Source organism: Bacillus sonorensis NBRC 101234 = KCTC 13918 (assembly GCF_001592005.1).
Taxonomy (GTDB): domain Bacteria; phylum Bacillota; class Bacilli; order Bacillales; family Bacillaceae; genus Bacillus; species Bacillus sonorensis.
Window position 1 is genome coordinate 1 of sequence record NZ_BCVZ01000025.1, and the last position, 50,711, is coordinate 50,711.

The window sequence follows — 50,711 nt, forward strand, 5'->3', positions numbered from 1 at the left end:
TTTAATCAAGTAAAGAGGCTCTCCGGCCAAAAGCCGGGAGCCTCCCTTTTGTTTCATCCGATCTTTGTGCCATTCGGCGCTACTTCATCAGGCGTTAGTAAGATCACATCGCCTGTTTCAGGGATGCCGCCAAGAACAAGCACCTCTGATCGAAATCCTGCAATCCGCCGCGGCGGAAAATTGACGACTGCCGCTACCTGCCTGCCCTCCAGGCTTTCAGGTGTATAACGCTTCGTAATTTGCGCACTCGATCTCTTCATGCCGATTTCAGCGCCAAAATCGATTTCCAGTTTGATCGCCGGTACTCTCGCCTCTTTAAATATTTCAGCTTTTACAATCGTTCCGATCCGAATATCAAGCTTCAAAAAGTCTTCAATGACTGCCATGTTGTCACCCCTTTGCCATAGTCAAGATCTTTCCCATGTTGAATAGATGTTGGCAAGTATAGAATATCATGCATTTCTTTTCAAAGAAACATGGCAAAAACGGTTCAAGCTGGTTTATCATTTTTTCACAAAGTCATTGATATCTTTCCGGGAAACCTCAACCATGTCAATCAATTCTTGCAGAAACGAATCAAACGGGAAACCGCCTGTTCCGTATTTGACATCTGGATCTTGCTTTCTAATATATCTGTTTACGATTCCTTGATGTGTCAGACGGTATTCAATAATAGATTGATAGATTTCATCCAATAACGATAGTTCTTCTATATCGTTTGTCTTCAAATAGGAATCTTTAAGTGAGGGCGTGGACATGGCTTGGGCGATGTTCACTTTATGTTTCGGCTCAAAATAAGGGAATAAGGTCTGGATCATCTGAAGGTGCGATTCGCTCGCTGTCCCTGTCACGATATCGATGATAATCAGATTGGCCAGATGAACCGCGCTTGGCGCGCTGTATTCCCGCCCGCCGATCTGAATCGGGAAAAAATAGCGCCGAAAACAATGAAAAAAGAAAGCCGGGTCTACTGTTTGATGAACGGTCCGACTCTCATGTTTTAACATACGGACACAGGATGCGGCTTCTTCCAGAAAATTAATGCGGTTCTCATGAAAAGGGTTCTTTTTTAAAAGAAGCAGTTTTTCCGCTGCCGGCCGGATCGCTTCATCTGATTTTTGGAGCTGCCGGATGAAGTTGACTTCGCTTTCATCTCCTGTAAAGGTCCGCAGCGCTTCTTTAGGATTGTAATTCACGTAGGAGGAATATGTATCTCTTGGCGCCATTCCGACAGAAGCAGCGAGCATCTTCAATCGGCTGATGATATCCCGGGAGGCAGATGACTGACCCAATTCAGAAGCGACGAGAAAAATACCCAAATCACCTATCGCCCGGATTCTTACTGCAAACGGCTGACCGTACACGATGTCCAGCACTTCGTCAAAAGATGGCATCAAGTGAAGTAACGCACTGACTCCTTCTGCATATTCCTCCTTCTGTTGATATCCGGGAAGTTCATGGACCACAAAGCGGCTGAATTCGCCGAATGGATACAACGCCTTTTCACAAGATCCGGTCATTTCCGATGAAGCCATAAAAATCACTCCTTCTTTTATAAAAGCATGGATTTTAAAGCTGAATACCTCAGTGTTGGGCTCTGATTAAAATAAGCCAAAGAAGAAATCGAGGAGTCATTTTTTATGCATCATCGCTGTTAACAGAGTCCAAACAAAAAACCAAACTCAAATCTATCAGCCAAGATTTGAAAAAACACCTGCTAACAAAAGAAACTCATGCGCCTTCCCTGGATTTCCGCATATGTGAAATCCATTACATAACATTATTTCCATAAAATAAATATAAACTCCTAATCTATTTTTGTCAACTATATCCATATATAGCGGACAATTGTACAAAACGCCGCACTCCGGCAATCTTTTCTTTCAACAGATCCTCATGCAGGACCTGATGGATGATAATGAACCGGCCCCTTTTATCTGTCATGAGGACAACCAACTTTACGGATTCAGCCTCAGATTCATAGATTATCAGAAAGAAAAATCAATGTGAGGTGGATGCTGATGTTTGGTTCCTACATGGTTCAAATGGTTCGCGCCAATGCCCATAAATTAGACCGGCCGCTAAGGGAAAAAGTATTAAGGCTCTACAAACCTTTTAAATGGACGCCGTGTTTTTTGCACGGACTGTTTGAAAAAATGCTCATGAAACGCAAAAAGATGTCAGTGATTATTGAGTTTGAAGGAGATTGTCATAGAGGCTATCAGTCTGTTCACGAGATGATCGATCAAAAAAGACGAAATAAAATGAAGAATCATTTTCCGAAAATCAATTGCTGCAGCGCTGAAGTCACGCCAACGGTTTTACAATCTCTTCTTTCGGAGTGCGGGGACATTCGAAAAATATATTTAAATCGGAAGGTGACAGCTCTTCTTGATGTCGCTGTCGAATCAAGCAATGCCAAAGAAGTCGTCAGAAACAATCAAACGCTGACGGGAAGAGGTGTCACAGTAGCCGTCGTGGATACCGGCATTTATCCGCATTCAGATCTTGAAGGAAGAATCAGGGCCTTTACCGATTTTGTGAATCAGAGAACAGAGCCATATGATGACAATGGACACGGAACCCATTGCGCGGGCGATGTGGCAGGCAACGGTGCCGCTTCTTCCGGAAAATACCGCGGACCGGCGCCTGAAGCAGAGCTCATCGGTGTAAAAGTATTGGATAAAATGGGGTCCGGAACATTGGAAACCGTCATTCAAGGGATCGACTGGTGCATTCAATTTAATGAAGAACATCCAGATCGTCCAATCGATATTATTTCAATGTCGCTCGGTTCAGAGGCGCTCTCATATGAAAATGAACAAGAGGACCCTGTCGTCAAAGCTGTTAATGCCGCATGGGATGCAGGGATTGTCGTCTGTGTTGCAGCCGGGAATTCCGGACCTGATGCGAAAACGATAGCAAGCCCTGGTGTCAGCGGAAAAGTCATTACGGTCGGCGCTTTGGATGACCGTGACACGGTCAACAGGGACGATGATGATGTGGCATCCTATTCCAGCAGAGGGCCGACGATATACGGCAAGGTAAAACCCGACCTTTTAGCGCCGGGCACCGATATCGTTTCGCTCCGATCACCGGGTTCTTTTTTGGATAAGCTGCAAAAATCGAGCCGTGTCGGCACAGATTATATGACAATGTCCGGAACATCAATGGCAACCCCGATTTGCGCCGGAATTGCCGCGCTGATTCTCGAACACGTCCCCGACGCTTCTCCTGATGAAGTCAAAAGACTTTTGATGGAAGGAGCCGATTTGTGGAAGGATAAAGACGCAAACATCTACGGCGCCGGCTATATCAATGCGGAAAATTCCATCCCCTCCGCCTGACAAAGCATGACCGATTCGCCCGTTTTACATGAGGAAACGGGCGAACACTTTATTGGGGAAAATTTCAGAATACTCCCCGCTCATCCTTCCTCACAAGAAGGAGCGGGATTATTAAATACATCGCATACGCACATACCATCCAAATGGTAAAAGCAATCACCTGACCTTGAGAAAGCTCCGGAAAGATCAGCGAATGGTTCCAGACTGAAAAAGTGTCCATAAATAAACCGACTGCCGACCCCCATATCCCGAGCTTGATTACCGCATAGCGTGATTGATCAAGCTTTTGATAAAAAAACAATACCGCGTACAGGAGGACAAAAGTTCCCGCTTCAAGAAGCAAAAAACGAACCAAAAAGCTGTGTTGGCCGGGATCAACGAGAACCAAATCTCCAAACCATACAAAAAACATCGTGGCACCCAACCAGACAAGGAATGAAAACAGAAGCGCCAGACCTAATTTTTGCGTAAACATTTTTGCCCTCCCTATTCCTTTGATCCAGATTGATCAGCAACTTGCGCTTTTTCAGTCAGATGCTGCAAAACCAGCTCCAATTCCCGGTATACCTCTTCAGAAGAAAAGCCGGGTGAAATAACAGACTGCAGTGCAAGGCCGTCAATCAATGCGTTTAAAAGAATTCCCCACGTCTTTAAAGAAACCCCTTCAACCGGAGAACGCTCCCATAGCGCAGACAGCTGTTCTGTCAAAAACATATTTTCGTCCTCTATCAGCTTGCTCAATTGGCTGCTGATCATGTCATTGCGAAATCCGGAAACAACCGACTCCAAAAACAACCGATGATAATATGAATCTTCCTTTGTTCTTGACTGGGCAGACATCAAGCCTTCCTTTATTTTTTCAGCTGCCGGCTTCTGTCCGCTCTTTAAATTCTCCCAAGATATATAGCAAACATCCTGCACGACTTCGAAAACAAGCTGCTCTTTCGTGCGGAAGTGATAATATACGGTCCCCTGCGTTACATTTGCTTTTTCGGCGACCGCTTTCAGCGTCAGATTTTCCAAGCCCTGATCCATGATGCACCTCTTGGCAGCTTCAATCAGCATGTTCTTCGATGTGACATTTGGTCTTGCCATTCTCTCACCTCTTAGTTATCCAAATAACTAACTATCTGCGAAAACTTTAATATGGAAAAAAGGATTTGTCAATCTTTAATTAGTTGACATAATATTTTTATGGTTTTCCAAAATCAGCAAGGCTTTTGTATTGCCATCAAGCGGCGCCCAGACTCCGCAGGAGTCCGCGGCGCAAGGCATTAGTTCACCCCTTTTGCGGGGTCCCAGTTTTTCTGCTGCTTTCTCATATGGACAATCTGCCCCAAATGATAGACATTATGAAGAATAAGACAGGATAAAATGTCAGCCCATGTGGAATCCGGTTCATGTTCGGCTGGCTGTGTCAGCTTCGATTCTTCGCATGAGGCCATCTCATGTATCCATTCGGAATAAATACGGTCCAGATCCTTTCTGCTTTCTTCCCACCCGAGTCCGCTTTTGTTCACAAACGTGTCATCGATTGTGTAATCGAACACCGGGACGGGGATTCCTTTAAACCGTTTTAAATATCGCTCATTATAAAAAATTAAATGGTTGGTGATTTCGAAAATCGAATTTTCCGTACCTTCTCCTTTTTGTTTTGCCTGGTTTTCGGTCAGACCCTCGGCAGCCGTTTGAAAGCAGACAAACCAAGTTGTTTCGTTATAGCATGCCTTCAATTGATTGAGAAATACGTTCTTCAGCATAACAACCCTCCTGCCGTTTTCAGTCTTCAGTCTGCCGGTGCCGGCGAGAAGACTGCTCTTCGTTTTTTATTTCGCTGTTTGTCATGCGTAATCCTTTTTACAAAATTGTTAACTCCTCAATTTCCGAAAGAAAAGCGCTGGGCAAAAAAAATCCTTGGCATTGAGCCAAGGCAGGAAAGTGGCTGGTTAAGCCTTATCACCCTTTGACTCAAAAACTTATGAGCCATAATTCAATGATACTAAACTTTCAGGAAAAAGTAAACAATTATGAATATTCAAAAATCATTCTTCTATTTTAGATGTCTTTCCGCCTATGTTTCCGGCAGGTGTCAAGTCCTGCTAAAAATGCACAAATCGCCATTTCCAGGCTGTCTTCAATATCATATGGAAGACCGAACGCCCGGTTCTGCATAAGTGCGGCAAAACCGTGCATGATGCTTCTCAATCCTCTGACCGCATGAATCGCTGAAACGCTGTCTAAATCGTAAGGTTTTAGCACTGAAAGAGCCAGATTGACGATCTGTCCGCCGGCTTCCTCTATCCGTTTGTCTTCACCCGCCGGTTTTAACAAAGTCGCTGCATAGAGGCCCGGCCGTTTTTTGGCGAAATCGATATACGCTCGCGCCATATTGCAGACAGCTTCATCTTTTTGAGCGCCTTGAATCGATATCGCCATTTCTTCATAAAGGCTTGTCAATCCCCAAACCGCAAGCTCTGTGCGAATGCCGCCAAGTCCTTCAATATGGTTGTATAAAGACGGCGGGCGAACATTCAACTTTTTGGAAATGGATGCCAACGTCAACCCGTGAACACCTTCTTGATCTGCCAGCTCTGCCGCAGCTTCCAATATCGTCTGCATATTCAGTCCTATTCTTGGAGACATGATTCTTCACCCTTTCCTGTTCAATAAAGACTCAGCTTCGCTTATCGCTTTTTTCATGCCTTCTTCTGGACCGCTTACGATGCTTCCGTGGCCTGTGGCAAGCACTTTCGGTTTGACGTCTAATAATTTTCGCGCGCTTTGTAAAGCTTCTTCCTTATTCCAGGTGGCAAAAGCGGGAAATGGGAACGAGAGCTTCAAGCGCCCGGATACCGTTATTCCGCTTCTTGTGTGAAAGGCATCCCCCGCAACCAGAACCCCGTGCCGTTCATCAAAAAATGACAGACTTCCAGGTGTGTGCCCCGGTGTAGAAATCGTCAGCAGCGATCCGATGCGGTCGCCGTCGTGCAAAAACCCATCCGGTGTTGTCATGATGTTTTTTGGGATATCTCCCTTAATAGGTGTCTGCGCTTCATGTTCAAGGAGTGATTTATCTCCGTGCAACAAGCGTGAATCCCGTTCAGAAATAAAAACCTTGACGCCGGGGAGCGTCTGTTTTAGGGCATCAAGCGATCCGACATGATCACCGTGGGCGTGTGTCAGTACAATTCGTTTAATCGGTTTTCGAAGACCGGCGGCGGTCTCCAAAATTCCTTTTTTGCTGATTGGAAGCCCGGCATCGATGAGTGTAAGACCATCCTCCTCTTCAACCAAATAGCAATTAACCGGAAATAAAAGTGGAAAACATGTCAGCTGATAGATCGTTTCATATTGGGTCAGTCTCAAAAACGCCACCTCTTTATAGGAAATAAAAAACTAATGATGTTAGTTTTCATTATAAAACTAACACCATTAGTTTTTCAAGTCATTTATTTTCGTGTTTGACAGCTACGTATACCGTGACTTGGGCGTCCTCAGAATTGGCCGCCGTTTCACCGTAAACCTCAAAATCACCGGTGTATGTGCGTAACGCTTTCTGATCCCATGACCAAATGTCCTGCCATGTTTCAAAAACAACCTCTTCCAGTCTTCCCCGTCGCGAAGTGAAAACAGCATATAAGGAAGAAGGAAGTGTGATCACATCCTCACCATGTTCGCAAGCGTCAAAAAACGTTCCGATGGAATACGTATATGTTCCAGATTCATCTGTTTCATATTGAGAGTAAAGGGCGATAATGTCAGATGTTGCTGTTTTGATGCTTTGCTTCCGAAATAATTCCCACATGGCGGAAATTCTGCCCTTTCCTGCTGCTTCATCCGCATTGCTCGTCACTGTCGATATTCCGGAGAACCGCTTTTTATCCAAATGTTCAACATGAGAAAAGCTCATTCCGCCCCTCCTCCAGTTTTTTCAGCTGGGGATTTCCAGCGTTTTAAGTACGGCAACGTGCTTTTCAGCAGCACTCTTGCTTCCTCCTCTGTCCTGCCTTCATCTTTCATATGCGGCACACAGCTGTCGATCATATCTTCAAGGGAGGCATCGGGCTGTGTAAACACGCCATTCACATAGCAGTACTTACAATAATCGGGACTTTTGGCGCCATCTTTTTCTGTTCCGGCAAGGCCGTCAGCCATTGGCATCGAGCAGCTTTGGCAAAATTGTATTTTCATTGTTCATTCCTCCTTTATGTTAATATTACAAAAACGAACCTGACAGCATTGTGTCAGGTTTCATCCTTTAAATAATCGTTGTTAAAAAGGGTGCATTTTCGGATGGAAAAGGCGGGACTTCCGAGGCGGATTCAGAGATTGCGGTTAGAGGGAGAGCAAAAGTTTACAGGACAGAAGACGGAGCCATGCTAAAAAAATGCCTCCGGCAGCCGATGGCACGTATATTTATAATGCCCGACCGGAAGGATGGAGAATTTGCAAGTCTTGGCCCCGATCAACCCAAGCACATATACCACAAGGGTCTAATTCATTCATCAGAACGGGGACGTGCCGCCTTTAAAGGCGGCAGTGTTTATTGAGCATATGACTAAAAAATAATCAAGAATGTCAATCCGCCAACATCTGCAGCGGGTTTTTTAAAATTCCCGCCGGAGAAACCCGGTCTCCTCCCTGGACCAAATCTTCCCCTACCCACACATATTTCCGGACAGTTCAAGTTTCATATACGTTAACAATTTGCTTTGCCAAGTCTTTTACTTTTTCACGAATGTGAGGAGGATGGAGAATTTCGATGCGGGTTCCAAATTGCAGCAAAAACCCATACAGCCAGTCATCTTCAGGATACGATACGGAAGCGGTGCATCTGCCGTTTTCATATGTAAGCGCCTCAACACCGAAACATTCCCTTGCCATAGATTCCCCGGACGGGTTCACAAGAAGTGTGATGTCCGTCATATTGTCGGGCCGATGCCATGTTTTCTCCCAGGGCAGATCACCGAGATGGACTTCCCTTCTCTGATATGTGTCAGGGAGAGCGCTGACATCTTTCATTCGGAGCAGCTTAAAAAAACGGAACGCTTGTTTTTCATGACTGAAGGCGTAGAGATACCAGTTCCGCGCCTTTAAAACAAGGGTGTGGGGTTCGACAAGCCGTTTTCCCGTCCGTCCTTCCCTGTTTACATATGTAAAGGACACGAGGTTTGCACTGTCGATCGCTTGATGCAGCAGCTGCATCTTCTCCTTTAATGCGCTGCTTTCTCCCCAGGACGAAATATCGAAAAACCATTTTTCCGTTTTTTGACGAAACTGGGACATTTCTTCTTTCGGGACGAGAAGGCGGATTTTTTCCAAAGCGGTCCCATGATGAAATGATGTGTAGGTTGATGAGACGCTTTCGAGCGCAGTAGAGATTGCGGCCAGCTCATCAGCTGAAAGCAGCTTGTTTTCCAGGCGGAACCGCTCCATTATGCTGATCCCGCCTCCGGCTCCCTGTGACGTGACGATTGGGATGCCGGCCTGATTGATCGTTTCGATATCGCGGTAAATCGTTCTGACTGAAACCTCGAACATGTCGGCAAGCTCCTTCGCCTGTACTTGCCGTTTGCCGACCAGCAAAACGACAATCGCCAGCAGGCGGTCAATTTTCATTACACACCCTCCTTTCGCCTCTACAGCCTTTCTCTTGTTCTTCTACTATAGCACAGAAAGATTTTAGCATAAAATAACAAAAACAAGATCTCTTGACCCATTTTCGCCCTAAAATTATATTTCCGGGTACGATTGATCGAGATTGGACATATACTCGGTTTGAAAGGAGGTTAACAACATCGCAGTTTACTTCGCGCAGTTTTTCGTCATCTGTCTGATCGTTTATATCAGGGTGAAACGCTCCATCGGTTTTCAGCCGCTAAACAAGGCGCGCATGGTATTCAGGATGGTTCTTTTTTCGGGGATTTTCATGACGCTTCTGACGATGAGCTCCCTTCATCCTCTATCATACCTGTACGATCTGATCGGGATTCTGCTTGGGCTGATGCTGACGATATATGCGTTAAAGCATGTATCTATCGAAAACCGTGGGGGGATCATCTATTTTCGCACCCATATGTGGGTTGAGCTGATCGTACTCTGCATATTTTTATACCGGTTCCTTTCGCGTCTTATCGAAATCAACGGCCTTGAGACGGCTTTGCTAAACGGCGGTTCAGCCGCTTACGGAACGTTTTTGGCGCAAGATCCGGCAACGATGATTGGCTTTTTTGTTCTTGCCGTTTATTATGTCGGCTTTTCTTTTTTTGTTTTGAAAAAAGGCAAAATTGCAGAAAACCGCTCACTATAAAAGGCAAACTCAGGAGCTTGAGTTTGCCTTTTAGCCTATCAGTCATGCTGTGTATGATCGATCATTTGCTGAAGGACATCCAGCACATGCTGATCCTCCGGGGAATAAAAAATGGAGGTTCCTGACCTTCTTGATTTGACAAGGCGCAGATTTTTTAAAAATCTGAGCTGGTGGGATACGGTCGACTGCAAAAGTCTCAGCTTTTCTGCAATTTCATTAACCGAATGTTCCCCCTGTGACAGCAAATGAAGGATTTTGATCCTCGTTGGATCTGAGAGCGCTTTAAACGTCTGTGAGACGAGAAACAACGTTTCTTCATCTAATTCAAGCCGACTTTGTTCTTCTGGTATTTCTTGATTTTGCTCGTTCATGTTTTCACCTTTTCCGTACATCGTTTTCCCTCATTTATCATATACCAAAACAGAGCGGATTGAAAAGTTTTCCGAGCGGAGGTTTGTCAGCCTATGTGGTAAACAGCGTCCCTTGTATAGCTTGAATATACCTGTCTGCTGACAGCTGAACGCGCTCCCCGGCATGATTCTTAACGACGCGGCGGAAAGCGTTGTACAGCCTGTTAAACGAAACATCCTTTATTTGATCAGCCATTTGTTTGACCTTCTCCCCCGGAAGAGGAATCAAGTTTGGATAACTGTACATAAAGCTGACCCAGTCTTGGTCTTGAACGACTTGAATAATATCGCCTGTGAGCAAAATCCCCTTGCCTTCGTTTCCATTTTTCCAATGGCAAACGGCTCCTCCTTTAAAATGACCGCCCAACCGGTGCAATGTCAGCCCGGCGGATATCTCGACTGATTCCCCCGACCAATAAATGATCCGTCCGCTCGGTCTTTGCACCCATTCTCTATCATCTTCATGAATATAGATCGGCGCATCAAAGGCTTCGGCCCATTCTGCCTGTGTGGAATAATAATGCGGATGGGATAATGCAATCGCCTGAATTCCCCCGATCTGTTTGATGTTGTCGATCGTCTCTTGATCTAAATATGTAATGCAGTCCCACAGTAAGTTAAAGCCCGGCTCTTGAACCAAATAAGCAGTTTGGCCGATGCCAAATCCCGGTGTTGTCGTCAGACTGTGTAAACGCTTCTCCTCATACCGGACGTCGTTTTTGTACTGACCGCTTTTCTGCAAGTCTTCAAGTGTTGTCCATGCTTGGCCTTTTGGATTGACATATTGTCTTTCTTCATTGCATATGCGGCATTCTGTCGGTGGTGCCGGACTTGGCTCATATTGAACCCCGCAAGTCGTGCATATAAAGTTTTTCATCGTTTCTCCCCCTTTCTTCTCTATATTTTACCATATGATGCCGAACTGTCTCGATGTATGGCGCCATGAAAAAAAGCATCCGGAACTCGGATGCTATATGCTGACGTCCTGATACACATCTTCCAGCTGTGAGAAGGAAATATCTCCTGCCGCACAATCCACGGCAGCACTGACGATTTGGTCAAACCCCTCGGCTGAAACGCTGCGCTCCTTTAACCGCCGTTCATACTGTTCAAGTTCTTCCTGCTGCCTTCTTAAATCCTCCTCTTTTCCCTCATAATCATCGGCATTCATCGTTTCCATATTTCTTTTTACAGCTTCTACATAGCCTTTTAATTCATCCATAATAAAGATTCTCCTCGCTTTCCTAAGTCAGTCAAAAGCTTTTGCCAATCCGCTCGTTTTTATACGAAAAAAAGATGTTTCATCCGCTTGCTAGCACACCAAAAAACATTTAAAATATGTCTTAATTTACAATACACATAAGGAGTTCTATAAGTCATTGAAAAACGAAACTGCGCTTAAACGAAGCCTTACACTTGTCCCGCTCGTTGTCATCGGGCTCGCTTATATGGACCCGCTTGTCGTATTTGATTCTTACGGGGTGGTTGCCCAGATGACAAAGGGACATGTTCCGGCGGCATATATGTTCACGGTCGCCGCCCTACTCTTGACAGCTTTAAGCTACGGCAGCATGGTCAAAGCTTATCCAAAAGCCGGATCGGCTTATACATATGCGTTTGAAAGCATTCATCCCCGCGCCGGATTTATAGCGGGATGGACGATTATGCTTGATTATCTGTTCCTTCCGATGGTCAACTTCGCGATCGGCAGCGCCTATTTGACAGCAGCGTTTCCGAAGATTCCTCACAGCTTCTGGGTGATCCTGCTCGCTTTGTCGATTACGTTCGTCAATATCTTGGGGATCAAATTAACGGCAAACATTACGTCCTTGTTTGTCGCCTTTCAAGTCATCGTTGCTTTGACATTTACGGGGTTTATGATCACAGGACTTGCAAACGGGCTCGGTTCAGGAGAGCTCGTCTCGGCGGCTCCTTTTTATCAGCCTGATATGGAGCCTTCCCTCATTGTGTCGGGGGCAACGATTTTATGTTTTTCCTTTTTGGGCTTTGACGCGATTTCCACAATGTCTGAAGAAACGATTCATCCGAAAAGGAACATTCCCCTGGCCATCTTTTTAACGGTTGCCATCGGTGGAGTACTGTTCACTGCTGTATCTTATTTTATGCAGCAAATATATCCGAATTATGAAAGCTTTCGGCATGCCGATTCTGCATCGTTGGAAATCGCTTTTTATGCCGGAGGCGCTTTTTTGCGGTCTTTCTTTTTGGCCGGAACCATGGTCGCGGTTATTTCATCGTCGCTTTCTTCGCATGCGAGCGCTTCAAGGCTTTTGTATGCAATGGGACGCGACAGCTCTTTGCCGAAGCGTTTCTTTGGGTATGTCCATCCGAGATTGAAAACCCCGGTTTTCAACATCATCTTGATCGGGCTGATTTCGCTGACGGCCATGATCGGAGAGCTGGAGGTCATTTATTCGTTTATCAGTTTTGGCGCATTAGTCGGATTTATATTTGTTCATCTGTCTGTCATCGCCCATTACTATATCCGCCGGAGGCAAAAAGGCGTTTTGAACACGGTGCGCTATTTGATTCTTCCCTTTTTTGGCGCCGCGTTTTGCGGATGGCTGCTGCTCAGCATCAGCAAAAACGCGCTCATCATAGGAGCCGTTTGGCTGATTGCCGGATTTTTGTATTTCTGGTTCAGGGTCCGTACCCTGCCGGACACCACGTTTGGATTTGATAGAGATTATCGCTAGAAACGTTGATAATATCGCTTGGTCTTGGGATCAAGATATGTCATAATAAAAAGGCTGTGTACTGTTTTCGAGTTAGGGCTTTGTAGAGGTGAAACCATTGAAAAGAAAGAAATCAGGGTGTTTTGCCGGAGCTGGCTGTTTGTGTTTTTTTGTGCTCGTTCCCTTGATCGCGTTCTTGGCCCTCAGCGGTCAGGAGCAGCTGAAATGGCTTCCTCTCGATACTGAAACCAATATTATGGAGAGATTAACAGATTACAAGCCTCTTGTACAAAAAGAGCTTGAAAAGCAGGGGCTGGGACAATATACCTCACTCTTGCTGGGAGTGATCTATCAAGAGTCAAAAGGCAGAGGCACTGATCCGATGCAATCGTCAGAATCTATCGGCATGAAAAGAAATCAGATTGATGATCCGGAAACCAGTATTAAGCAAGGTATCCGCCATTTTTCGGATATGTACAAAAAGGGCCAGAAAAAAGGCGTCGATTTGGCGACGATCATCCAGAGCTATAACATGGGGGCAGGCTACATCGATTACGTCTCTAAACATGGCGGAAAACATACTGAGAAACTGGCGAAGGAATTCTCCGAAAAACAAGTGAAAAAAAATCCCGATTTGTATAACTGCGGAGGAGATAAAAACAACTTCCGCTACCCATATTGCTACGGGGATTATTCTTATTCGGAAAAAGTATTGGAACGAACAAAAAAAGTAGAAGAAAGAATTGAAGGTTTAACACTTGAACATTAAAAAAACGGGACCGGGCGCAAGCTGTTTTGTATGCGCCCGGTTCGTTGTTCATTTCCAGCGAACATAAGCATCGCCTGCAACATGCATGCCATGCTTTTTAAAGTCCGCAGATGATCAAGAGATTCATCAATCATACCGCATTACGCTAAAAATCCACCCTCTTTTAACATCTCTTTTACTTCTTTCTTTGAGATTAAAAAATCATTCGAACTTAATTTTTTCGTTTGAAGGGGCCCGTAGCCGGCGTAATGTGCATGTAATTCCGGAATTTTGATCGAAGGCAGCACGACTGAAAGATCATCCGTAAATGAAACGGCATGCTGGCGCTCATGCGCGGATATCAGCAGTTCATGCAGTTTTTCCCCCGGTCTGGCCCCGCTTTCAATGATGGACGTATGTTGACTGCCATAAGCCTCGATCAGGACTTCCGCCATATCCAAAATCCTACAGGCCGGCGAGTTCATGATGAAAATCTCTCCGCCTATTCCTTGAACAGCCGCTTTCAATAAAAGCTGGATCGTTTTTTCCTTTGTTAAAAAGAAGCGGGTCATTCTTTTATCCGTGATGCTTACCTGGTTCTTCTGCCGGATTTGGTCTTTAAAAAGCTGCAGGACGCTTCCGCTGCTTCCGAGCACATTTCCTCCCCTGACACAAATAAAAGCCGTTTCAGAATTCAAATGGTTCGCATAAATAATCAGCTTTTCGCCGATCGCTTTCGTCATCCCGTAAAAATTAACAGGATCGGCCGCTTTGTCAGTTGATACATTGATCACTTTTTTGACGCCATTTTCAATTGCCGCCTCAATGACATTTTCAGTGCCTGTCACATTGGTTTTTAACGCTTCAAGCGGTTGTTCCTCACAAACCGGGACATGCTTAAGCGCGGCTAAGTGAAATACATAATCGACCCCTTTAAGCCCCGACGCCAGGGCTTTCCGATCCCGGATATCGCCGATGTAAAACGTTAATCTCGGATCTTCAATCTCCCTTCTCATCTGAACTTGTCTCTCTTCATTTCTGGAAAATACAATGATTTTTTTCGGATTTAAAGATAGCAACTGAAGGATGAGCTCATGGCCCCATGAACCTGTTCCCCCGGTAATGAAAATGACTTTATTTTCAAACATTCTTTTTCCTCCTCAGAACTGGACTGAAAAATAACTGGCTAAACGAGTTTGATCCCTTCAAACAGCGATGTCCACAAGTCATGGTTTGCCTCCCATATTTCTTCACCAGGTAATTCAACAGCGCAAACTTTCTCCAATGGCCAATGGTTTTCGACAATGCCGGTGACGTTCGTATGCCGTACGAGGAGGACACTAAAGTCATGCTGAACCATTTCTGACAAAATGAGTTCAAGTTCCTTTGCCTCTTCAAAACTGCCCTCTGTCCTGACAAATAGAATTCGCTTGCCTGTTGACATTTTTTCTAAAAAGCGGTTAATCCTTCTGTTGAACTTCTCTATGACTTCAGGATACGTAGCCAGATCATCTAGTGTATTTTTATCCGCATCAAAATCATGAACCGATCCGACATGATAATTATCATCTATCACATAGATAGTAGATCCCTCTTTTTTTTCGGCAGTGTTATAGCCTGCTACCCTGAGATTTTTTGCTTCCATAAAGCCTGTAAATCGATTTCGAAGAAGTCGGTTAACGTCTGATAAAGAATGAGTAGCAAACCAGTCAAGAGGACCTGCAAACGGCCTTAAATCGTGCTTTCTAAGCTGAATCGCCGCCAAACAGAGGTGTCCTAAGCTAAAAATAGCATCATAATCCCCTTTAATGTTTTGTAAATTCATATTCCCAACTCCCTTTACTTCCCTCCTGTAAATCTGCTCGCCAATAGGCATGTCAAACTTTCACATGCGGATTCTTTTTAGTATTGTATGCTTTATGGTAGTGAAAGGTAAACGACAGCTACCTACTCTTTTTGGATTTCAATGAGAAAAAGTCTGGAAGCCGGCAAACATGAAAAAGCCTCCGGTTTCCGAAGGCTAATTAATAGTCAAGTTTTTATACATTCCCGCTTTTCTCATGATTTTCCTGAGCGGCTTTAAGGACTTTTACAGTTTCGGGACTTGGCAGGGTATGATCTTCAGGAAGCGTTTCTCTTAGTGTTTCTACTATATTCCGGTCCATATCTTTAAGGGTATTTGCCGCTTCAGTAACTTTAGGCAGTGATTCTGTTATTTCTCCCGAATCTTCTCGATCCGTATCAGTAAAAGTGTTTCCTGCTTTAGAAACTTTAGGCAATGATTCTCTCATTTCTCCCGAATCTTCCCGATCCAAACGATTAAAAGTGTTTCCTGCTACAGAAACTTTAGGCAATGATTCTGTCATTTCTCCTGAATCTTCTCGATTCAGAGTGTTTCCCGCCACAGAAACTTTAGGCAATGATTCAATGATCTCTTCTAAAGCTTCCCGATCCATGCCTTGAGCGACTGCTGACATAATGTCATTTAAGACTTTATTATTATTTTCTAATATCTGATTATTCATATTGTCAAAGATTGAATTTAAGTCTCTGATTAATGGTTTCATGCTATCGTCGACAGATTCGCTTAATTCTGAAACGGATTCTTCCGTAGAGTCAGATCCCGCTGTATCCTCTGTACCTTCCGATGATTGTTTTGCCCGTTCTTCAGCTAATTGGAAGAGCAGGTCGAGATACTCCGCCCACCAATCGGCATCTATTTCTTTATTGATTGTATCGAGCAAATGATTGACAATTAGCGTTTTCATTTAACATCACTCCCTGTTTCAGTAACATTTTCATAAACATTAAGAACCTTGCTGACCGCTTGATCCATATCCCAATGCTTCTTCGCAAACTCCTTGGCATTTGACCCCAATTTGCTTCTAAAATCATCGTCATCCAATAAACGATCCATATGGCTGCACAATGCTTCCGGATCCCCTTTAGGGGCTACCAATCCTGTTACTTCGTGTTCAACCATTTCCGGCAGGCCGCCAGTATCACTGACAATGGCAGGAACCCCGGCTATTTGAGATTCAATGAGTGATAAAGGCTGGTTTTCCAAAAGACTTGGAAGAACATACATATCGGCAAGTGACAGCAGATAAGGGATATCATCGCGCTTTTTCAAAAAGATCACGTCATCTTCAAGACCAAGCTCCCTGCTTTGAATTCTGAGAGGCGCCAGTTTCTCTCCTTCTCCGACGATCCAGCAGACCCAGTCATTTCGAATATTCTTCAATTGACCAAGCGCATTCACTAAATCATGGACACCTTTAATCTCAGTGAGCCTTCCCGTAAACAGGATGACTTTTTTATCTGTGGCAGGAGGTTCGCTTGTTTGAGTGTTCATTCTTTCCAAGAAACCATTGATGTCATAGCCGTATTGAAATACTTCGATTTGCCCGGCAGGCACGGAAAATTCTTCAGTCAGAACGTTTTTCAGCCACTCGTTGGCGACAATCGTCTTATCGGCGGAAATTGCCCCCGTTTGTTCAAGATGGTCATAGTAGGCTCTTGCCAGATACGAGGTGGAAGACCTGTGAATGGTTTTGAGCTGTGCTCTGATTTCATGTGCGACACTGCCGTGAAGGGTGGTGACGAGCGGGATATTCTTTGGAAGCACTCTTTTGATGCTTGAGCTCGAAATAATATCCTGCGCATGTACGACATCATATTTTTCCAGTCCCAAATATGCGGCGCCCATCTCATACGCATAACGCTGCTGTTCGGTATAACTGACCAATTGATTTGCAAAGATTTCCGGAAACTGATCTTTGCTCATGATTGTATTGATTAAAGGAAGCAGCTGGCTTTTTTCTATGCTTCGATTTTCATTTACAACATGAACGATCTTGTTCTCTTTCCCATAACCCAGCAAATCTACTTCATGCCCTAAAGACTCGAGTTTTTCTCTTAATTGGACCATGTATGTCCAGACACCGCCTACATGGGGAATATCCCAATAGGTAGCAAGTAGTATTTTCATAAGCATCTCCCTTTTCATTTCTATCCAATGCTCTAATTATTTATATTTGTCATATCCAATTCTTGTGTAGGACGTTTATCTATTTCGGACAGATTATTTTCAAAAAAGAAAGCGAGAGATTTTTTCGAAGGATCAGAGCAAATAAAAAAAGCCGGTTGTCCGGCTTTTTTAATAGTAAGGGGAAATGAGAACATATACGAGGACGCCGGTCAAGCTGACATACAGCCAAAGCGGCATCGTCCAGCGTGCGATTTTGCGGTGGCGTTCAACCTGCATGCTGAGCCCCCTGAATAATGTGAACAAGGCCAGAGGAACGATCACGGCAGACAAAATAATGTGGGTGATCAGAATAAAATAGTAGATCGGCCGAATAATGCCTTCCCCTCCGAAATGGGTATCAGGCATCAGCGAATGATAGGTCAGATAAGACACGAGAAAGATCGCCGTTGTTGTAAACGCTGCAAAAATAAATCGTTTGTGCGCTTTAATGTTTTTCTGCTTAATCATGATAAGCGCCGCAACTAGAAAAATGAACGTAAAACTGTTGCAGACGGCGTTAAGCAGCGGCAAAAACGTCAGATCCAAATGGCTGAATTTGTCGCCTTTCGGGATAAAAAACAGCAATGCGATGACACCGTTGATGATGATTGTCAAAGCGACAACGATGCCTGTAAAATTCTTATTTTTTTCTGTATGGCTCATATACGATAATCTCTCCTATTTGTTCAAGCTATCAAAATCGTATTCAATATCAGGGGCATTGTCAATGTTTTCGCTTTGTTCGTTGGAATTTAGACATAGAAAACACAAAAATTCCCTCCGGGCTTTCCGCCCAGGAGGGAATGATGTCTTTAGAAGTTCATTGCATCGTTGGCCATGAGCTTCTCTGCTTCTTCTTCTGTCACGATGTCAGCTTTTTTCGGTTTATGACTGAATGTCACATCACCGTCGATTTCTTTAAAAGAAGAATTTGTTGTGATACCGATTGATGCAGGGAAATCTTTAATGTCAAAGTCGATTGAGATATCGGCTTTTTCAGAAAGGATATTTTTCTTATCATCAAGCGTAGTTGTCACTTTATATTTCTTGAACGTCAAATCTTTCAGGTTGTCTTTTACATTGTTCAAGTCTTCTTTTGACAACGTTTTTTCAGAAGCTTCGCCAATAATTTCGATGATTTTCACAAGCGCCTTTTTGATTTCTTCGTCATTAAGGCTGAATGTGAATTTCTCAGAGGCGCCCTGCTCTTTTTCTTTGTCTGTTAAGTCTGCTTGCTTAAATTGATCTGAAGATAGATTATCGGCCGCTTTTTTGATTGAATCCATTAGTTTCTTTTGGATTTCTTCCGTTTCTCCTGATGATGACTGATCTTCTTCAAGCGGGAATTCTAAATATTTTCCTTTCAGGCTGTCAAAGTTCATTCCGGCTGTCCCAAGGAAGATTCCGAAATTATCAAGAACGCTGTCCAGTTTTATGTACCCTACTTGTTTTTTCTCATCCATAAACACAGGGACATCAAAATTCATTGTCATGTTTTCAACTTTTACTTGACCTTTTAAAACAATTTCTGATTGTTTTGTTTTTGAATCCGTCTTACCGCTGACCGTTAATTTTAAATTATTTAATATTTCGGCAACCTGCTTATCTTCCGCTCCCATATTGGAGGCATCTACTTTCAAGCCGATATCCGATGAAAAATCGTATTTTTCCGCTTCAGCTAATTTTTTGTAAGCGGCTGCGTATGATCCTTTTGGATCAGCTTGCTGACATGCAGCTAATGCAAGAATAAAAACTGAAACGACTAAAAATAAAAACCAGTTTCTTTTCTTCAAACTTAAACGCTCCTTTTGTCATGTTTTTTTCTGGGTTTAAGAGGATATAAGATCATTCATCCTAGCGAAATATACCAGAAGTCATAAGCATTCTATCACAAAATAGATTCGCACAGATGAAAAATATGCTTAAAATTACTTTAAAATTTGTTTTTAGCTAGATTGGCAAATTGCCATTCTTTTTGCCTGGAATGGTTGCCTAAGGAACAAAAAGCGGTAAAAAACAACGAAAGGAACGGCTATTTCTGCGTTTTGCATGTGTGAAAATATTTTAAAAGATTCGAAAGCACAAAAAGGCAGAGGAACATACTCCTCTGCCTTTTTTATCGGGCGAGCCCCCACGGAGAAAAGATGAGATAAATTCCGGCCATCACACAAATCACAAGGATGGAAGCCAGTTTTACATGTTTCCACGGCTTGAGGTCAACCTGCGGATTGATCTCAAGCTGAAACTCCTGTGCCCTCGGCCGTACCTTTCCGACCAGGAGCATGAGCAGAACGGAAAATGGAAATAAAACCGCCAATATATATAAGAAATGAATGTGGCCAAAATAAATTTTTGATATCGCGTACAGGATGATATGCGCTGGAATCGCGAGCTTGACAGCTAATGCCGGCACTTTTTTCGAGAAAAATCCGACGAAGACGGCCGCCAAAACCGGCACATTAAAAAATCCGAACATCTCCTGAAGGTAATTGTAAAGCCCCGACGGTGCAAACAATATGAAAGGCGCGATAAAGATGGACACGGTTCCGAGGATGATGACAAATATTCTTCCCGTTTTAACAAGCTCCTCTTCTGTCGCATCAGGCTTGAAAATCGGTTGATATAAATCCAATGTGAATAAAGTGATCGTGCTGTTGAGCGATCCATTGAATGAGCTCAAAATCGCCCCGAATAAAACAGCGGCAAAAACCCCGACAAACGCGGTCGGCAGCAAGTCAACGACAAGCCTCGGATAAACGGTGTCCGGATTAGCAATGTTTCCTCCATAAAGATGGTAAGCGATCACACCCGGGAGAACAAGGTAAAACACACCGATCGTCTTAAAAAAACCGGCCAGCAATGCCCCTTTTTGTCCTTCCGCTAAATTTTTGGCCCCCAGCGCCCGCTGTACGATCGATTGATTGACGGCCCAATAAAACAAATTGTTAACCAAGAGGCCGGTGAATATCGTCGGCCATGGCACTTCGGCGGAATTGTCCGCTGATAGGGAATTCAGCTTTTCGGTATGTACAGATGTCAGCTTTGAATAGCCGTCTGCCAGGCTGCCGTCGCCGATTGCGATGATGCCGAGCACAAAGATGAAAAGCCCGCCGAAAATCAAACCGATCCCATAAATGGCGTCAGCGGATGCCGCGGCTTTAAGTCCTCCAAAAAATATGTAGCAGCAGCTTGCAGCACCGATAAATAGCGAGATCAGCAGGACTGTCGTGAACGTATTTGCGCCGAGAAAAGCAGAAATGCCAAACACCTGATCCAGCACGAGCGCCCCCGAATAAAGCACCGTAGGCAGAAAGGATGTCGCATATCCCAGCAACAACAGTATTGAAACAATCTGCCGAGTTCTTTGATCATAGCGTTTTTCAAGAAAATCCGGAATGGTCGCAACACCTGTCCCGAGATAGCGCGGCAGAAACACAAACGCCAGCATAATCAACGCGAGCGGTGCCGTGACCTCCCAGGCCATTGCGCTCATTGTGCCGGCATAGCTTTGCCCGTTTAACCCGACCATTTGTTCTGTCGATAAATTTGTCAAAAGCAAAGAGCTCCCGATATAAAGAGCGGTGAGGCTGCGGCCTCCGAGAAAATATCCGTCTGAAGTTTTCAAATTGATATCCTTTGTCCTCAAATAAGAAAAAATAAAAATTCCCGCATTAATGATAATGAATGTCAAAACAATCCACAGCAATGTCTCCATCTCCTTTTAAATGATGATCAGCTTTTGGAATATCTATTCATCTACCCATCTATCAAGCTGACAAAACATCAAAAAGCAGAAAAAAAGACACTGACCATTATATGTCCAGTGTCCATTGTCCAGGCAAAATCGCCGCATGTATTATTTTAAAACTTTTACTTTAACCGTTCTGACGCCCCAATTTATTGCGTCAGATTTGCTAGGAACAAATACGTCAATTTTGTTCCCTTTAATAGCGCCGCCGGTATCTGCAGCAGTCGCTTCACCATAGCCTTCAACATGAACTTTGGTGCCAAGCGGAATCACGTTTGGATCGACAGCAATGACTTTGGCGTTTTTATTGGCTTTTAAATTGATTCCTGTCGCTGTGACACCTGACATTCCGCCATCGTCAGCTGTGTATGCTGTCGCAGTAACCGTCAGCTCTTTAGCAGTGCTTTGTGATGTATTAGAATCAGATGCTGCCTCTTTTTCCGCTGCAGGCTTTTGAGCTGGAGCAGCCTGTTCAGTGTTTACTTTCTTTTGAACAGGAGCTTTTGCTTCCGCAGGCTTTGCCGGAGCTTGAGCCTGAACTGTCGCCTGACCATCAACAGCAATCGTTGTATTCGGATAAATCATATCTGATTTTATGTTGTTCCAATTTTTGAGATCATTTACAGTGACGCCAAATTTTTGGGCGATTTTCCAGAGAGTGTCTCCCTTTTTGATTGTGTATTGTTTCTTTTCTGTTGTTTTTTCTGAAACGTTCAGCTTTTGGCCTGGAATAATAACATCAGAAGAAAGCTGGTTCCATTCTTTTAAATCCTGCAGGCTTACACCTTGTTTTTGCGAGATTCCCCAAAGTGTATCACCTTTTTGGACTGTTACTTCTTTTGCAGAGGCACTCGCTCCGAAAGCAGTTGTAGACAGTGCCGCAACTGCAACAAAGGACATAAACGTCTTCTTCATAAGTAAATCCTCCCTTGTTAGCTTTTTATTGTTCGGCTAACAGGAGCTATCGTAACATATGAAAATGTCAATTCAATAACAAAACAATTTGTTTTTGATTACAGTTCTTTTACAAGAAAGATTTTCCACGCTTGTACAAACCCGGATAAATTAAGCGATATCAAGGTTTTTTTGAGGTTTTATGTTTTTTAAAAAAGAGTTTTACTAAAACATTTAAATTCGTATTTTTATGATTCTTTTTCTGTTTTATAGGCTATTAGCTCCTGTAAAAATACAGCGCCGTACTTCTGTTTTTTTTGTTCTCCCACTCCTTTGACATCCATTAATTCTTCCTCTGTCAATGGCATTTTGCCGCTCATTTCCTTCAATGTTTCATCAGAAAAAACAACAAAAGGAGGCACTCCCTGTTCCTGTGCAAGCTTCCGGCGCAGCACCCTTAAACGTTCAAATAACTGATCATCCTGAACAATGCGGGCGGCTTCCATTTTTTCTTTACGGGCCACCTGTTCCCTCCCGAGCAATACGTTCCGTCCCTTGTTTGTAACAAAGAGAATCGGATAAGTCCCGTCAGACATCTGTATGTAATCATCGGAAATTAAAAACTCGATAAAATCGCTGATCTCTGACAAGGACTGATGACTTAAAATACCGTACGTCGATAAATGCTGAAACTGGTTTTCTATGACTTTCTTATTTTTAGAACCGGCAAGAACCTGTGCTACCATTGTTTTTCCGAATCTTTCCCCCATCCGGATCATACACGATAATACCATCTGCGCTTCCTTTGTCACATCCGCGGCGTTTCTTGTATCAAGGCAGCTGCCGCATCTTCCGCAGTCTTCCGTCTGCTGCTCGCCGAAGTAGCCGAGAATAAACCGCTCAAGACAGCCTTCAGTATGGCAGAAATCGACCATTTGCCTCAGCTTTTTCATGTCTTGGGCCTGAATGGCTTCATCTTCTGCCGACTGTTCGATTAAAAAACGCTGAAGACGGATGTCCTGCGGGGAAAACAACAAAATGCATTCGCTGTCAAGACCATCGCGGCCGGCCCTTCCTGCTTCCTGATAATAGCTTTCCATGTTCTTTGGAATCTGATAGTGGATGACGTAGCGGATATTTGTTTTATTTATACCCATTCCAAACGCGGAAGTCGCAACCATGACACTGATGCTGTCATTCAAAAACAGATCCTGCTGGCGGTCCCGTTCATCATCATTCATCCCGCCGTGATAACATCCGGCAGATATCCCCTTTTGCGAAAGTTTTTCAGATATTCTTTCCGCCTCCCGCCTTGTCGCCGTATAAATAATTCCCGCTTCAGAACGGTTTTTTTCAATGTAGGCTTCAATGAAACGGTCCCTGTTTTCGCCTTTAACGATTTTAAACGTCAGATTATCCCTTGAAAAACCGGTAAAAATCGTATTTTCCTTTTGAATACCAAGCTGTGCGCATATATCTTCATGAACTTCAGGAGTAGCGGTAGCCGTCAGTGCCAGCACGACGGGGCGGCTGCCGAGAGCGCCAAAAAAGCTTTCAATATGCCTGTAGCTCGGTCTGAAATCGTGGCCCCACTGGGAAATACAATGGGCTTCATCTATCGCTGCAAGCGGAATATGAAGATGTGAGATCACACGGATAAAGTCCGGGGAGGCTAAACGCTCAGGCGTGACATAAAACAGCTTGTACCCGCCTTCGCTTAATATGGACATACGTTCCTCAATCATGCGGGAATCAAGGGAGCTGTTGACGTATGAAGCTTCAATGCCAAGCTGGTTTAAAGCATCCACCTGATCTTTCATCAGGGAAATTAAAGGGGAAATCACGAGGGTCGTACCTTCAAACATCAGGGCCGGGATCTGGTAGCAAATCGATTTGCCTCCGCCTGTCGGCATTATGCACGCCGTATCCCGCCCTTCTAAAACAGATTGAATGGCTTCCCGCTGCCCCGGCCGCAATGACGGATAACCAAAATAACGCTGCAGTAGTGATTCAGCTTTCTCCAACATACTACTGAAAACCTCTCTTTAGATCGTCTTCTTTCTGTGCCTCCATCATATCATATTTGGAAGGGCAGACAATCACCTTTGCTAAAAAGGTAAAATAAAGATCCAAAAAGAATGTTTAAAAGGTTGATGGCACTTCTCCTACTGATCTGAGTTTTTCAGCCGCCTCTTGGCAAAGGCTTCTATACTCCAACGCACTTTTGGAGCTGACTTCGCCTTGAACGATAAATCTTAAATTCCAAAGCTCCCTTACTAGCGACACCGTTTCTTTCGAGACAGCGCCTTGTTCATGAAGCACATCGATGACACGCAGCAGATCATGATGGCCAGAATCGGCATCATACCTTTTCGCGGCCTGATGCAAGGCCTCTTCCACTTCAGACCACGCACTGTCTATGACGGCTGTTGACGGGCTTCGGGACTTGATTGCTGCCTGCCCGGCCTTTCCTTTGATCCTTGCGGCAGCAAGCGCTTGAACCCGCATGCCGAATTCCAATTCAAAATCTTTATACTTTAATTTCATAAGCTCCTTCAGCCGTTCAGATACAGGTTCTTTAAGCAGCAATACAATGATGACCAATGTAACAGGCCATATCAATGAATGGATCACATGAGATATAAATTCAAGCCAATCCATGAATCAGCCTCCCTTTCTCACTTGATATTTAACCTAATAGACATTGATTTTTTTGATGCACAGGTGATATGTTGTGAACAGAAGAATAAAAGGCTCAGGGGGGTAACCGTGCTGATACTCGTCATTTTGGCCGGATTCATCGGAACAATCATCACAATCTTGAGAACGATAGTGAAACAAAACAATAGAATTATCGATTTATTGGAAGAAAAAACAGGTCATCCGCCAAACACGAAACACTAGCTATGTTCCCCGCCTGACTTCAAAAAGCATATAGAGGAGATGAAAACAAACATGACAGACGTTAAACAGCGGCAAAAACGACTGGCAGGCGCGGCAATCGCAGCTTTGTTTTTAATCACCGCCTTTCCTTCCTTATCCGCTACAAAAAACATCTCAAAAGAGCAACAAAATCCCGATCTCGATACCCTTTTAAAAGAACACTCTGTTGAAATGGCCGGATACACAGTGATTGATGAAGAAAAAATGAAAGACGCTTATGGCGAGGACACTACAAAAACGCTATTAAACTTGGCCAGAATGGCGAAACATCATTAACAATTTGTCCGCAAACTGTATAGGTTTGCGGATTTTTTCCTCCGCAGTAAGGACACCTCTTGAATCTGAAGGCTTTTCCAAATCTATATTATCATAACGGAATAAAAATTTGAATATTCAAACCATTAAATGTGAATAAAGACTCCTTCCGTACAGGCCGATATTACTTGTAAGGAGGTGGTTGAGTTGGATATCGCTGTTTTATCGATGGCTATGAGTCAATCCGCGCTTGCCCAAAACGTGAATATTTCCTTAACGAAAACGGCTTTGGACACCGCCGAGCAAAATGCGGAGCAATTGATCGACATGGTAAAAGCGCCCCACCCTGTTTCAGGCCATCATATTGATCTGAAAGGCTAAGGCAAAGAGCATGCATGTCAGCCTGTCTGGATGCATGCCCTTTTCTGAAACAAAAAAATTGCCGTCTCCCCCTTTATTTTTTCGGATTTTTGTACTATAATATTGTTCTGTGTCCCAGTAGCTCAGGTGGATAGAGCAACAGCCTCCTAAGCTGTGTGTCGGGAGTTCGAATCTCTCCTGGGACGTATTGAAAGAAAAGAGACAAATCCTTGATACGTAAGGGTTTGTCTCTTTTTTGTTTGTGATTCCGATCGGATTATCATGTATCTGTGATCATCTTGTGGCGGATTTATTTTAATGCAAACAATGCTCGAATATAATTGAAACACCCGTTTAAAAATGCCTTTTCGACAACTTCATTTCCTTTCATTTTCAAACCACTTTTATAAACGCCATCTCTTCTTATTTTCAACGTGTTTTGAAAAAATCATTTTGGTGGTCACGCTTAATATGTGGTCAAAAAAACTCTATATTGCCAATATGGTTGATACCATTCAAGGGGTACAGACAACATTTCGGAAATTTGGACGGTAAGCAAATTTCAATTAAAAAGCCAATTTCCGTATAAAAAATTGACCTTTAACTATCCTATAAATCTAGATTAGACAATTCTTTTTTGATATGTGTGCGGAATTTTGCATCTTTTAAAAATTTGAGCTGAAAACCGTTCATATTTCGAGAAAGTTTTGCTTGCTCTAATACAGTTAAATCATTTGCAAAAAATGCAATTTCTGTCTGGTTTCGTTGTTTATCTGTCGCATACATTGCAATTGTAAGAATAAACGGAGTAGATCCTCCCTTTTGTCCCGCATGAATAAGCCATTCACGATTGTTTTGGTTTTCCATTATTTGTTCCATTACTGGATTAAGATATTTATATACATTTTCATTAAAATGTATTTTGCTGTTTAGTTTTTTCATAATTGATACATAGTCTTCAGTAGTTGATCGGGGCAAACGGTCGGACCAAATTTTTTGAAAATCCATGACCAAAGTTTTTCTTAATTGGTTTTTTTCTTGATCAGTTAGTGGTTGGCTCAGCCATCTATTATGAATGTCAATCGCTCTATTGCGGTATTCAGACATGTCCATGTTTTTTATTACTTTTAATACTTCTTTTTTTGACAGGTTCTTTTCATTCATCAGTTGGGCAGGTATGTACAGTGCGCTTACAATAGGATATATAGGCTCATGATTTAACATACCTAAGCTCTTTGGAACATGGTTGATGTTTTGAAGGCCAAGCACCTCCATTAAGTATTCAGTATTTGCATTAGAACTGTAAGCAATCATCCCGTATGCTACCTCGCATAATGGAACACTATCTGTCTCTTTGTCTTTTTTCAATTGAGTAATCCAAGCCTCATGCGCATCACCATCTGTTTTCGGAATATAGAATTTATCTAATTCCTTTAACTTTACTTCTTTTTGCGGGTCAATTTTCCCTTCTGCTGCTTGTTGTGCATATTCAATTGCCAAGATGATTTTGACAGTACTTGCTAGAGGAAGCTGTTCGTGTCCGTTAACATCTACCCAAGTTTCATCATTGTGCTTTATGGATAATGAGACATTTCTACTTCCTGATTTTGCTTTGACAAACTGAACAATATATTCATGATTTAACTTTTTTATTTCCCTCCGAAACATCAAAATGCCGATTCCTATTACTAAACCAAGAGAAATTACTATACCTACGATAACCCATAGTGCAATCTTCAATTTAACACTCCCTATAAAATGTTTCATTTCAAATTACTATACTTACGCTGAAAAAGATGTAAAGTTTCAATTTAAATATAGTTATGTCGTTACTTCAATAAAAACAGTTCCTTAATGGTACTAAAAACAACGTTGCTTTTCCGGCGATACCATCCGCAGACAGCCCTTTCGCCATTTGAAATGCTTTCACGGCTTTCTCAAGGCCACAGCCAAAGATAGAACGGAGGCCGGTTCGCCTCAGTGAATTCAAAAGGAGACACAAACCTCAAAGGAATTTTTATTAACTTCATTTGTATTTGAAATAACCGATATTTATAATAGTTTAAACTCAATATGCAGTCCTTGTTCATCTAACAATGCAGATTTACTTAATTAAAATTGAAATAAGTTAATCTATGTAAAAGGAGGATTTTTTATGGACAATCATTACCCAGTGCAAATCGAACAAATAATTAAAGCATTGTCTAAATCCTGGTCTTTAGACTCAAGCTCAAAATGGAGTAAGGATAATCCTGCAAAGGGACAATGTGGCGTAGCCACTTAAGTAGTACATGATATATTGGGTGGAGAAATAAAGAAAACAAAACTGCCTGATGGGTGGCATTTTTATAATTTTATCAATGGTAAAAGATATGATTTAACGCTTTCTCAATTTAAAGAAGACATCCTGTATATGGATATTCCCTCAAATAGAGACGAAGCATATTCAGATACCAACGAGAAACAATATAAGTATTTAAAACAAAGTGTTATGAATCATTTGCCTTTTTCAAATATTGAGTCACGTTAGCTTCATAAAATAGAGCCTATTTTTTAAAATAAAAGTTACGCCTACTTTTTCTCACGTCTCTTCAATGTGTTTTGAATAATGGGTGGTCACACTTAAATATGTGGTCAAAAAAGCTGTATCGATTTATAAACCAACGTTTTTTAGTTGTTTTTCCTCCTTGCGTTCCGTTACCGCTGACAGACATCATACGGAGCTCTCTCGCCTATCCTATTTTTTTATTTCCGCCAAAAAGTAGAACAGTCTGCCTTATCCAAAATATTAAACTCGATTATTTTCTCAAGTAATGAGTAATCAACCGGACTATCCCACTGGATACGTACCAACTGCTTGGTGTGATCATAGCCGGCCTGCACAATTTGATCTGAAAATTGATGAATCCCTGCCATTTCAGGGGCAACAGCCATATGATGTTTGGCTACGCTAAAGCCAATAATAAATGTGCCGTGATCGGTAAACATAGGCTGATTCCACGCAATTTTCGGCATTAAATTCGGAAATTTTTTAGTTACCCAACCCAAAACTTCTTCCGTTCTGGCCCGATGTTGCGGATTATCAATACCCGCCAAATATTCTGCAAAAACTTCCATGTTGTTCACTCCTAAAATAAATTTATTTTTAAACGGTGTAATTTTTCATGCCAATATGCCATTTCGCAATTGAACTTTGGCTAGAAGTCTATTTTAGCACAGAATGATTCTGGCCTTCCCTACTCTTAAGCCTGCTTTTTGTGATGAAAACAGTTTTGTCCATGTGGTTTTTTCAGAACAGCTATTAAGTTTGAGTCAAGGCGATTCCCCCATGTCCCTATAGAAAAGCGGCCGCCAATCAGCTGAACAACATATAACTATGTGCAATAGATCAACGTCCGCAGGCTTTCCACCTTGAACTCAGGTTTATCGTATGACAAAATGAAATAGAAAAAGCCCCCCATTTTATCCCCCCTTTTTGTTGGGTTTGTCTTGGATGTTGAACATAAAAAACCTTGAAAGGCAATGCCAATCAAGGTTCTAGAATTACATTTTATTCTTCATCATCTTCATAAAGGTTGTCCAAAAATTCATTGATGTTATCAGCTAGAAAATACATATTGCTCATGCCATCAGGATTCTCTGACTCTTCTTCATGATCCCAAAAGTAAATCTTTTCATAATAAGGTTCTTGGGTTCCTATGCAAATAACATTTCCTGCGGGATCTTCTGCAATAGGAATAAATCCTTCAGGCAAACGGTCTTCCATTATGTCCAAAAAATCCTCTACATTATCATACATATCCCCAATTCCATAAAAAACATTTAAGACACTGGAACCTTGTTCATCTGAAATTTTAAATGTATTTGGCCTTGCTTTACCGCCATTCCATTTTAATAAAAATTCTCTATAAAGCTCTGACAGCTTAACATTATTTTCTGATTCAAATTGTTCGATTTGTTCCAATGAAAGTTGATCGTGTGAATTAATGATTTGCGCCATATTACACTTCCTCCTCTTTATTAAAAGTATTAACCCCACCAATGCGAGTAAATTCTCAATGAACTATTTTATCAACCAGCACCATTGTTTTTCCATCTTCATGATGATGCCATGCATGTCCTTCTGGCGGATCAGAGTCCTTATTTAAGCCAGCCTTTAAATTTGCCTGTTTAAAGGCTGCTGAACGATTTGTTGGTTTTGCCCCCTCTATCTCTACAGTAGGGTGCATACGCTAGCTTAAAGCTACTCTCTCGACTAATGGGAAAGAGTCAACGAAAAAAAGCGAATGAATACCATCTCAACAGACAGAATAAGAAAAGGTGATATTTCAACACATGCCGTAAAGGAGTGAAACCATTTGATTCATGTAAAATTCAAGTATTGAACAAATAAGAAATGACCATGAGACTGATACAGCTTTCAAAGCAGATGACCCTAAAAAACATGGTTCTATTCCTAAAAGAACTAAAATAAGTTTTTGCCTTAATCCCATCTGACAAAATAAAATTTCAATAATATGGAGTGAGTGACGTGACTCAAAAAAATGGAGCAGACAGACCGGATGATTACAAAAGATTTTCTTCATTAGACAAGGAATATGATGTTCAGCAATCTTTAGATAGCAGCGCTAAGACAGAGAATGTAAACACTGAAACACAAACTCATAACAAAGAAAACATAAATGACACTACAGATGTTGCCGGAAAATATTTCGACCCCTCGGATTATCAAGGAGCCACGCAATTGGAAAAAGGATTGGCCGAAACTCATGAACAGGTCAGTGATGACTATTTTGAAGGGACTATCGATCAAAATTTGGACTAGTCATTCTAACGGGACTAACTTGAAAGAGTAAGTTAGTTCCGTTTTTGATTAACAGCCACAGTAAAAATGACTGTCCTCAAATCAATGGGTTAACTAACCAGATCACAAATTAAATCCAGCTTCCAAGTGGAATCGAGATGGCAGGGACAGGAGATTTCCTCCATTGAAACGAGCTGTTGCTGTGATGATTTTACAGCCAGCTTCTGTATTCGCTGGCATTTCTTTTGTCCCAGCGGCCAATGTATGAACTGTATGCTGAATCGCTTCAACGCCTGATGTATCAGTTGACGCTGCCGCTTCTTGTATTAGAGATGCGACCTGTTGCACCAAATATGAAAGCTTCTTCCCACCTATGTGGAAAAGAAGCTTTTTTTGATTCAAATGATTCTGTTATCGTTTTTATAAACTTTTTTGAGTTGTTGGTCTGACAATTAACTCATTAATCGCTACATGTTGTGGCTGTTGAATGGTAAATAAAATGGTTTCAGCAATAGCCATTGGCTCCAACTGCTTCCATTCGTCTCCGCCCAATTTCTCAATGACACCAGGAATGTCCTCATCAGTGATCGTTTGGTAAAGTTCTGTTTCAATCGCTCCTGGAGAGATCAGTGTAACACGAATATTTTGGTCTGCCCGAAGCTCTTGGCGCATACCTTCTGTTAAAATGCGTACTGCATGTTTGGTTGCACTGTAAATAGAGCTTGTTGGAAAAATAACGTGGCCGGCTATGGAAGCCATATTAATAATGTGGCCTTCATTGCGCTCTTCCATATGTTTGTATACCGCGGCCATACCATATAATACTCCCTTGATATTGACATCAATCATCCGATCCCATTCATCCACTTTTAATTTATTGAAGAAAGAAAGCGGCATCAAGCCCGCATTATTGATTAGGACATCAATTTTCCCATATGTTTCAATGGTTTCTTCCGCAAGTGTCTCCATATCTGTACGGGAAGTAACATCTGTTACTTTATAGCTTGCCTCCCCGCCACCTTGTCTGATTTTTTCTTGAAGTTTCTTTAATCGGTCTTCTCGGCGTGCTGCCATCATTACTTTCATCCCATTTTTGGCAAGCAGCTCAGCCGTTGCCGCCCCCATTCCACTACTTGCTCCTGTAATAATTGCAACGTTACTCATAAATTAGATCCTCCTCATGATTTTGTATACGATTGCATCGTTTAGCTTGATAAAAACCACCTGCTATACCAGCTTCACCGCCCCCTTCGAAGGAAGTTACTCTCATCATATAAATTAGAGTAAACTATAAGTCAAACGTTCTTTTTATAAACTTGAATTTTGTTTTAAAACGTTGATATTAAGCGGTTTTTCACTGATTATCATAAAACAGCAAATTGACGAAAGAATTCAAATTCCTTAAAATCCATTATAGTAACTCTAAGCGAAAGGAGAAAAACTATGGCCACTTATACAATTAAAGAGGTTTCCGAAATGACGGGGATATCCAACTACACGCTGCGTTTTTATGAAAAAGAAGGAGTATTGCCTTCTGTCAAGCGTGATGAAAGTGGAAAAAGAGCATATGACGAGGAAAACATAGAATGGCTTCATTTTGTTGTGGCACTGCGCTCAACCGGCATGCCCCTTTCCGAAATTAAGCAATACGTCAATTGGTATAAAGAGGGGGACAGCTCCCTTCCAAAACGCAAACAAATGATGATTGACCATAAAGCAAAAATCGAACAGAAAATGAGGGAACTATATAAATACCTTGAACAAATCAACTACAAATTGGCACTTTATGATGTACAAGAAAAAACGCTAAATCAGTTGCCTTAAGATCTCGTGTGTTGTGTTCGAAAATTGGTATTTTACCGGACCTCTTCACAGGAGAAGTTTTTTATACAGCATGTCATCCATGATTGGTCCGGGGCGCAGCCGGTTCAGGCTCCCCCCTTCTATCCCCAATGCATGTTCTGATACTTCAAGAGCTTCACGGCAGAACACGTTTCAGAAAAAAGCACCGCCCCACCTGCCCGATCGGCATCCACTGTAGTTGTTTCTCAAGCTCTCTCAGCCGCCGGCTGTCTTGTTGAAACGTTTGTTCATTACAAAAAAAAAAAGACAGTGCCGATTTGCCAGACACTGTCCCTCTTTTTTTGTTTGATTGGTTGATGTGCTTCATCGGGACTTTTGTAAATCTCAGGCCAAAGTCAGCCTGTATCGCTTTTTAATCAACGTATATGATTCAGTTTGACAATCAATCTGTCGATAAATCTTTTCATGCTCCCTCTTGTATCAGGTTCAATGACCAGGCCCGCTTTTTCGGCAATCGTTTCTGCGACGTTTTGGATAGAAATATGATCCGTATGGAGATGCTCTTCGAAAGTTTGATCTGACAGGCCTTTGATGCATCGGTCTATTTGCTTTGCGGCCCAGGAATTTTTCCCTTCAGCTCTGGAGCGAAGACGTTTGTGTAAAGTGTCTTTTGAAGCTATAAGTGTAAAGTGATTAACCGTTCGGCCGTCTTGTCTGAGCCTGCCGATGATTTCGTCAAAATAGCCGGGGTCCACAATCGTCATGGGCACAATGATGACGCCGTTATATGTATCGGCTAAGTAGGAGAGCATGCTGTAATTGAACTCGCGCCATAAGGGGTAATGCTGAAAATCATCTTCTGCGATTTCCCGCGGAATCATGGAGCGCAGCGCAAATCCCATTTTTTCCGGATCATACACGTAAGACTTTTTCAATCTTCTCTGCAGTTCAAACGCCGTTTGTGTTTTTCCGGAACCGAAGGCTCCGTTTATCCAAATGATCATCACAGATCCTCCCTTCATATTTTTTCTCTTTCGAAAAAGGACCAAAACACTTTATATATACATTCGTTATTACCTGTCACACTTGTGATCATCTTTTTGAAAACATTTGTTGATTTAAATTTAAAGTTTTTCCGCAAAAAAGGACATCATTTTCTTTCTATTAGTGCTATTATCTTTCCATCCTATTCACAAAATAGGAAAATAAAGAGAAGGAGTGTTGACAAATATGTTCAAAACAAAGTTCAGAAAAACAATAGGGACGAGTCTCATTGCGGCAGCCTGTTTTATGTCTGCGTTGCCAGCAAGCGCAGCGTCCGTAAATGTAAGCGGTGCCAAGTCGGATGATTTTATGATTAAGTCGTTCGATTATGTAGCTGTGGATGGGAAAGATGTGGATTCCCAAGCCCGCGTAAATAACAATTCCAACATAAAAGTAACCATGGTTCTGCCTAAACAGAATCAAAAAGGTGATATGTTGGCGTATGGATTTACAAGCAAGGTAGCGTTAGAAGCATTTATTGAAAAAGATAAACAGAGACTTCAAAACAAATTCAAGACGATGGCGAGCGGTCCTTGCTGCACTGATTTCTATGAGTATAAAAATAAAGGCGGACAGTATATATATTGGAGAGACGGATTTAAAAACCTGCCTTCCAGCTGGAATGACAGAATTTCCTCCTTAAGTACGGCGTCACCTTCTTCAAGCTATTCGACGACGCTGTGGGAGCATACTTCTACTCAAGGATATGGCAAGGGAGTCTTGTTTAGACATTCCGACTGGTATGGCAAAACAGCCAATATGGCTTCAGATTGGGACAACAAGGCTTCAGCGATCGAAATCAAGTAGCCGAGATTGCCAAAAAGACAGATAAAATCACTATTCTCTCTAGAGGAATGAGAATAGTGATTTTTTTACCCGCCTGCTGTGCTTAATCCTGAACTTTGACTTGCACAGCGTCAGGTCCTGTTTCGGAATCAATTTTCGCATTAAATTCCGCTTTTTTATTTGAGCCGTCAATCCAACTGTTTAAGCTTGTCCATGTAGCACAGCCGCTTGGTGCAGCAATCAATTTTCTATTTCCCACACGCTCCAAAGGCATTTCGGGATCACTTTCGTAAAGGCTTACCGTCATTGTATTTCCCATTCTAATATGAAACACACAAATCCTGTAATTGCCTCCATCTGATTTGTAATCCCCAGTCATGCTTCCCTGTTTTGAAATGGTCGCCTGATAGTCTGCAAGTGTTTTCCATCCAAACGATTGCACCTCAGCCGCGAATGCTGAAGTGGTCGGAAGCATGCTTGCAGCTATAACGCCTAAAAAAATTGCTTTTCTTATTCTTTTCATGTTTTACCTCTCGATTTTTATAAGCTTCCTTACGTGTTTTCCAGCTGGCCCGATGGAACGCAGCAGATTTATGATAAAAGTATAGCAGACTTGAATAAACATGAGAAAGGCGTCGTTTGGATCATGTTTGTATTCCCTTCCCAATATAATTAGACTATAAAAAGCGTGAATGGATGCTTGTTATAGTCTTTCCATGGAAAAGATTCTTATGATTGACAGTAGCTTTCATGTATGTTGATGTTCGAAGACAGCCGGGGTTCTGTCATCATCTTTTTGGAATCAAAAAACTCTTTTTTGTCGGTTTTTTAATTCTGCGCGCCAGACTTTCAATTCTACATCTGGGATTGAACCGATAACGCCCTCATGACGACCTTTCAAAAAACAAGAAAAATTTCTAAAAAATAGTGTTTGAAATGAGAAAGTATAAAATGCCAAAGACCACATCCTGACGATGAACAAAGTCATCCTGGATCGAAAAAACCGGCCCTGCTTGATAAACAAAAGGCCGGTTTTAATTGGTTCCTTTATTTTGATTGTGAGATTCCGTTTACGAGTTCAGTGAGCGCTTCGTTGATGGAGCAGCCTGACGGCCGAGAAGTTTCTCGAAATCATGGCTTTCGATTTCCAACGCTCCCTCCCGGATGCCTTTCTGGATGTTGACAAGCATTGGAATGAGAAAATTCGGTACTCCGGCGCCTTTCATGATCTTGGCGTATACGTCGTCATTAACCTGCTGCACCGGCACGTCTTTGCCTAATACAGCGCCAAGGGCAGATGCCAGTTCTTTCTGGGTCAGTGGCTGACCGGAAAGTTCGTAGATCGTATTGTCATGTCCGTCACCAGAAAGTACTGCTGCTGCCGCCTCGGCATAATCTTGCTGGGATGCCCAGCCCACCCTGCCTCTTCCGGCTGATGTCACCCATGGAGCACCTGACAGCACAGCTTGAATGGTTGATATCTCATTCTCTAAATACCAGTTGTTGCGTAAGAATGGGTATGGGATACCTGTTTTCAAGATGGCTTCTTCGTAACCTGCTTCCGCCCGGCAGTGCAAGCAAAATTGGGGTTCCCATAAATCCGAAACAACTGGTTTTCCTCTGTGGCATTTACAGCCCGATAAACATCGATATCTTTCAGCAAAGAAGCGCCGCCAACTCCTGGACGAACCTTGACCAGCTTTCTTTCTTCGGCATTCCTATCATTCTCCGGATGACTACAGGGTTTGTATTGACGCTGTTTGCAATGATATCCCCTGTACACTGTTCAGGGCATAAAGAAATAAGATCAAGAGTATGTACAGCAATTGAAAAGCGTGTGCTGATCTGCATTCCATCACCACTGTTGTAACCATTATAGTTTCAACAATGCCTTTTGTCATTCGGCAAGCCTATATAAGGCGATCCAGAAGAGAGCCGCTTTTTACGGCGGCTCTTCATGTTCAGATGCTATCCTCTTGTATGTTAGTTGTTCTTGTTGTTAAATGCTTGTTGATCAGGTTTTAATTCATTTGAAAACTCATTGGTCAGCGCAGTTTGCTGTAAATTGTTTTGTTTTGTAAAATTTTTCATAGCATTTTGCAACACGTTATTTTGGTTTCCGTTTCTTCTAAGCAGGAGGGCGGCCAGACTAATTCCCAGCCCTAATAACGACACCCACATGGTCCCCCTGTTTCTTCTCCTGCCTAATAGAAGATCTCTATTTTTAAACAACGTTGTCATCCACTGAAAATTCAATTTTTCTCACTTCCTTACCATTTAAAATTAACTTCGCTAATTAATGTTCTCAACTGGGAATTGTTTATGCTGGTCTGTTTCAGGATGTATTTCCAAAAATCACTATAAGCTAGCTTAAGAAGATATATCCCAATGAAATTGAAGGAATGAAAGAGGAGATCGCGATTTCTGCTTTGACTGAATCGGTTTGACGCTTTTCCCCATTATGAAACAGAGCAATGAACTTAGCCTGCCGGAACATGAACATGCCAAACGGGGAATCGGTGATGCCTAAACACAAAAGCGAATTGCGGTTTACATCACAAAGGTATGATCATTCGATGATCGTCAGTCATGTAACGCGGGTTCAAGCTTTTGAATCATATCCTTTAATTTTTTTGCATTTTTGGCATACATGGCTTTTGCCGATTTTGAGTCAGTCGCCAGTGCAAACAATTCCAGATCGGCCTGGCATTTTTTGATCGTCGCCAGCAATAGAGGCTTTTCCTGGGGAGCCGGAACTTTTATTTGGTCATCATACAGATCCACAGTCAATTGTCCGTCTGAATCGACTTGCCCGAGAAATACGTTTTCTTGTGCAACGCCTAATTTTTCAAGCTCTTCGTTCAGCCAGCGCCGATTTAATCCGGCTTCAGCCAGCGGCTCGTCTAAAATTTCTCCGTCCATGATGACGGTTTGCGGCTCTTTCTCTGATTGATAAGGCATCTGCAGATCCTTGATTGTCACCGGTCTGTGCTCTTTTTTTAGCAGGACATTTAAATCACCGCTTTGTTCAAGAATGGCAAATTGAACATCGGAAATGCGAAATACATTTTTTTTGCGTAAAAGTTCCAGCAGCTCGTCTGACGAGTATTTTTCTTTTTTTAAATTATCTTCCATGATTTTTCCGTCTTTAATAAAAACCGTTCCTGTTCCTTCAAGAAAATCCCGGATTGTTTTATTTTTTAATGAGATCCATTCCACAAGGAAAGGAACCAATGAGAAAATAACAATAGCGATAACAGCGTTTATGATGCTTCTTTCCAGCCCCATGACGACCTCGGATGTAATGCCCCCTATCGTAATTCCGGCAATATATTCGAAAACGGAAAGTTCCGCCAGCTGTCTTTTTCCCAGCATCTTCGTCATGACAAACAAAACGATCACAAAAATGATAGAACGGACGACAACGTCTAACCAATCAGGCATATTGACCCCTCCTGCCAGAAATAAATTCGAAATTAAAATCCCTTATATTGATACTCCTCTCTTTCAAGCTCACCGACGCGCTTTTTCAAATCTGACATCACTTCTTCGCTCACCATCATGGTTTCATGAAAAAGACGTTTTGCTTCTTCATCCCGTGATTTTAGCGCCAATGCTGATAAACCGGCTTCGATGCTCTTAAGACTGGCCAAGCATTGTTTCACCTGAGCTCCAATTGTCATATGTAAAACCCCCTTACCCTTTTGGTTTGAAAAGAAGTGCTCCAATCATTCCAAAGATGATCGCAGCTGAAATGCCGGAACTCGTTACCCTAAACATGCCGGTGATGACTCCGATGAGACCATATTGATCCGCTTCTTCCATCGCTCCATGGAATAACTGGTTGCCAAAGCTGACAATCGGCACGGTCGCTCCGGCCCCTGCAAAATCAATAAACGGCTCATAAAGTCCAAACGCATCAAGCAATGCTCCGAGAACGACGAGAATTGACAGCGTATGAGCCGGTGTCAGCTTAAACACATCGAACATAATTTGTCCGATGACACATATCAGTCCTCCGACAACAAATGCCCAGAAAAATATCACTTATCCTTCACCTCCGCGCTCAATTGAAACAGCATGGGCAATACACGGAATCGTTTCCTTTTGCTGATATGACAATGGCGATAGCAACGCTCCGGTCGCAACCACAAGAAGGCGCTTGATTTCACCCTTTTTCATCCGATTCAATAAATGCCCGTATGCAACGGCTGCTGAACATCCCGCCCCGCTTCCTCCGGCAAGAACGGGCTGCCCTTCCCTGTATATCATTAAGCCGCAGTCCTGAAATTGCTTTTCATGAATCGGCGTCCCGTGTTTCTTGAATAAATCGAGCGCAATTTCCCGGCCGATGTGGCCCAGGTCGCCTGTTGCGATGACATCATAATAGGAAGGATCAACCCCCCGCTCTTTTAAATGGGTTTCAATCGTATCTACAGCAGCAGGCGCCATCGCGCCGCCCATATTAAAAGGATCTGTCAGTCCCATATCGATAATTCTGCCGATTGTGGCGGATGTCACCACAGGACCATCTCCTTTATTCTTTAGCAGTGCAACACCGGCAGCGGTGACAGTCCATTGTGAGGTGGGCGGCTTTTGCGAGCCGTATTCAGTGGGATAGCGGAATTGTTTTTCAACCGCCGCATTATGGCTGGCCGCCCCTGTCAACAAACAATCAGCCCCATGATGATTAATGAGAAAAGCGCCTAAGGCCAGGCCTTCCATTGATGTCGAACACGCTCCAAACAGCCCGATATAAGAGGCGCCCAGTGTTTTTGTCGCAAAACTGGTAGGTGTGATTTGATTCACTAAATCTCCGCCGAGAAAAAACTGCACCTGATCCTTTTGGATACCCGCTTTTTTTATCGCTGTTTCGCACGCATCTTCCAAAAGAACCTGCTGGGCTTTTTCAAAAGAATCTTGATTCAGCCAGATATCTTTGTGCAAAAGATCGAAGTCTTCCGGGATGTTCCCATTTCCTTCAAATGGCCCTGCGACTGTTCCAGTCGCTGCAATAACCGGTTTGCGGTCAAACATCCAAGTACGGTGACCGGAAAGCATTACAGTCCCCCCCAGGTGGTGAGGATTGTTTTAATCGTCGCCAACACAAATGCGGAAAAAACGCCAAACAAAATGACAGACCCGGCCAATTTAAACATATTGCCGCCAACCCCTAACACAAATCCTTCAGTGCGGTGTTCAATCGCTGCTGAAATGACGGCATTTCCAAATCCAGTCACAGGTACGGCCGAACCGGCCCCCCCAAATTGTGCGATCCGATCGTAAACCCCGAACCCGGTCAGCAGCATGGATATAAAAATCATCGTCGCCACCGTTGGATTGCCGGCAGTCAGAGTTGTGAAATTAAAGTAATACATATAAAACATTTGGATCGCTTGTCCGATTAAACAGATGATTCCTCCTGTTATAAAAGCATTCAAGCAATTTTTTAGAACAGGCCGTTTCACTTCGCGTTCTTTTGCAAATTGTTGATATTCCTGCATGACAGGCGTTAACTTTTTCTTTTTTTGATCAGCCATTTGACCACCTCTTTAAGGCTTTTCCTTCATCAATTTTTTTATTTGACGAAGCTTATCGTTTAGTTTTTTTTCACTGACTTTTTTCGTTTCAAGCTGCTTTTCTAATTTATCAAGCTCCCAAAAGATCTTTTGATCTGTCGAAACTTCAATGGTGTAACCGGAAAATTCTTTTTTTAGCATTTCTTTCGATTTTTTCTCGATCTCCTTCAGCTGAAAACGGTCAAAATGTTCGATTTGTACAGCAAGAACCAAATCGTTTTTGCTGTTGGCTCCTCTGGCTTCCGTCACCTCTTCCAGCTTTAATAATCGTTTTTTTGCTTTATTTGCCGGGGTTTGATCTGTTTTTTCATTTTTCGCATTTACATTCCGGACCGCTGCCGATTGATTTTGAGCGGCGTTTTCATTTGCATTTTGACAGCCAATGGTGATGGTATTTATAAAAAGCAAGACAACTGTTATAAGCAAATAATGATAGAGAGCTTTCATCCGCATCACCTTCCTTTCAGGAAAAAGGTTGGTAAAAAAGCAACCAACCCTTTTAATGCTTACTGTTGTTTATATTGCGGTTCTTCTTGTTCGATTTGCTGAACGCGCGGCTCAAGTGATTCAACGATGGATTGGGTTTGTTGAGCTGCTTGTTGATAAAGCTGCTTGGCATCTTGGTTATCAGTGCTTAATGAAAATGTTTCTAAACTTGCCTGAGCGCTTTTCAGACTGGCTAGAGCCTGTTTGACTTGATTGATGACAGTCATGTGTGTTCCCTCCTTTTTACAAATACTATATCTAATTGTAGAATGAATAAATTTTTGAATTTTATCCAATCCAGTTTTTTTCTATTTTCACAGAAATAAAAAAACCGATTGTGAACGGCCCCTTTTAATACGGCTGAATGATACATTCAAAAAAGCCCTCTCTTTCTAAAAAGGGCTTTTTAGGATAACGAAGTGTTATTGTAAAGTCTGTTGGTTCTGTTGATTTTGCTGGCCTTGTTGACTTTGTTGACCTTGCTGGCCTTGTTGACCTTGTTGATTAAATGATTGTTGAGCGTTTTGAAGAGCCTGGCTCATCTGGTTCATTGCCTGATTGGTTTGAATCCCTTGAAGGGCTTGATTAAGCTGTTGAACAGCTTGCTGGATATTTTGCTGAATTTGTTGATCAGTCTGCTGCATTTGCTGTTGAGATTGAGAACTGAACTGCTGGATTTGCTGCTTTAATTGATTGATGCCTTGATTCATTTGAGAGCCCTGCTGAGCTTGGCCGCTTTGTTGTTGAGCTCCGCCTAATTGGGATACATTTTGTTCTAATTGGGCAAGCTGCTGTTGTAAGCTTCCAAGTTCTTGAGCAAGTTCAGTATCTGTAATGTTTGCCCCAAGCAGTTGGGAATGTTTTTGCTTTTCCTTTTGCGGCTGGTTTTTCTGTTGATTATTTTTTGTCATTCGAAAAATCCTCCTTAAAATTGATCACATCCTTATCATTTTCATCTTGTCAAAAAAGATGTAAGGAATTTTTAGGATGAAGGAGACGCAGGTGACCCGTTTTAAGAAATTAAAAAAGAGCCGTTTTCTGCGGCTCTTTTACTACATGCTCCTCATCATTAAGATTCTATTATGCAGGGAGATATTGATGATTGACATCGAGCGGTATACGGCCGGTCCCTGTCCTAAACGCGCTCTCCCTTATCATCCCAATGAACCGTCACATCATTCGAATGAATATGAAGTTCAGCTTTCGTGTCAAAATGAACGACAAAGCCGCTAATCCGTCCAAAAAACTTGTTTTTTTCTTCAATCCTTATCACCGTGCCGCCTTTAAAATGTAAAGAATGGCACGGCTCCCCCACAATATAGGTGTCAGAATGAACAGTGATTGACTTAATAGACTTCATCTCATTCCTCCTAAAGCCCATCTCCTCTTATTTTGACAACATGATGTGATCTCTGAAGGAAATATGTTCGCATACTCCATTTATGGTGCCGGTCTTTTTTGAAAATGAAGCTGTGTTGATTAAAGCTTACACACGTGTAATCAAAATGTAAGGAAAACCGATAGTTCCAGCCGCCGGTTTAAAGTATGATTTGTTCGAGGTGATGAATCATGAAATGGTTTCTAGGAATGATTGCGGCGATCTTGATCATGTTCGCAGGCGGATATTTTTTCTTCTCTTCTTATTATTCCACAGAAGATTATTATGTGAAAATTAAAACAGATCCGGAAGTCGTCAAAGAGAAGGCGAGCGACGGGTACACTGATATAACTTATAACTATGATGTTACCGGTTATGATAAAACAGGAAAACCTAAGAAACTGAGGCTTTCTTCCCGAGATAAAATGAAAAAGGGTCAATATTATATCATTCATTGGGAAAATAGAAGAGAAATCATTTCAAGCAAAGAGCATATAAGTGAGAAGGAAATCAATCAGGATATTGTGAAAAAATTAAATACGCGGGAATAGCAATGAGCCGCAATGCGGGAAACTTCTTTTCAAGAAGTCAGCCGCAAATCAGCCCTTTTGAAGGGCTTTTCTTATAGGCACCAAAAAGTGCCTATATAACTGAAAAGTGCGTACTTCCATATTGCACCTTTCTGTTGCATCATGATAATAGAACGTGTTTAAGTTGTTCATAAATAAGAGGAAACAAAGACGGAGGGATGTATCATGAAACTGAACTTGCAAGGCAAAACAGCATTGGTGACAGGGTCCACATCAGGAATCGGCAAAGCGATCGCTGCTTCGCTGGCCGATGAAGGCGCCTCTGTCATCATCAATGGACGCCGGGAAGAAAAAGTCAATCAAACGATAGACGAATTGAAAGAACAATACCCTGAGGCCGTTCTTTATCCTGCCGCTTTTGATCTTGGCACGGAAAAAGGATGCAACGCACTATTTGAAGCATTTCCCCATGTTGACATTTTGGTCAATAATTTAGGAATTTTTGAACCGGCTGAATACTTTGATATTCCGGATGAAGAGTGGTTCCGCTTTTTCGAAGTGAATATTATGAGCGGAGTAAGGCTCTCACGCAAGTATTTGCACAGCATGATAGAGAAAAAGGAAGGCCGGGTCATCTTCATTGCAAGTGAAGCTGCGGTTATGCCGTCTCAGGAAATGGCGCATTACAGTGCAACGAAAACCATGCAGCTTTCCATTTCCAGAAGCTTGGCAGAGCTTGCGACCGGCACAAATGTCACCGTTAATACCGTTATGCCGGGCTCAACCTTGACGGAGGGGGTTGAGGCGATGCTGCATTCTCTCTACCCTGGCGAAAATCTGACGGTTGAGGAAGCGGAGAAGCGGTTTATGAAGGAAAACCGCCCGACTTCCATTATCCAAAGGCTGATCCGGCCGGAAGAAATCGCCCATTTTGTCACGTTTTTATGCAGCCCGCTTTCTTCAGCGATCAATGGCGCCGCATTACGGGCGGATGGCGGATTGGTCCGCAGCGTTTTTTAAAACCTCTCCTGCCGGGAGGGGTTTTTTCTTCTGCCGCTTCCCTCCCCGCAATACTTCAGAGCTCCCGAAAAACTTCCGCATGCCTCTGTCTCAAGATTCCGGCTGCTTTCTTCTTCACATCACGATAAAACCTTTTTCCAATGATCGGGAATCCGCAAAGACGGCGGTAATTTTGTATGAATGTCGCCTTTCGCCGCATTGACCTGCGCTTGCGTCAGAAAAATGCTTCCGGTAAGATTAGCGCCGCTAAGGTCTGCATCCCGCAGGTCCGCGCCGATAAAATCAGCCATTCTTACATCACAATTTCTCAGATCGGCAGCTATCAATAGCGCTCCTCTCAGGTTTGCTCCCCTAAGGTCTGCTCCTTTTAGCTTGGCGCCGATGAGACTGCTGCCCCGGCCGATTTTTTTCGGCCGGTTTTTATGTACAGCTTTGGCACGCACTAGCTCGCTTGTACGCAAAAGCAAGTCATTTACCTTTGCCCGATGTTCATGTACGTCCAAATTCAAAATTGATTCCTTACTCTGTCTGGTCAGATTCTCTGTCTCTTCAAAGACGGCGACCAGATCGCGATGAATGGATTGAGCGGCATCTATTGAAAGCGCTTCTTTTATATACCAAAGCATTTCGTGAAGCTGCTGCATAATGGGAAATACTGCAAACATTTCGTTAGCTGATGACGTGTCATGCCGCCAGTCATGCCCTTCAAACGTAACTTGAGACACCTTTTGTCCGGCGCCAAAGCATTCATAGGCGGCACAGCCTCGAAACCCTTTTTCTCGAAGATCCTGATGTATTGCACAGTGAAAATTGGATTGCAGGTTGCGGCAGGGCGTCCCCCCGTCTTTGTCAAACGCAAAATCCGCAGATTTCGCATACGGCAAAGCTACACAGCATAGTCCAAAACAATTGCTGCAATCGGCGCGCAAATCATTTGGCATCATGTCGTTCATGTTCTCTCCCTCTTTCCTGGGGAACCTTTAATAGCTTCAGGTTCAATCATTCTCTTAAATTATATATGAAATATTCACTTTGTATATCGTTTTTTCAGAGAGCCTAAAAGGGCATGACCATCACTCTATGTGCCGATCACAAGCAGCATATGCCGGTAAAACGCCTGTTTTCATGATCTGTTTCAAATGCACAAACTCTTTCGTTGAAATGACATAGAATAAAAGCGATAAGAGAGAAAGGAGGGAAACGAATATGAGCTATTACGAATATGATAAAAAGCACGAGGATTACTTCTGGTTCAAGTGCAAGAAAGTGTATTTTGATCATTGTAAGAAACACGATGATCATAAGAAATATTATGAGTATGATCATGACAAAAAGTTTGACTACGACTACGACAAAAAACATGATTACGACAAATATTATTTTAAGTGTTTTGATCCTTGTAAGAAGCATTACTAGAACAAATACAATGGCCTCCCCTGTCTGCTGCAAAGCGTGAGGCGCACTTTTGAAATCCCTCATATTATGCCGGGGGATGGCCATCTCTTTTGAGGAGGGTGCATCAGCGCCCTCTTTTTCCCTTCTTTTCCCGGAAGTTTATGAAAGGCGCATTCGGTCTCTTGCCGGACACCCCCCGCGCCAAAAAGCACCCCGAAGGGTGCTTTTTCCGTCCGCATATTTATGCTTCCGAAGAGCCGTTACCAGTAGCCTTTATGATCACACGGCTTCCCGCAATGGGAATGATGGTGCGTGACTGGATCATATTTGGAATAAGAAGTAGGATAGTAATGAACATGTTCATATTTATGGTGATTCACATTCGTCACATGCTGTGGGTGAATATGAGGAACGATTGTTTTAGAAAACGAATGATTCTCACAGTACTTGGTAGGATGGACAACAGGCCGAGCTACATTTGGTCTGCAATGGTACATGAGCACTCTCCCTTTCTGTCTTTTAATACTTTTACATTATTAAACTATGTGGAATAGTGATAATCTGTACTAGTATAAAAAACCAAACTCACTATCGCTTTTTATCGTTTTCCGCTCTATTTCCATGAATCAATCCATAGTGTAGCACAACGGTGGATATCTATTTCTCACGATGATCCATGCGGCATTGGCGCGATAAAAAACGGAGAAATGCAGATGATGATTGATTTCCTTAAGACTGATACAGGAATTGACATCTTCTGCTGTGTTCTGCATGTTATAATGGCATTAAAAAGCGTTGTATTGAAACGGAGTGGTATTATGGACTTTCTATCAGCAGCTTCTTTTTTAGGAGCGTCAATATTGCTCACCATCATGCCTGGTCCAGACAATCTGTTCGTTTTGGCTCAAAGCATATCGAATGGGAAATACGCGGGAATTTCAACCGCCTTTGGGCTCTGTACAGGACTAATTGTACATATTTCTGCCGCAGCAATCGGAATTTCAGCGCTTATTTACAAATCCGCTCTTGCCTTCACACTGGTGAAATACGCGGGTGCGGCTTACTTGCTGTATTTAGCCTATCAGTCATTTCGGGAAAAAAGCACCGGCGTTCACCTTGAAGATAAAACATCATTAAGCTATCAATCGCTATATCAAAAAGGGATTATTATGAATCTGTTAAATCCAAAGGTTTCATTATTTTTCCTTGCTTTTTTACCGCAATTTATAAATGATGGGGCCGGTTCTGTATCCAAACAAATGCTGATATACGGACTGATCTTCTTGATTCAGGCTTTGATCATCTTTGCCCTCATCAGCCTATTTGCCGGGAAACTCGGAGATGTATTGCGAAAACGTCCGTCACTATCGAAAAAGATAAATTTGATACAAGGAACTTTGTTTGCGCTGATCGGTCTTAAAATTGCGTTCAGCCAAAAATAAAAAAGGTGTGCAGTTGAAAAAGGCTGCACACCTTTTTTGACGGCTTACGGCTGATAAAATCCAACATGTTTTCCCCTTTCTGTCAAACCGGTCTCGGAAAGCCCAGTTATCCCAGATGCCGTACACCTCTCCGTTAAGATATTTGACTTCATTGAAGTGATCCTCGTATTGTTGGCTTAAATGAAATACCATAACATTATAACGGAGTAAAAGGCAGACTCCATCATGTTTTTGACAAAACCGCTTCGATTTGCGTTTTGCACAACTGTATCTCGAATTGAATTTGCTATGCCAAGGACGTCAAGATTCAACAGCAGCGGCGCTGGGCTTTAGCTGTTGAAGATTGATCGCTTCTTTAGCTGTCGGTATTGATGAGACAGTATGGTCAGTCTCTTTTTCTTCAGCATGGGCAAAAATCGGCAGACAGAAAGAAGCGATCAAACAGATGCGCTTTTAAACGGGAGCGTTAGATCAATAAGCAAATAACAGAATAGCTTGTTTCTTGCTCTATCCCCCTTTCCTTGAGTCAAGTATACAAAGTTTCCAATTTGGAATAATGATGCAAAACGGGTGTTTTCTGATCAGACGGAAATCATCACAGCGGAAGAAAGAAAAAATATAACGCGGGACAGATCGATAGGTCTTATCAATCAATTGGGCCTTTTTTGATAAAATGAATAGTGCATTTACTTCTGTCGGGAGCTTTAATTCAACATCGCTTTCAGCATGATCAAAATGATTCATTTTCAATCATGTAAGAGAGGATCGTTTACGTAAATGGAAACTGATGCGAACGCTTAATATCAAGATAGAAAAACAGTATATTTGAATGATATATTTTGAAATGGTGTACTTTCACCATATGATATGTTATAATGAATGTTTTAAAGAATCCTTAACATCTTTTGTTTATATACATCATCATGATTAAAGGAGGGAAAAACAATGGCTAAAACATCTATGATCGTCAAACAAAAGCGTGAGCAAAAGTTTAAAGTCCGGGAATATACACGCTGTGAACGGTGCGGCAGACCGCATTCTGTCATTCGCAAGTTTAAACTTTGCCGGATTTGTTTCCGCGAGCTTGCCTATAAAGGACAGATTCCCGGTATAAAAAAAGCGAGCTGGTAACACTCGCTTTCGCCAGCCTTGCCGATAAGGCTGGCTTTTTTTATTGCTGATTTAGTTTGACGACGGCTCTTTGCTTACGATCTGTACATATCCATTCGTTCCGTCCACCCTGATCTGGACGCCTTCCCTAATCAATTCCGTCGCTTTTTCTATCCCGACAACAGCCGGAATGCCATACTCTCTGGCTACGACTGATCCATGGGTCATCATTCCCCCCACCTCCGTAATTAATCCGGCAGCTGAAGTAAAGAGCGGCGTCCAGCCGGGATCTGTATAAGGCGCTACCAAAATGTCACCCGGATTCAGTTTTGCATCCTCCGGTTTAATGATGATTCTGGCAGTTCCTTCGACCACCCCGGCAGAAACCGGCGTCCCTATGAGAGCGCCTTCAGGGCTTTTCGCATTGTGAAGCTTTCCTGCAACGATCTCCCCTTCACTCGTCAACACCCGGGGCGATTTCAGCTTTTGGTTTGACGCATGTTCCTGTTTTCTTGTTTTCAAAATGCTTTGAATCGATCCGGCCTCCCTGTTTTCCAGCAATCCGGCCATTTCGTCCAGCGTCAAATAAAACACGTCTTCTTCGCGTTGGAGGATTCCTACTTTGACAAGAGTGCGCGCTTCCTTTAGAATCGCTTGTTTATACAAGTGGAGAAGTTTCACCAATGTGTATTTATGATGCTCCCTCATCCCCATCAGACTGCGATAAACACGAACAAGCCGGGATACCCATCTTTTTTCAAACAAACGAAATTGGGAGATGATCTCGCAGCCGGCCTCTTCCGCCTCTTTTTCACCTTGTTTAAACTTCCTCCTGTGTTCTCCGGCGGCTCCCGATTGAATATTGCTGATGATGGAAGGAGCAAGCTGGACAGGATCCTCGCACCATCTCGGATTTGTGATGTCAATTTCCCCCGCACACCGCACGCCGTATTTCTCCAGAAAACATTCCAATTCGTTGGCAAAGTCGCCACCTCCCGGAATTTTCGCCAATTCTTCGAGGAAGCCTTCGCTTTTTGCTTCCCGCAAGTACCGGATCAGCTCAGGATGCTTCCTTGCCTGATCGGAAAGATCGGCGAGCTCAAGCCCCATTTCGGTTGTGACATTGTGAGGCAAGGATTTGTACAATTTGCTTAATAAGACAGCGCTTTGCTCATTTCCAGTTTTTTTCTTAAGTTTCTTTTCCAGTTTTCCTGATGCAATGACTCCTGTCAAAACATAAACCGCAACTTTAGAAAGAACGTCCGGCAGCAGATTTCCCATCTCTCTCTTGATCAGGCGTATCGTTTCCGCACCTGAAGCTCCGCTCAGTTTTCCCCTTGTTTCTTCTACGATATTTGCAATAAAGGCAGCTGCTTGTTGTTCCGCCTTTTCCGGAGCTTTGAAGAACAAGTTGGCGAACACCTTTCCAGCTGCCGGCACAATGATTGGAGCCAATCTCGCAGCAATCCGGAATCTTTCCCTTGCAGATCCATATTGGAATTCTATGCGTTTCATGGCTTCAGAAACGGCCGATGCCATCAATTGATCCATGCCATTTAATACAGTAAGGATTCGGCTCCGCACGAATTTGCTTGAAAGGGCTCCCGTGATGTCGACAAACGCCCTTCCTCCGGCTTCGCGGATAATAGGCCGTGCTTCCGGGTCATTTGCTAAAAAATCAGGGATGCGGCTTAGAACTGATATGCCTAAAGGCTTCATTGGATCCGTCATCATTTGGATATATCCAAAATTAATCATGACATGCAGCTTTTCATCTGAAAAAGATGGTACAGGATATAACGACGTTATCGGCCGGCTTTGAAGAATATAGAACCTGCCGTCTGAAAGCCCCCACTCAATGTCCTGCTCCCGGCCGTAATGGGCTTCAATTTTCCTCCCCAGCGCGGCCAGTTCCAAAATTTTCGCATCGGGAAGCGCCTGCAATGTTTGCTTTTCATATGGAAGCGGTTCTGTGACGGTCCCTCCTCCCGGCACGGCATATATAGCAGCTTCTTTCTTTGAAATTTGTTTTTTGACGATCTCCCCGCCGCGAACCTGATACAGATCGGCAGTCACCAAACCGGATACGAGGGCTTCTCCCAAACCGAAGCTGGCATCGATAGAAATCGTGTTCCGGTGCCCTGAAATCGGATCAGCCGTGAACATGATTCCGGAAACTTCGGGAAACACCATCTCTTGAACGACGACGGCAAGAAAAACAGAGCGGTGATCAAAACCGTTTTTCACCCGGTAGGAAATGGCCCTATCTGTAAATAATGAAGCCCAGCAGTCTCGGACAGCATGAAGCAGCTGTACAGAGCCGCGGACATTCAAATAGGTATCCTGCTGGCCCGCAAATGAAGCCGTCGGCAAGTCCTCAGCCGTCGCACTGGAGCGGACGGCATAGGCTTTATCCCTCCCCGTTTTATCGAGAGCCCTGACTATCTCCGACTTCATATCAACAGGCATCACAATAGAAGCAAGATGCTCACGAATGCGTTTGCCAAGGAAACGAATCCGCTCCAATTCATCATACGTGAGCTGGTCAAGCTGATCAAACAGGCCATCCATTTCCCTGCTCGCTTTTATAAACGTACGATAGGCAAAGGTTGATATACAAAACCCTGTTGGAACAGGCAAGCCCGCCTTTGTCATTTCACCGAGGTTCGCTCCTTTTCCGCCGGCGAGAGGCAAATGGGCTTTGTCAATTTCAGTGAAGCTCAGCACATATTTATTCATGATGCTCCTCCTTTTTATAACATCTTTATTCCGGCTTCCTTAGACACGGCATGATTCTTTAAAGAAGACGCCAATAAAACCAGGAAGCTGACGGCGCCGATCGACAGCAAAACCGAAACCGGCTGATTCATGGACAAACCTTTGTTAAAAAACAGCAAATCACGCAGCCCATCTGACGCAAACCGCATCGGAAGCCAAGAGTAAAACCAGCCGCGGTAAAAGGCCGGCATCATTTCGGGAGCCATCGTTAACAGCGGAGTTCCAAAGAAAAAAAGCAGACCGAACAATCCGGCTCCGGGAAAACCTATCCATGACGTAACAGCAGTGATCATTAAATAGAAAGAGAAGTAGCAGATCGCGATAAACAGTGCAGTATCATGAATTTGAGGAATCGAGATCCCCACCCAATCCGCGGCGATCCATACAAGGCTGTAGCCGGCGGCAACCGCGAGCACCGCACCGGTTAAACCTTGAAGAAACCGGGACAATAGTGCCGCTCTCCCGTTTGAAAACCGCCATTTTCTTAATGCGGTATAAACGATCAGCGCCCCGGCTATACTGGCGATCCAAAGCGGCTGAACCAAAGAGACCGGCGCGTTTCCATTTGCGCTGTGCTCCCCGGTTTCATTTACTTGCTCAACGGTCTTTGCAACGGGTGATGACAATGCGGCAGCCTGTTTCACAGTGAGGGTCTTCCCTTGTTTTTCGAATCCCGTCATGATTTCTTCTCTGAACTGATGATTGATGTGATCGACGACTTGATTCACAATTTGCCCCGCCGCATTCGCCGCGATTGGATTGGCGCCTTGATTCACAATTTGCCCCGCCGCATTCGCCGCGATTGGATTGGCGCC

General features: G+C 43.0%; 62 protein-coding genes, 1 tRNA gene and 4 pseudogenes. 18 read left to right on the forward strand and 49 right to left on the reverse strand.

Going from position 1 to position 50,711, the window contains the following annotated elements; all coding sequences use genetic code 11:
• Positions 1–53: 53 nt before the first annotated feature.
• Together csaA and BTR1S_RS19170 are read right to left on the reverse strand one after the other, a co-directional pair.
• Positions 54–386 (reverse strand): chaperone CsaA, encoded by a 333-nt coding sequence (gene csaA, locus BTR1S_RS19165; protein WP_006636164.1) that lies wholly within the window; start codon positions 384–386, stop codon positions 54–56.
• Positions 387–503: 117 nt separating this feature from the next.
• Positions 504–1,535, reverse strand: a complete 1,032-nt coding sequence (locus BTR1S_RS19170) for a monodechloroaminopyrrolnitrin synthase PrnB family protein (RefSeq protein ID WP_029418426.1) — start codon at positions 1,533–1,535, stop codon at positions 504–506.
• A 486-nt stretch (positions 1,536–2,021) separates the two neighbouring features.
• Here BTR1S_RS19170 and aprX point away from each other — a divergent pair, with 486 nt between their 5' ends.
• A complete protein-coding gene (gene aprX, locus BTR1S_RS19175; RefSeq protein ID WP_029418425.1) occupies positions 2,022–3,347 on the forward strand; it encodes a serine protease AprX in 1,326 nt (441 codons plus the stop codon).
• A 64-nt stretch (positions 3,348–3,411) separates the two neighbouring features.
• Here the strand turns inward: aprX and BTR1S_RS19180 are convergent, their stop codons facing one another.
• From BTR1S_RS19180 to BTR1S_RS19215, 8 genes are all read right to left on the reverse strand, one after another.
• The gene (locus tag BTR1S_RS19180) at positions 3,412–3,822 is read right to left on the reverse strand and encodes a DUF5367 family protein (protein ID WP_006636167.1); all 411 of its coding nucleotides are present in this window, start codon (positions 3,820–3,822) and stop codon (positions 3,412–3,414) included.
• Between the two features lie 11 nt (positions 3,823–3,833).
• Positions 3,834–4,442, reverse strand: coding sequence for a TetR/AcrR family transcriptional regulator (locus BTR1S_RS19185; RefSeq protein WP_029418424.1), 609 nt, complete (start codon positions 4,440–4,442; stop codon positions 3,834–3,836).
• Positions 4,443–4,621: 179 nt separating this feature from the next.
• On the reverse strand, positions 4,622–5,107 hold the full coding sequence (locus BTR1S_RS19190; protein WP_006636169.1) for a DinB family protein: 486 nt from the start codon (positions 5,105–5,107) through the stop codon (positions 4,622–4,624).
• Positions 5,108–5,402: 295 nt separating this feature from the next.
• On the reverse strand, positions 5,403–5,990 hold the full coding sequence (locus BTR1S_RS19195; RefSeq protein ID WP_029418423.1) for a TetR/AcrR family transcriptional regulator: 588 nt from the start codon (positions 5,988–5,990) through the stop codon (positions 5,403–5,405).
• 6 nt (positions 5,991–5,996) lie between these two features.
• Positions 5,997–6,713 (reverse strand): MBL fold metallo-hydrolase, encoded by a 717-nt coding sequence (locus BTR1S_RS19200; RefSeq protein WP_006636171.1) that lies wholly within the window; start codon positions 6,711–6,713, stop codon positions 5,997–5,999.
• A gap of 79 nt (positions 6,714–6,792) precedes the next feature.
• Complete coding sequence (locus BTR1S_RS19205) at positions 6,793–7,257, reverse strand: GyrI-like domain-containing protein (RefSeq protein ID WP_029418422.1); 465 nt, start codon at positions 7,255–7,257, stop codon at positions 6,793–6,795.
• Positions 7,254–7,538 (reverse strand): zinc ribbon domain-containing protein, encoded by a 285-nt coding sequence (locus BTR1S_RS19210; RefSeq protein WP_006636173.1) that lies wholly within the window; start codon positions 7,536–7,538, stop codon positions 7,254–7,256. Before BTR1S_RS19210 ends, BTR1S_RS19205 begins: the two co-directional genes overlap by 4 nt.
• Before the next feature lie 492 nt (positions 7,539–8,030).
• A complete protein-coding gene (locus BTR1S_RS19215; protein ID WP_006636174.1) occupies positions 8,031–8,966 on the reverse strand; it encodes a helix-turn-helix transcriptional regulator in 936 nt (311 codons plus the stop codon).
• Positions 8,967–9,144: 178 nt separating this feature from the next.
• Between BTR1S_RS19215 and BTR1S_RS19220 the strand changes: the two genes are divergently transcribed.
• Positions 9,145–9,657, forward strand: a complete 513-nt coding sequence (locus BTR1S_RS19220) for a CcdC protein domain-containing protein (RefSeq protein ID WP_034325567.1) — start codon at positions 9,145–9,147, stop codon at positions 9,655–9,657.
• Between the two features lie 38 nt (positions 9,658–9,695).
• On the opposite strand, the gene czrA is transcribed toward BTR1S_RS19220, so the two are convergent.
• The 3 genes from czrA to BTR1S_RS23450 form a co-directional block, all read right to left on the reverse strand.
• The gene (gene czrA, locus BTR1S_RS19225) at positions 9,696–10,028 is read right to left on the reverse strand and encodes a Zn(II)-responsive metalloregulatory transcriptional repressor CzrA (RefSeq protein WP_029418421.1); all 333 of its coding nucleotides are present in this window, start codon (positions 10,026–10,028) and stop codon (positions 9,696–9,698) included.
• Between the two features lie 91 nt (positions 10,029–10,119).
• Positions 10,120–10,944, reverse strand: coding sequence for an MBL fold metallo-hydrolase (locus BTR1S_RS19230; protein ID WP_006636177.1), 825 nt, complete (start codon positions 10,942–10,944; stop codon positions 10,120–10,122).
• 93 nt (positions 10,945–11,037) lie between these two features.
• Complete coding sequence (locus tag BTR1S_RS23450; protein ID WP_006636178.1) at positions 11,038–11,289, reverse strand: YnfE family protein; 252 nt, start codon at positions 11,287–11,289, stop codon at positions 11,038–11,040.
• A 157-nt stretch (positions 11,290–11,446) separates the two neighbouring features.
• Between BTR1S_RS23450 and BTR1S_RS19240 the strand changes: the two genes are divergently transcribed.
• Together BTR1S_RS19240 and BTR1S_RS19245 are read left to right on the forward strand one after the other, a co-directional pair.
• The gene (locus tag BTR1S_RS19240) at positions 11,447–12,784 is read left to right on the forward strand and encodes an APC family permease (RefSeq protein WP_029418420.1); all 1,338 of its coding nucleotides are present in this window, start codon (positions 11,447–11,449) and stop codon (positions 12,782–12,784) included.
• Between the two features lie 97 nt (positions 12,785–12,881).
• Positions 12,882–13,532 carry a lysozyme family protein gene (locus tag BTR1S_RS19245; RefSeq protein ID WP_006636180.1) on the forward strand — a complete coding sequence of 217 codons (651 nt, stop codon included), beginning with the start codon at positions 12,882–12,884 and terminating at the stop codon, positions 13,530–13,532.
• A 140-nt stretch (positions 13,533–13,672) separates the two neighbouring features.
• On the opposite strand, the gene BTR1S_RS19250 is transcribed toward BTR1S_RS19245, so the two are convergent.
• From BTR1S_RS19250 to BTR1S_RS19295, 10 genes are all read right to left on the reverse strand, one after another.
• Complete coding sequence (locus BTR1S_RS19250; protein WP_006636181.1) at positions 13,673–14,659, reverse strand: polysaccharide biosynthesis protein; 987 nt, start codon at positions 14,657–14,659, stop codon at positions 13,673–13,675.
• A 38-nt stretch (positions 14,660–14,697) separates the two neighbouring features.
• A complete protein-coding gene (locus BTR1S_RS19255) occupies positions 14,698–15,336 on the reverse strand; it encodes a DUF1796 family putative cysteine peptidase (RefSeq protein ID WP_029418419.1) in 639 nt (212 codons plus the stop codon).
• 214 nt (positions 15,337–15,550) lie between these two features.
• Entirely contained in the window at positions 15,551–16,279 is a 729-nt protein-coding gene (locus tag BTR1S_RS19260) for a hypothetical protein (protein ID WP_006636183.1), read from the reverse strand.
• A complete protein-coding gene (locus tag BTR1S_RS19265; RefSeq protein WP_029418418.1) occupies positions 16,276–17,502 on the reverse strand; it encodes a glycosyltransferase family 4 protein in 1,227 nt (408 codons plus the stop codon). Before BTR1S_RS19265 ends, BTR1S_RS19260 begins: the two co-directional genes overlap by 4 nt.
• Before the next feature lie 168 nt (positions 17,503–17,670).
• Positions 17,671–18,204: a DUF420 domain-containing protein gene (locus BTR1S_RS19270; protein ID WP_006636185.1), complete on the reverse strand. Its 534-nt coding sequence runs from the start codon at positions 18,202–18,204 to the stop codon at positions 17,671–17,673.
• A 149-nt stretch (positions 18,205–18,353) separates the two neighbouring features.
• Complete coding sequence (locus BTR1S_RS19275) at positions 18,354–19,334, reverse strand: hypothetical protein (protein WP_006636186.1); 981 nt, start codon at positions 19,332–19,334, stop codon at positions 18,354–18,356.
• 323 nt (positions 19,335–19,657) lie between these two features.
• Positions 19,658–21,247 (reverse strand): solute:sodium symporter family transporter, encoded by a 1,590-nt coding sequence (locus BTR1S_RS19280; protein WP_029418417.1) that lies wholly within the window; start codon positions 21,245–21,247, stop codon positions 19,658–19,660.
• Positions 21,248–21,397: 150 nt separating this feature from the next.
• Complete coding sequence (locus tag BTR1S_RS19285) at positions 21,398–22,204, reverse strand: 3D domain-containing protein (protein ID WP_006636188.1); 807 nt, start codon at positions 22,202–22,204, stop codon at positions 21,398–21,400.
• A gap of 227 nt (positions 22,205–22,431) precedes the next feature.
• On the reverse strand, positions 22,432–24,210 hold the full coding sequence (gene recQ / locus BTR1S_RS19290) for a DNA helicase RecQ (protein ID WP_029418416.1): 1,779 nt from the start codon (positions 24,208–24,210) through the stop codon (positions 22,432–22,434).
• Between the two features lie 115 nt (positions 24,211–24,325).
• Entirely contained in the window at positions 24,326–24,844 is a 519-nt protein-coding gene (locus BTR1S_RS19295; protein WP_029418415.1) for a hypothetical protein, read from the reverse strand.
• A 108-nt stretch (positions 24,845–24,952) separates the two neighbouring features.
• On the opposite strand from BTR1S_RS19295, the gene BTR1S_RS23455 reads away from it, so the two are divergent.
• The 4 genes from BTR1S_RS23455 to BTR1S_RS19305 all read left to right on the forward strand — a co-directional run bounded on the left by BTR1S_RS23455 (position 24,953) and on the right by BTR1S_RS19305 (position 25,947).
• Complete coding sequence (locus BTR1S_RS23455; protein ID WP_255130855.1) at positions 24,953–25,087, forward strand: hypothetical protein; 135 nt, start codon at positions 24,953–24,955, stop codon at positions 25,085–25,087.
• 51 nt (positions 25,088–25,138) lie between these two features.
• Entirely contained in the window at positions 25,139–25,402 is a 264-nt protein-coding gene (locus BTR1S_RS19300) for a hypothetical protein (protein WP_029418414.1), read from the forward strand.
• Between the two features lie 177 nt (positions 25,403–25,579).
• Positions 25,580–25,762: a YjfB family protein gene (locus tag BTR1S_RS22190; RefSeq protein WP_373870250.1), complete on the forward strand. Its 183-nt coding sequence runs from the start codon at positions 25,580–25,582 to the stop codon at positions 25,760–25,762.
• A gap of 111 nt (positions 25,763–25,873) precedes the next feature.
• Positions 25,874–25,947, forward strand: a tRNA-Arg gene (locus BTR1S_RS19305).
• A 403-nt stretch (positions 25,948–26,350) separates the two neighbouring features.
• On the opposite strand, the gene BTR1S_RS19310 is transcribed toward BTR1S_RS19305, so the two are convergent.
• Positions 26,351–27,481 carry a serine hydrolase gene (locus tag BTR1S_RS19310; protein ID WP_006636193.1) on the reverse strand — a complete coding sequence of 377 codons (1,131 nt, stop codon included), beginning with the start codon at positions 27,479–27,481 and terminating at the stop codon, positions 26,351–26,353.
• A gap of 94 nt (positions 27,482–27,575) precedes the next feature.
• Entirely contained in the window at positions 27,576–27,743 is a 168-nt protein-coding gene (locus tag BTR1S_RS23660) for a peptidoglycan-binding domain-containing protein (protein ID WP_118310546.1), read from the reverse strand.
• Between the two features lie 153 nt (positions 27,744–27,896).
• Here BTR1S_RS23660 and BTR1S_RS19315 point away from each other — a divergent pair.
• A pseudogene (locus tag BTR1S_RS19315) lies at positions 27,897–28,271 on the forward strand (YunG family protein).
• Between the two features lie 215 nt (positions 28,272–28,486).
• Here BTR1S_RS19315 and BTR1S_RS19320 read toward each other — a convergent pair.
• The 3 genes from BTR1S_RS19320 to BTR1S_RS22200 all read right to left on the reverse strand — a co-directional run bounded on the left by BTR1S_RS19320 (position 28,487) and on the right by BTR1S_RS22200 (position 29,970).
• A complete protein-coding gene (locus BTR1S_RS19320) occupies positions 28,487–28,858 on the reverse strand; it encodes an iron chaperone (RefSeq protein WP_006636195.1) in 372 nt (123 codons plus the stop codon).
• A gap of 433 nt (positions 28,859–29,291) precedes the next feature.
• Entirely contained in the window at positions 29,292–29,741 is a 450-nt protein-coding gene (locus tag BTR1S_RS19325) for an SMI1/KNR4 family protein (protein WP_006636196.1), read from the reverse strand.
• 55 nt (positions 29,742–29,796) lie between these two features.
• Entirely contained in the window at positions 29,797–29,970 is a 174-nt protein-coding gene (locus BTR1S_RS22200) for an HNH endonuclease (RefSeq protein ID WP_006636197.1), read from the reverse strand.
• Between the two features lie 151 nt (positions 29,971–30,121).
• On the opposite strand from BTR1S_RS22200, the gene BTR1S_RS22205 reads away from it, so the two are divergent.
• Positions 30,122–30,238 (forward strand): biofilm-forming protein, encoded by a 117-nt coding sequence (locus tag BTR1S_RS22205; protein WP_100244876.1) that lies wholly within the window; start codon positions 30,122–30,124, stop codon positions 30,236–30,238.
• Positions 30,239–30,272: 34 nt separating this feature from the next.
• Complete coding sequence (locus BTR1S_RS19330) at positions 30,273–30,566, forward strand: YozQ family protein (RefSeq protein WP_029418412.1); 294 nt, start codon at positions 30,273–30,275, stop codon at positions 30,564–30,566.
• 149 nt (positions 30,567–30,715) lie between these two features.
• Here the strand turns inward: BTR1S_RS19330 and BTR1S_RS19335 are convergent.
• Both BTR1S_RS19335 and BTR1S_RS19340 read right to left on the reverse strand, forming a co-directional pair.
• Positions 30,716–30,896: pseudogene (locus BTR1S_RS19335) on the reverse strand (methyl-accepting chemotaxis protein); the annotation flags it as partial.
• 69 nt (positions 30,897–30,965) lie between these two features.
• Positions 30,966–31,709: an SDR family oxidoreductase gene (locus BTR1S_RS19340; RefSeq protein WP_029418411.1), complete on the reverse strand. Its 744-nt coding sequence runs from the start codon at positions 31,707–31,709 to the stop codon at positions 30,966–30,968.
• A gap of 279 nt (positions 31,710–31,988) precedes the next feature.
• Here BTR1S_RS19340 and BTR1S_RS19345 point away from each other — a divergent pair, with 279 nt between their 5' ends.
• Positions 31,989–32,369, forward strand: a complete 381-nt coding sequence (locus BTR1S_RS19345) for a MerR family transcriptional regulator (RefSeq protein ID WP_029418410.1) — start codon at positions 31,989–31,991, stop codon at positions 32,367–32,369.
• A gap of 395 nt (positions 32,370–32,764) precedes the next feature.
• Here BTR1S_RS19345 and tmrB read toward each other — a convergent pair whose 3' ends face one another.
• Entirely contained in the window at positions 32,765–33,352 is a 588-nt protein-coding gene (gene tmrB, locus BTR1S_RS19355) for a tunicamycin resistance ATP-binding TmrB (RefSeq protein WP_006636203.1), read from the reverse strand.
• A gap of 226 nt (positions 33,353–33,578) precedes the next feature.
• Here tmrB and BTR1S_RS19360 point away from each other — a divergent pair, with 226 nt between their 5' ends.
• Positions 33,579–34,199, forward strand: coding sequence for a hypothetical protein (locus BTR1S_RS19360; protein WP_029418409.1), 621 nt, complete (start codon positions 33,579–33,581; stop codon positions 34,197–34,199).
• Between the two features lie 82 nt (positions 34,200–34,281).
• Here the strand turns inward: BTR1S_RS19360 and BTR1S_RS19365 are convergent, their stop codons facing one another.
• From BTR1S_RS19365 to BTR1S_RS19425, 13 genes and pseudogenes are all read right to left on the reverse strand, one after another.
• Positions 34,282–34,701: a YndA family protein gene (locus BTR1S_RS19365; protein WP_006636205.1), complete on the reverse strand. Its 420-nt coding sequence runs from the start codon at positions 34,699–34,701 to the stop codon at positions 34,282–34,284.
• Positions 34,702–35,225: 524 nt separating this feature from the next.
• A pseudogene (locus BTR1S_RS19370) lies at positions 35,226–35,728 on the reverse strand (Rossmann-fold NAD(P)-binding domain-containing protein); the annotation flags it as partial.
• A 106-nt stretch (positions 35,729–35,834) separates the two neighbouring features.
• Entirely contained in the window at positions 35,835–36,029 is a 195-nt protein-coding gene (locus tag BTR1S_RS22210) for a helix-turn-helix domain-containing protein (protein WP_006636207.1), read from the reverse strand.
• A gap of 132 nt (positions 36,030–36,161) precedes the next feature.
• Positions 36,162–36,353 (reverse strand): hypothetical protein, encoded by a 192-nt coding sequence (locus BTR1S_RS19380; protein WP_155910082.1) that lies wholly within the window; start codon positions 36,351–36,353, stop codon positions 36,162–36,164.
• A 408-nt stretch (positions 36,354–36,761) separates the two neighbouring features.
• On the reverse strand, positions 36,762–37,622 hold the full coding sequence (locus tag BTR1S_RS19385) for a DUF421 domain-containing protein (protein ID WP_029418407.1): 861 nt from the start codon (positions 37,620–37,622) through the stop codon (positions 36,762–36,764).
• A 32-nt stretch (positions 37,623–37,654) separates the two neighbouring features.
• Positions 37,655–37,861, reverse strand: coding sequence for a DUF1657 domain-containing protein (locus tag BTR1S_RS19390; RefSeq protein ID WP_006636210.1), 207 nt, complete (start codon positions 37,859–37,861; stop codon positions 37,655–37,657).
• 13 nt (positions 37,862–37,874) lie between these two features.
• Positions 37,875–38,225, reverse strand: a complete 351-nt coding sequence (gene spoVAE / locus BTR1S_RS19395) for a stage V sporulation protein AE (RefSeq protein ID WP_006636211.1) — start codon at positions 38,223–38,225, stop codon at positions 37,875–37,877.
• Positions 38,226–39,239: a stage V sporulation protein AD gene (gene spoVAD, locus BTR1S_RS19400; RefSeq protein WP_006636212.1), complete on the reverse strand. Its 1,014-nt coding sequence runs from the start codon at positions 39,237–39,239 to the stop codon at positions 38,226–38,228. It abuts the gene before it with no gap.
• Positions 39,239–39,718 (reverse strand): stage V sporulation protein AC, encoded by a 480-nt coding sequence (gene spoVAC / locus BTR1S_RS19405; protein WP_029418406.1) that lies wholly within the window; start codon positions 39,716–39,718, stop codon positions 39,239–39,241. The genes spoVAD and spoVAC overlap by 1 nt, the downstream gene beginning before the upstream one ends.
• Before the next feature lie 12 nt (positions 39,719–39,730).
• Positions 39,731–40,204, reverse strand: a complete 474-nt coding sequence (locus BTR1S_RS19410; protein WP_029418405.1) for a YhcN/YlaJ family sporulation lipoprotein — start codon at positions 40,202–40,204, stop codon at positions 39,731–39,733.
• 59 nt (positions 40,205–40,263) lie between these two features.
• Entirely contained in the window at positions 40,264–40,470 is a 207-nt protein-coding gene (locus tag BTR1S_RS19415; protein ID WP_006636216.1) for a DUF1657 domain-containing protein, read from the reverse strand.
• Positions 40,471–40,665: 195 nt separating this feature from the next.
• Positions 40,666–41,154 carry a hypothetical protein gene (locus BTR1S_RS19420; RefSeq protein ID WP_029418404.1) on the reverse strand — a complete coding sequence of 163 codons (489 nt, stop codon included), beginning with the start codon at positions 41,152–41,154 and terminating at the stop codon, positions 40,666–40,668.
• Between the two features lie 224 nt (positions 41,155–41,378).
• Positions 41,379–41,603 carry a hypothetical protein gene (locus tag BTR1S_RS19425; protein ID WP_006636218.1) on the reverse strand — a complete coding sequence of 75 codons (225 nt, stop codon included), beginning with the start codon at positions 41,601–41,603 and terminating at the stop codon, positions 41,379–41,381.
• Between the two features lie 209 nt (positions 41,604–41,812).
• Between BTR1S_RS19425 and BTR1S_RS19430 the strand changes: the two genes are divergently transcribed.
• Together BTR1S_RS19430 and BTR1S_RS19435 are read left to right on the forward strand one after the other, a co-directional pair.
• Positions 41,813–42,172 carry a YxeA family protein gene (locus tag BTR1S_RS19430; protein ID WP_029418403.1) on the forward strand — a complete coding sequence of 120 codons (360 nt, stop codon included), beginning with the start codon at positions 41,813–41,815 and terminating at the stop codon, positions 42,170–42,172.
• A 204-nt stretch (positions 42,173–42,376) separates the two neighbouring features.
• The gene (locus tag BTR1S_RS19435) at positions 42,377–43,171 is read left to right on the forward strand and encodes an SDR family NAD(P)-dependent oxidoreductase (protein WP_006636220.1); all 795 of its coding nucleotides are present in this window, start codon (positions 42,377–42,379) and stop codon (positions 43,169–43,171) included.
• A 119-nt stretch (positions 43,172–43,290) separates the two neighbouring features.
• Here BTR1S_RS19435 and BTR1S_RS19440 read toward each other — a convergent pair whose 3' ends face one another.
• Entirely contained in the window at positions 43,291–44,124 is an 834-nt protein-coding gene (locus BTR1S_RS19440) for a pentapeptide repeat-containing protein (protein WP_006636221.1), read from the reverse strand.
• A gap of 253 nt (positions 44,125–44,377) precedes the next feature.
• Between BTR1S_RS19440 and BTR1S_RS22215 the strand changes: the two genes are divergently transcribed.
• The gene (locus BTR1S_RS22215; RefSeq protein WP_006636222.1) at positions 44,378–44,587 is read left to right on the forward strand and encodes a hypothetical protein; all 210 of its coding nucleotides are present in this window, start codon (positions 44,378–44,380) and stop codon (positions 44,585–44,587) included.
• Between the two features lie 239 nt (positions 44,588–44,826).
• Here BTR1S_RS22215 and BTR1S_RS22220 read toward each other — a convergent pair whose 3' ends face one another.
• Positions 44,827–45,063, reverse strand: a complete 237-nt coding sequence (locus BTR1S_RS22220; RefSeq protein WP_081605339.1) for a CotD family spore coat protein — start codon at positions 45,061–45,063, stop codon at positions 44,827–44,829.
• A 321-nt stretch (positions 45,064–45,384) separates the two neighbouring features.
• On the opposite strand from BTR1S_RS22220, the gene BTR1S_RS19455 reads away from it, so the two are divergent.
• The gene (locus BTR1S_RS19455; protein WP_006636224.1) at positions 45,385–46,008 is read left to right on the forward strand and encodes a LysE family translocator; all 624 of its coding nucleotides are present in this window, start codon (positions 45,385–45,387) and stop codon (positions 46,006–46,008) included.
• 44 nt (positions 46,009–46,052) lie between these two features.
• Here the strand turns inward: BTR1S_RS19455 and BTR1S_RS23665 are convergent.
• A pseudogene (locus tag BTR1S_RS23665) lies at positions 46,053–46,377 on the reverse strand (hypothetical protein).
• 576 nt (positions 46,378–46,953) lie between these two features.
• On the opposite strand from BTR1S_RS23665, the gene BTR1S_RS19460 reads away from it, so the two are divergent.
• Positions 46,954–47,139 (forward strand): type Z 30S ribosomal protein S14, encoded by a 186-nt coding sequence (locus BTR1S_RS19460; protein WP_006636225.1) that lies wholly within the window; start codon positions 46,954–46,956, stop codon positions 47,137–47,139.
• A gap of 51 nt (positions 47,140–47,190) precedes the next feature.
• On the opposite strand, the gene BTR1S_RS19465 is transcribed toward BTR1S_RS19460, so the two are convergent.
• Together BTR1S_RS19465 and BTR1S_RS22900 are read right to left on the reverse strand one after the other, a co-directional pair.
• Positions 47,191–49,857, reverse strand: coding sequence for a phosphoenolpyruvate synthase (locus BTR1S_RS19465; RefSeq protein ID WP_006636226.1), 2,667 nt, complete (start codon positions 49,855–49,857; stop codon positions 47,191–47,193).
• 14 nt (positions 49,858–49,871) lie between these two features.
• Positions 49,872–50,711 (reverse strand): ABC-2 transporter permease (locus BTR1S_RS22900; protein WP_061781684.1); only part of this gene is annotated, 840 nt, incomplete at its 5' end.

Excerpts from the sequence above, each read along its gene's own strand:
- BTR1S_RS19320 (WP_006636195.1), bottom strand. The coding sequence starts at position 28,858 with ATGGAAGTTTTTGCAGAATATTTGGCGGGTATTGATAATCCGCAACAT.
- BTR1S_RS19215 (WP_006636174.1), bottom strand. The coding sequence starts at position 8,966 with ATGAAAATTGACCGCCTGCTGGCGATTGTCGTTTTGCTGGTCGGCAAA.
- BTR1S_RS19300 (WP_029418414.1), top strand. The coding sequence starts at position 25,139 with ATGACAGACGTTAAACAGCGGCAAAAACGACTGGCAGGCGCGGCAATC.
- BTR1S_RS19420 (WP_029418404.1), bottom strand. The coding sequence starts at position 41,154 with ATGACAAAAAATAATCAACAGAAAAACCAGCCGCAAAAGGAAAAGCAA.
- aprX (WP_029418425.1), top strand. The coding sequence starts at position 2,022 with ATGTTTGGTTCCTACATGGTTCAAATGGTTCGCGCCAATGCCCATAAA.
- BTR1S_RS19190 (WP_006636169.1), bottom strand. The coding sequence starts at position 5,107 with ATGCTGAAGAACGTATTTCTCAATCAATTGAAGGCATGCTATAACGAA.
- csaA (WP_006636164.1), bottom strand. The coding sequence starts at position 386 with ATGGCAGTCATTGAAGACTTTTTGAAGCTTGATATTCGGATCGGAACG.
- BTR1S_RS19285 (WP_006636188.1), bottom strand. The coding sequence starts at position 22,204 with ATGAAGAAGACGTTTATGTCCTTTGTTGCAGTTGCGGCACTGTCTACA.
- BTR1S_RS19440 (WP_006636221.1), bottom strand. The coding sequence starts at position 44,124 with ATGAACGACATGATGCCAAATGATTTGCGCGCCGATTGCAGCAATTGT.
- BTR1S_RS19270 (WP_006636185.1), bottom strand. The coding sequence starts at position 18,204 with ATGAGCCATACAGAAAAAAATAAGAATTTTACAGGCATCGTTGTCGCT.
- BTR1S_RS19455 (WP_006636224.1), top strand. The coding sequence starts at position 45,385 with ATGGACTTTCTATCAGCAGCTTCTTTTTTAGGAGCGTCAATATTGCTC.
- BTR1S_RS22220 (WP_081605339.1), bottom strand. The coding sequence starts at position 45,063 with ATGTACCATTGCAGACCAAATGTAGCTCGGCCTGTTGTCCATCCTACC.
- BTR1S_RS22215 (WP_006636222.1), top strand. The coding sequence starts at position 44,378 with ATGAGCTATTACGAATATGATAAAAAGCACGAGGATTACTTCTGGTTC.
- BTR1S_RS19295 (WP_029418415.1), bottom strand. The coding sequence starts at position 24,844 with ATGGATTGGCTTGAATTTATATCTCATGTGATCCATTCATTGATATGG.
- BTR1S_RS19460 (WP_006636225.1), top strand. The coding sequence starts at position 46,954 with ATGGCTAAAACATCTATGATCGTCAAACAAAAGCGTGAGCAAAAGTTT.
- BTR1S_RS19425 (WP_006636218.1), bottom strand. The coding sequence starts at position 41,603 with ATGAAGTCTATTAAGTCAATCACTGTTCATTCTGACACCTATATTGTG.
- BTR1S_RS19415 (WP_006636216.1), bottom strand. The coding sequence starts at position 40,470 with ATGACTGTCATCAATCAAGTCAAACAGGCTCTAGCCAGTCTGAAAAGC.
- BTR1S_RS19385 (WP_029418407.1), bottom strand. The coding sequence starts at position 37,622 with ATGCCTGATTGGTTAGACGTTGTCGTCCGTTCTATCATTTTTGTGATC.
- BTR1S_RS19195 (WP_029418423.1), bottom strand. The coding sequence starts at position 5,990 with ATGTCTCCAAGAATAGGACTGAATATGCAGACGATATTGGAAGCTGCG.
- BTR1S_RS19390 (WP_006636210.1), bottom strand. The coding sequence starts at position 37,861 with ATGACAATTGGAGCTCAGGTGAAACAATGCTTGGCCAGTCTTAAGAGC.
- BTR1S_RS19255 (WP_029418419.1), bottom strand. The coding sequence starts at position 15,336 with ATGAATTTACAAAACATTAAAGGGGATTATGATGCTATTTTTAGCTTA.
- BTR1S_RS19230 (WP_006636177.1), bottom strand. The coding sequence starts at position 10,944 with ATGAAAAACTTTATATGCACGACTTGCGGGGTTCAATATGAGCCAAGT.
- spoVAC (WP_029418406.1), bottom strand. The coding sequence starts at position 39,718 with ATGGCTGATCAAAAAAAGAAAAAGTTAACGCCTGTCATGCAGGAATAT.
- BTR1S_RS22210 (WP_006636207.1), bottom strand. The coding sequence starts at position 36,029 with ATGCAGATCAGCACACGCTTTTCAATTGCTGTACATACTCTTGATCTT.
- BTR1S_RS19250 (WP_006636181.1), bottom strand. The coding sequence starts at position 14,659 with ATGTTTGAAAATAAAGTCATTTTCATTACCGGGGGAACAGGTTCATGG.
- BTR1S_RS19340 (WP_029418411.1), bottom strand. The coding sequence starts at position 31,709 with ATGAGTAACGTTGCAATTATTACAGGAGCAAGTAGTGGAATGGGGGCG.
- tmrB (WP_006636203.1), bottom strand. The coding sequence starts at position 33,352 with ATGATCATTTGGATAAACGGAGCCTTCGGTTCCGGAAAAACACAAACG.
- BTR1S_RS22200 (WP_006636197.1), bottom strand. The coding sequence starts at position 29,970 with ATGCACCCTACTGTAGAGATAGAGGGGGCAAAACCAACAAATCGTTCA.
- BTR1S_RS19410 (WP_029418405.1), bottom strand. The coding sequence starts at position 40,204 with ATGAAAGCTCTCTATCATTATTTGCTTATAACAGTTGTCTTGCTTTTT.
- BTR1S_RS19265 (WP_029418418.1), bottom strand. The coding sequence starts at position 17,502 with ATGAAAATACTACTTGCTACCTATTGGGATATTCCCCATGTAGGCGGT.
- BTR1S_RS19260 (WP_006636183.1), bottom strand. The coding sequence starts at position 16,279 with ATGAAAACGCTAATTGTCAATCATTTGCTCGATACAATCAATAAAGAA.
- BTR1S_RS19465 (WP_006636226.1), bottom strand. The coding sequence starts at position 49,857 with ATGAATAAATATGTGCTGAGCTTCACTGAAATTGACAAAGCCCATTTG.
- BTR1S_RS19180 (WP_006636167.1), bottom strand. The coding sequence starts at position 3,822 with ATGTTTACGCAAAAATTAGGTCTGGCGCTTCTGTTTTCATTCCTTGTC.
- BTR1S_RS19430 (WP_029418403.1), top strand. The coding sequence starts at position 41,813 with ATGAAATGGTTTCTAGGAATGATTGCGGCGATCTTGATCATGTTCGCA.
- czrA (WP_029418421.1), bottom strand. The coding sequence starts at position 10,028 with ATGAACGAGCAAAATCAAGAAATACCAGAAGAACAAAGTCGGCTTGAA.
- BTR1S_RS19345 (WP_029418410.1), top strand. The coding sequence starts at position 31,989 with ATGGCCACTTATACAATTAAAGAGGTTTCCGAAATGACGGGGATATCC.
- BTR1S_RS23450 (WP_006636178.1), bottom strand. The coding sequence starts at position 11,289 with ATGGATGAATTAAAAGGCTATGTAGAAGCTGTAAAAAGAAATATGGAA.
- BTR1S_RS19365 (WP_006636205.1), bottom strand. The coding sequence starts at position 34,701 with ATGAAAAGAATAAGAAAAGCAATTTTTTTAGGCGTTATAGCTGCAAGC.
- BTR1S_RS19205 (WP_029418422.1), bottom strand. The coding sequence starts at position 7,257 with ATGAGCTTTTCTCATGTTGAACATTTGGATAAAAAGCGGTTCTCCGGA.
- BTR1S_RS19435 (WP_006636220.1), top strand. The coding sequence starts at position 42,377 with ATGAAACTGAACTTGCAAGGCAAAACAGCATTGGTGACAGGGTCCACA.
- BTR1S_RS19170 (WP_029418426.1), bottom strand. The coding sequence starts at position 1,535 with ATGGCTTCATCGGAAATGACCGGATCTTGTGAAAAGGCGTTGTATCCA.
- recQ (WP_029418416.1), bottom strand. The coding sequence starts at position 24,210 with ATGTTGGAGAAAGCTGAATCACTACTGCAGCGTTATTTTGGTTATCCG.
- BTR1S_RS19210 (WP_006636173.1), bottom strand. The coding sequence starts at position 7,538 with ATGAAAATACAATTTTGCCAAAGCTGCTCGATGCCAATGGCTGACGGC.
- BTR1S_RS19325 (WP_006636196.1), bottom strand. The coding sequence starts at position 29,741 with ATGGCGCAAATCATTAATTCACACGATCAACTTTCATTGGAACAAATC.
- BTR1S_RS19185 (WP_029418424.1), bottom strand. The coding sequence starts at position 4,442 with ATGGCAAGACCAAATGTCACATCGAAGAACATGCTGATTGAAGCTGCC.
- spoVAD (WP_006636212.1), bottom strand. The coding sequence starts at position 39,239 with ATGCTTTCCGGTCACCGTACTTGGATGTTTGACCGCAAACCGGTTATT.
- BTR1S_RS19360 (WP_029418409.1), top strand. The coding sequence starts at position 33,579 with ATGTTCAAAACAAAGTTCAGAAAAACAATAGGGACGAGTCTCATTGCG.